We start from the raw sequence: 57671 nt of genomic DNA, 5'->3' as shown, positions 1-57671 counted from the left end.
CCAGTCTCGACGTGGTCCCGGCATCCATCGATCTGAGCGGCGCTGAATTGGAGGTCGCCCAGTTCGAGAACCGCAATAATCTGTTGAACGAGGCCGTGCAGCAATTCCTTCGGGAAAGCAACGAGCATTTCGATTACGTGTTCGTCGACTGCCCGCCAAGCCTGGGTTTGCTGGTGATCAATGCCATGTGCGCAGTGCGCGAGATGCTTATCCCGATTCAGGCCGAATACTATGCGCTTGAGGGACTTGGCCAGCTCATCAACACCATTGGCTTGGTCCAGGAACACTTCAACCCTATTCTTACCGTTTCGACCATGATGGTCACCATGTTCGATAAGCGCACACTGTTGAGCCGTGAAGTGTACAACGAAGTGAAGAGCCATTATCCGTCGATCGTGCTGGATACCACGATCCCCAGGACGGTGAAGATCTCCGAGGCACCGAGCTTCAATAAGAGCGTCATCTCATATGATCCGCGTGGCATGGGTGCCATCGCCTATGGCGAGGCGGCGTTGGAGATCGCACGTCGTTCCCCCGTCGTGCTGGATGCAATCGCGTCACGAATGAAGGAGGCCTGATATGGCATCGAAATCCCGTCTTGGGAAGGGCCTCGGTGCGTTGTTCCCAGCGCTACCTGGCGAAGAACCCCATGAACAACATGTGGTTTCACGTGAAACGTTGCATGACACCACGAAGCAGTCGGTAGTCCTGGAGCAGCGGCAGAAGGCCGGAACCGCCGAATCCCATAATGCGCCCGAGCATGATGCGAAGATCGCGAAGTCGGTGACGGCGGAACAGCCGCAGAAACCGAGCGGCGTCGTGGAAGAGGACGCCCCGGTGCATATCCCGTCCATCAAGCATGCGGTTGCCCCGCACGCCTCGACCTCGAGGGGACGTGCAACCATGCCCGGAATCGAAGACATCGCCCATCCCAGCGATATGTTCTTCGACGACACCGTGTCGCTGCAATCCAAGCGCCAGAGCGCGGACGAGACGAAGAAAGACAAGAAGCAGTCGGACGGCAAGCAGCAGGAACAATCCAACCAGTCCAAGCTCAAGCCCGTCGAAGGCGGCTATCTCGCTGAATTGAACCTTGACGAGATCGGTCCGAACGCACATCAGCCACGTTCCATCTTCGACGAGAACGACTTGAACGAGCTCGCGGCATCCATCAAGGAAGTGGGCATTCTCCAGCCCATCGTGGTGCGCAGGCGTCCAGCCGATCAGATCGCCGCCGCACGCAAGGCACAAGCCGGAACAAAACCCGCAAATCGTTTCGACGGTCGTATGGACAGCCCCTATGAGCTGATTATGGGCGAGCGTCGCTGGCGTGCCTCCCAGCTTGCAGGCTTAACCACCATTCCCGCCATCGTCAAAACCACAGCCGATGACGATATGCTGCGCGACGCCTTGCTGGAGAATCTGCATCGTGTTGCGTTGAACCCTTTGGAAGAGGCTGCGGCATACCAGCAGATGGTCGATGAATTCGGCCTGACCCAGGCTCAGCTGTCCAAATCGGTTTCAAAGTCGCGTCCGCAGATTGCGAATACCCTGCGATTGCTGAATCTGCCGGCAACGGTGCAGAAGAAGGTCGCCGCGGGCATTCTTTCCGCCGGCCACGCGCGTGCACTGCTTGGTCTGGGTGAACCTGAGGAGATGGACAAGCTTGCCAATCGTATTATCGCCGAGGGCCTGTCGGTGCGAAGCACCGAGGAAATCGTGGCGATGGCGAATCTGAACTCCACCAAGCCGAAGAAGCCTCGGGCACGTAGGGGAGACCCGTGGGCTAATTCTCCTATCAAGTCCAACCTTGAGCATCGCTTTGAAACCAAGGTTTCCATCAAGGGAACACCTAAGCATGGGCATATCGAAATTGTGTTTTCCTCACCGGAAGACATGGATCGTATTCTCGACCTGCTTATGCCTGGTCAGAAGAAGGATGATGACGCCGCCAAGGCGTGACTTGTGCATCGAGAGCAATCATCGGCATGGTTCCACCAGTAACAGGGAACCATGCCGATTTTTCTATATGTAGACAGAACAGTAGTGGTTAAACCTATGGCTGTTGCTATAGGTTCGTCGAACCTTCAAGTGAACCTGGAAGAATAATCCCATGATTTCCGTGGGTAAGCTGGCCATCATCCAATAGCATTCGTATGGCGGCGCGAATCCGGGTACCGCTTGTATCCGCCAGCGAACCGTAGCCGTCAATCTGATTCAGGCCACTTCCCATAATCGATACACTCCTCGACCCATGCAATGCATTGACGATTTTGACAGTGCTGTACCCGGTGCCTTGATCACGGTACACGGCTTGGATGAAATGCAGCACGGATTGCATAAGATCGGCGTCGATGGCGTGTTCCTCTTCGGATTGTTCCACGTGAAACGCTGATGTGCGCCCGAACACTGCAGGCGTGCTGTTTCGAGTATGCGCCGCGCCCGCCAGCCTGCTTGATCCTGTACAGAAATCGCAGGATCCGCAACGCCGTTCAGATGGTTCTTCACCAAAATAGCGCAGCATATGCGCCCGTAGGCAACCATGCGTGGTGCAGTAGCGTTCCATGGCTTGGCAACGGTCCAGTGCCGCATCCTTGGCCTGACTGCGTTCCTGCTGATTATCCAGGGCCGAGCCGGCGGATTCCTCGATGCGCTGTCTTTGCCAATCGAATTCGTAAGATCCCCAGATCACATAGCAGCTGGCAGGCTTGCCGTCTCGCCCTGCGCGGCCGGCCTCCTGGTAGTACTCTTCAAGGCTGCTGGGAGCGCCGTCATTGATGACCCATCGCACGTCGGGTTTGTCGACGCCCATGCCGAATGCGGTGGTGGCGACGATGACTTTGAGTCGCCCTTCAAGAAACGCATCCTGAACATATGCCTTGCCTGCCTCATCCATTTTGGCGTGGAAATATTTGGCCTGCACCCCGGCGGTTTTCAACGCTTCCGTCAACTCCTCTGTTCGTGCGCGCGATGTGCAGTAGACTATGCCGCTTTCGCTGCGATGTGTTTTGGCATATTGCGTGATGCATGCGGTGCGATCCTGCTTGGAGTGTGCTTCGTATCGGCCGAAGTATAGGTTTGGGCGGTCAAAGTTGGAAATGACCTGCAGGGGATCCTGTAGATGCAGGTTCTGGATGATGCCTTCACGTACGGTAGGGGTTGCTGTTGCAGTGCATGCGGCTATGACCGGTCGTTCCGGCAATTGTTCGATGAATGCGGCGATGCCGAGATAATCCGGCCGGAAATCCTGGCCCCATTGGAATACGCAGTGGGCCTCGTCAACCGCCACCAAGCGGATTCTGAGGGTCTGTGCGAAGCGAAGGAACTCGGGGGAGACAAGACGTTCCGGAGCGACGTAGAGCAGGCGTATATGCCCCTCTCTGGCCGCCTGATAGGTCATGGCACGCTCGGTACCGGTGGTCTCCGAATCGATGAATGCGGCGGGGATTCCGTGCGTTGAGAGATGTGCTACCTGATCACGCATGAGCGCACGCAGTGGTGTGATGACGAGTACCAGGGCCGGTTTGCCGTTTATGCCCGGTGCACAGGCCGGAATCTGGTAGCAGATTGATTTGCCGGCACCTGTGGGCATGACTGCCAGAACGTCTCGATGCTGCAGAATCGCTGTAATCACGTCCAGCTGCCGGCCACGGAAGGAATCGTATCCGTAGAAATGCTGCAGGGTGCGCAATGCCCATCCGGTGATATCTGCCATAAGCATGTGTCTACCGCAGACGGTGGTCAGTGGCGGAGATGGCGACGAACGACACGCCAACTGAAATGTGGATAACTCAAGTTAAGTTATGCACAATATGCCCAAAATCCGGGGATAAGTTATCCACAAATTGTGGATAACTTAAGAGGCTTCATAATGGCGGTATTGTGGATAACCGCAGTATTTCAAGCGTGTGCTGTGGATAACTTGATTTTTGAACCTCAACTTTTAGGAAACGGTATTTAAAAAGTAGTATGGTGAACCGATATAAAAACGTTGATATTCCAGTTACTTAAGCGATTCAGTACCTATAACTAAAACAGTGCCATACCGGGAAGAAAAGTGTTGATAACTCACTGCCGACAATCCACACTGGCAAGTGCCCCCCTCGACCGCTGCAATCAGTTCCTGACGTCAATGCGGCATTACGGCACTCAAGGAATCAGTACAGGCGACAAGAACATGCGAGATACCAAGGCAGGAACACACCCCTGCAACCGGATTGGTGCCATTCCTGATGCCGTTGACGGTAAAAGCCTGCTCATCGATGCATAAGCCCCGTAGCAGGGGCCATACAAGCAACCTGTGCGCTTGAACCACTCCCATGTGGTGCAAATCAAGCTGCATGCCTGCAGGCTGGCAATGGCTACCGGCAATGTGAGCAGACGAAGACCAAGCCAAAGCCCCATAAGACACAAGCCCGAAGTGCTTATCGGTGCTCTAAGCGCCTTCTGCAGCCCATCCATATGCCTGCCATCTGCTGGCGCACTGTCTCCAGGCCCTTATGCCACCGCTGAGAGGGCATGAGAAACCTGCTTCCGACAGCGAGGCAAGACCGTTGCTGGCATATACGGCCGCCGTTTGCACGAAGCAGGCCATAGTATTCCAGAACCGCCGGTAATACGACGAGAGGGGCTGGGAACATTGCGGTTCCCAGCCCCTCTCAACTGCTATAGGTGCAGACCGAACCTACTTGGTGAACAGATCGGTGACGTCGATATAGTCGTATCCGGCAGCGCCTTCGGCGCTATTCGACGAATCGTTCTTGCCGCTATCGTCGCCATCCTCATTGCCGAACGGCACATTATCGATGTTGCTGTCGGACCAATCGTTCTGCTTGGAATCAGGATTATTCGGATTGTTGCCGAAATGCATGCAGGCCAGCGCTATGCCGAGCGCCAGCAGCACCACTACAGCCGCTGCTGCCACCACCACCGTGGCCGTGGTGTATTTGCCGAAAAGCCTGGTGTCCGCAAGATCGTCGCCTTCATCATCCGCAGTGGGCTTGGACCGCGGTGCAAAGCTCGGCGGTTGCTGCATGGCAATGCCTGCGTCCTGCTGTGCAGCGGAGGTGGAAGCAGGGGAGAAAGATGCGGGAGGCAAGGCTGCCGCATCCTGTGCCGCCGGCGTATCATTGCTGGCCTGTATTTCGCTGACCTGAATCGCCTGTGTCGGGTAATTGGTGTCATCCACCACAGGGATCTGGGTTGTCATATCGAATTTATTGGCATCCGTACCGATTTCGGAATCAGCTTGGAACGCGAAATCCTCGAAGAGGTCCGTGTTGCTGAATTCCTTGGAATTCGTATGCTTGGACGGGCGGTTCAGCCGGTTTTTCAGCGCTTCCTCGCCTTCCTGCCCCTTACGCCACACCGCGGAAATCGTCTTTTCGGTGGACGTGGCGAGCTTGGACAGATCCGCTTCGCCCTTACGCAGCAGCTCCCGGTCGTTCGGCGTGGAGCTGGCGGTACGGGGCTTTGGGGAATGCTCGATGGTAAGCTCGCGCAGCTTTTCCGTAGTGATGATGGAGTGGGGAAGCTCCGCCAATTGATCCTCGTCGATGCTGATGACCTCGGCGGTGGCAATGGAACCTTCGCCGGCCGTGCTCGGCAACGCGATATCTTGCGTGGACAGCTTGTCCAGAGGAGTCCAGTCTCCCAGCAGCGCGGTCAATTCGCTGAGCGAAACCATCGGAATCGTATGATTCGTGCCGTCGTCCATCGTAAGACCGCGCATGATGATCATGCGGAATTCGCTGGGAACGGTATCGTCAAGCCTGCGAAGATCGAAGGTCATGTTCTTCGACGACGGGGTGCGGGTCAGCAACGCATACAGAAGGGCCGCCAATTGGCGGATGACAAGCTGATCGCCCTGCATATGGCCTGCGGCCTGCGTGGGCTCCTCCAGCATGGACGCGATGGCCGTTCCGGCTATTTCCAGACCATTGGTGGAGATACGCAGCGTGGCGGTGGATAGGCGCGGGGTCCTCAGATCATCGGCCAAGGCCGCAGCGCTTCCGATGATGGAACGGATCGCCTCGTTGCTCAGAATAGTGCCGGACTGCCCCTGAAGATAATCGGTGAGGGAAAGACCGGATTCGATGTTGGTGACAAGCACAGCGGCATTACCCGCCTTGCGGAACTGCACAACGTGCGTGAAGCCCTTGGCACGGCCCAGGGTGGAAGCCGATGCCGCAACGCTTTCCAAATACTGCGGAGCGGTGAGAATGAACACCTGACAGTCGCGCGCCATGACGCGATCGTTGGCCTTCCACGCCTGGATGCCAGGTTCATCGCGCAATAGTGCAATCAGTGTATAGCGATTGAACAGGGTGTCTCCCAGCTGAGGCTTGGTCATGTTCTCGACTCCGATTTGCGCAGATGATTGCAACGCCGAATGCGTTGACGCTGGTGTTATTGTAACCGCGGGACTGGTCGAAATCACGGCTGCGTCAACAGTTGTTTGTGATGTTTTGGTGGGGGATATGGTGGCGGGCTGCTCATTGCCTGCGGATGCGGGCCGGGAACCGGATTCCGGCGGTTGCGGCGGCAAGCCGTTCGCCTTCTCGGCTGATTCCCCGGCCATTTCGTCGGCGGGTGCATTATCGGCATTATCAGCCGTGTCGTCGTCATGCGTGTCTGCACTGCCGTCACCTGCATCATCTGCATCAGCAGGCGGGTTCGCAGCGATCGAAGCGGCATCGGAACCCGCCTCGGCAACCACGGGCGTGCGCCGGAATCGTCTGACCACATTCCTGACCATGGCGATGAACTCCTGGCATCGCAGCACGATCAGCATGCCGGCATACACCACAGCCATCAGCACCGCCATAACCGCACAGAACATGACGGCACGGAACCAAGGCAGACCTATCCGGTAATTGCTGAGATTCACCTGCAGCAGATTGCATAGCGGGGCGATGAACAAGCCCCCGACCACAAGCGTCACCACTGCGGCAAGGAACGTCTTGATATAGGTCACGGCTATACGACGGCCGTCAAGATGGCCGGCAAGCCTGCGGCGCAGCATGATCACCAGCAATGGGAAGCTGAGCGCATAGCCTACGGTCATGGACAGGCCCACGCATAAGGTCCAATCCTTTGGATCGAGGATGCGCATGCAGGTGAGGGAGAAGACGATCTGGATCACGTTCATGACAAGCTGGAACAGGAATGGGTGCATGCCGTCCTCGAACGCGAAGAACGTGCGTTGGATCAGTAGATAGGCGCTGGTCAGCGGAAGCCCCAACGCAAGCATCATCATCGGTCCCGCGATCAGCCAAGCCTCATGCAGATTCACACTCGGCAGCAGGGCGATGATGATCTGCACCGGCATGACCAGGTACGCTGCGGTGAAGAACATCATCAGAATACCGACATTGCGCAAGGCCACGCTCAAATCCATGCGCGCCTCATCAAGGTTATTATCGGCGACCGCGCGCGAGATCTTCGGGAAGATCGCGGTGCCGATGGAAACCGCGATCAGCGAATACGGGAGGATATACAGTGTGAAGGCGTTCTGATACGAGCCGTTGCCCGCAATGCCGTACATGTCGTGGCCTGCGAACGGGGCGCCGTTGGTGATGCGGGCGTTGACGATATTGGCCACTTCCTGTACGCCCATGACGCCAAGACTCCATGCGGCCACCGGGCCCATGGAACGCAGGCCGATGCCTCGGATACCCCATTGCGGCTTGTACTTGAACCCCAGTTTGATCAGCGGAATAAACAGCACCAACGCCTGGAAGGCCACGCCCAAAGTCCACGTGCCGGCGGAAAGCATGACCTTTTCCGTGGTCCAGAACGTCATAGGCTTATGATTCGCACGGCCAAACAGACATAGGAACGCGATGAAACCGCCGCAGCTGATGATATTGGCTCCGACGGAACTCCACGCGTACGCGGCGAAATCGTCTTTTGCCGCAAGCAGCTGGCCAAGAATGGTGTAAAGACCGTAGAAGAAGATCTGCGGCATGCACCATAGCGTAAACGAATTCACCAATGCGCGCTGTGCCGGGCCCCAGTTGGAATTCAGGTACAGCATGGTGAGCAGCGGTGTGGATGCCATCATCAGCAGGGTCATGGCCAGCAGCAACGTGATGGATACCGTGATGAGCTTGTTGAGCCGTTCCTGCGCGTCGGCCAACTTCAACGTGCGTACGATCTGCGGTACCAGCACCGCGTTGAAGATGCCGCCGGAGATAACGGTGAACAGCACCTGCGGGATCATGGCACCGGTCTGATACGCGTTCGCCGCGACGCCGGTGGTACCCAGACAGGCGGCGAGCAGAATGGTGCGGAATTGGCCGGTAACACGTGAAGCCAGTGTTCCCGACGCCATGATCAGGGAATTACGGCCGACACTAGAACTCATTCGTCAGGATCCTTTTTCCGATGGAACTGGCGCCAGAGTCCAAGCAACCCAAGGACCACTGCCGCGGCGATAATAATAAACCCGGTCATATCGCTGATCTTCAATATGCAGGAGATCGACGTCTGCTGCATCTGGCCGAACCGCACTCCCACACGATCCTCCAAAGCGATGGAGGCGATCGCTGACCCCGATGTCGCGGCGCGCAGACGGAACGTCGTCTGCGTTTCGGCATGCGCCGGCACGGTGATGGTCGTGCGTCGTGACGTTGCGATTTCCGACGAATCGGTAATCGAAGAGACCGTTACCTGTGCCGGGAAGGGCGTGCTGTTGCGTACCGTCACCGGCATGGTGGCCGTTTCCGAGACCATGGTGACGGCTTCGGATGGGGTGAGCGCGATGCTGTTCATCACGATGCCCGAAAGCTGCTGCGCGCCGGAAACCATGGCGTTAGGCAATGCCGCATCGGAGTCGTCGGCGGTGAAAGCCCGCAGCGCCATAGTGCTTTGCGCATTGAGAATGCGGTTGATCCACGTTCCCCGGTCATCGCTTGTGCTGGCATTGTCACGATCATGCGTGGCGGTGGTGTCGGGCTTCATGATGTTGTCTCTGAAACGGATGATGTCGCTTCGGCTTGCCGACAGCGCTGCAATGGCGGAATCGATGAATGCGGCGTCATCCTTGCCGATATCGCTTTCACGTGGAACGTTGGCCTGCGCGTCATCGCCGGAAGCAAGGGGAGTGGCCGCGCATAACGTCTGCAGATCGGTGGCCTGCAGCCACGGGGACGATTCGACCGCGCTCATAAAGGAATTCAACGTCGCAGCGTCGGCGTTGAACCCGAAATTGACCAGAAGATTGCGTTGCGTATACGGCTGTTCCATCTGGTAGAACGCGCTTTGCGCAACGAATCGCGCCAGACGGCCCGCCTCGCTGGATTCCGCGCGCGCCTTGCGGCTGGTGGCGCTGCCCTGTGCCAGATTGCTCAGCTCGCGTTGTTCGACCAGTACCGTGATATCCCCGGCATCCGTGGTGACCACGTTGGTGCCGGTACGAACCGTGTCGCTGGCGGACGGTTCAAAATCGGCGGTAGAGATCACCGCGCTATATCCGTGGCGCCGTGCCTCGGTCAGCGCATCCATGGTCCAATGACCCTTGCCTTGCCATGCCACGGTGCCGATGGTGGCGTTATTGTCGCCGATGGCGTTCCTGTATTGCGTCAGGGAAGCCTTGGCGTTCCACATGCTGTTCTGCACTCCGGCGTTGGCATAGCGCTGCGTACTGCCATCCGCCGCGTATGCTGTGATGTCGAAGGCTGCGGGCTGCATCAGTGCCGAAACCTTCGGCGGCATGTTCAACGCGTTGAGATACGTGGGGTCGGCTATGACCTGCAATGCGGAATGCCTGGACAGCACGTCGCTGAGCGACCTGTCGAAACGGGTGTGGTTGCTATTGAGTGTGACGGCGGCATTGTCGTTCTTGCCGTACTCTCCCGAGGACGCGGCATCGGCCGTGGTCTGGCCGTTTCCGGAATTCGAGACGACGGGATTATTCACCATTGCCGTCAGCGCTTCATTCGACACCTGCCAATGGCTGCTCGACAGTGGAGCCACCATGGTGATCTGCATGGCCGGCGTCTGAGCGGCAGCCAGCCCCGCCGAGGATCGCGTCAGAAAGCTGCGCAGTTCCACGTTCTCATCGTCATGCGCATAGACCGCCAGCAATGGTTTGGGACCCCATGTCATGATGCTGGTCAACGCCGCATTGTCCGCCTTGGCATTGATGGCCACCGTGGTGCTCTGACCGGGGGCAAGGGCCGGCACCGCAACGGAGCCAAGCTCATTCGGCGCGGGGATCATATTCTGCGACTGCGCCCACTCCTGCATATCGGTGCGGGACGTAAACGTGTAATCGGAATTGATGTTCAACGACAACCGGCCGGCCTGCCACTGCTGGCTGTCGGTATTGGTGATCGTGACCTTGAGATGGTAGCCGGACGTATCCGTGACGACGGCCGTCGCCTCGGATAGGGACAGCACCTGCCGATGCTGCGTGCCGGTCGATGCCGCGGTCTGCGATTGCGCTGCGAACGCCTGCGATGGCATGCAGACCAGTCCGCAGGCGATGAACAACACCGCACTGAGTATACCGATGATGCTGCGGCGCAGCATATGGGGGGCGTTTTGGCTCACGCTTCCGCCTGCCTATTCATTTTTTTGGCATAAAGCCATACGATTTTACGTTCATTAGGATAACTGAGCACATCGTCCAGATCCTTGAAATCCACCCAGATGGCGTCCTCCGCCTCATGATCGGGATCACCGTCCACCGTCAGGCTGCCGCCGATCTGACGCAAAGCGAAATGATGCACCAGCTTGTGCACGCGCTGCGAAGTGCCGGTGAACCAATAGTCGATGGTCGCGATGGAATCGATGACCTCGCCCAGAATGCCGGTCTCCTCATGCACTTCACGTACGGCAGTCTGCTGGGGGGTCTCGCCTTTTTCGATATGTCCCTTCGGCAGGCACCATTCCAGATGGCCGCTACGCGAATGACGCGCGATAATCGCTACACGCCCCTTGGCGTCGAACACCAGGCCGCCCGCCGAATATTCACGAACGACCGGCAGTTCCTGCGCATCCAGCGAGGCAAAGGTCGTAGGCCCGTCCGTTGTGCGTTTCTGCGGCATCATGGCCGGAGTCGGGCCGCTGCTCGCATGCGTCGCCGCCACAGCGGCAATGGCCGTGAAAGCGAAATCGGCGGTGTGGCCGGAGGATGGAGCGGACTGCGAAGTCCACAGCGGGCGCTCCTCGCCAGGGTGGTTTTGGGCATGGTTAACCGCGGCATCGTCGGCATGCTGAAGCATGCGCGCCAGGTCCGCGGGAGTAATCATGCTTCCTACCTTACTCAAACCCGTGTGGATATAGGGTAACGGTTATGCTTGTTGGCAGTAAAACGACATGATGGAAAGGCCCCACGTGAATTTCGAAGTATGGCCAGAGGCCATGGAACTGGGAGAAATGTTCGCCGCCGAAGGCTTTGAGCTGGCCCTGGTAGGCGGCCCGGTACGTGATCTGCTGCTGCACCGCCGCAGCCACGACCTTGATTTCTGCACATCGGCGCGCCCCGAACAGTTCGAGCCGATCCTGCGTAAATTCGGGCGTGACGGATTCTGGGATATGGGGCGTAAATTCGGTACGCTCGGTGCCATGCGTCGTCGTGCGGACGGCACCGAAGTGCAGGTCGAGGTCACCACATACCGCACCGACGCATACAATCCCGATTCACGCAAGCCCGAAGTGGCATACGGCGACACGCTTGAAGGCGATCTGTCACGCCGAGACTTCACCGTGAACGCCATGGCATTGCGCGTGCCGGAACTGGAATTCGTCGACCCCTTCGGCGGCGCCAACGATTTGGCCAAAGGCGTATTGCGCACGCCGGTCGACCCGCGCCAGTCGTTTGATGACGATCCGCTGCGCATGATGCGTGCGGTGCGATTCGTGGCGCAGCTCGGATTCAGCATCGAACCGGAAACTGCCGAGGCGATGTACGACATGACCGATCGTATCCGCATCGTCTCCGCGGAGCGCGTGCGCGACGAACTGGTCAAGACACTGCTGTCCGACCGTCCGCGAGCAGGCATCGAAGCCCTGGTGGAATCCGGGCTGGCAGACATCGTGTTCCCGGAAATCCCCGCGCTCGAATTGCAGATCGACGAACACCATCGCCACAAGGATGTATTCGAACACACCATGATCGTGCTCGATCGTGCAGTGGCACTGGAAACCGACGATGACGGCCCGGTGCCGCGCCCCGACCTGACATTGCGTCTGGCCGCGCTCATGCACGACATCGGCAAACCCAAGACCCGCCGCTTCGAAGCAGGTGGCAAGGTGAGCTTCCATCATCATGACGTGGTGGGCGCGAAACTGACCCGCAAGCGTCTACGCGCACTGCACTTCGACCACCATCTGGTCGAAGACGTCAGTGAACTGGTCAATCTGCATCTACGGTTCCACGGCTATGTGGATGAGCCGTGGACGGATTCCGCGGTCCGCCGCTATGTGAAAGACGCTGGCCATCTGTACGAGCGTCTGAACCGCCTTACACGCGCCGACGCCACCACGCAGAACCGCCGCAAGGCGATGGTGTTCGCCAGCGCCATGGACGAGATGGAAGATCGCGTGCGCGAGCTGAAGAAGAAAGAGGACTTCGACGCGATCCGTCCCGACATCAACGGCAACGAGATCATGGATCTGCTCGGGCTCGAACCCGGCCCGATGATCGGCAAAGCCTACAGGCACATGCTCGACTACCGTCTCGATAACGGACCAGTGGACCATGACGTTGCAGTGGCCGAACTGAAACGCTGGTATAGCGAACAGGACCAGTAACGGCGTGCAAGACGCTCGCAGACCAGCGCCATCCATATATGCAAAAACTGCAGTGGCCGCTCCCGAAACGGGGAGCGGCCACTGCAGTTTTCGCTTTGGAATGCGGTTTTCGGTTTTCCGGCAACCGATGCCGTCAGTTGACGGCGGTATGCTCGGATGCCTTCGGCAGTCCGGCCTTCTGCAATTCGTCAACCGTCTTGCAGCCCTTGAAATCCTTGATGGTATCGCCCTGCTTCTTGACTTCCTTCTCCTTGTTCAGATCGTTGAACGTGGCGCCGAGCACCACATCGACCAGACGATCCTGACGGTTATCCATCACCATGACGGCATCCTTGAAATACGCGTTCAATGTATAGGCCGGATTGATGGCGTTCACGCCAAAGTAGATCGTGGTTCGAGTGACCTTGGAACTGGGGTAGTTGTCGATGGTCACCACATTGAACTGGCGATCCTGCAGCGCCTCGCCCACGGCCTTGGCCAGGCCCGCGAATTCGGTGCCATTGCGCACACGCACGGGCACGGTGTTGTTATCCGCCCACTTCATGGCGGTGCCGTCCTGATTCTTTGCCGCACAAGGGACCGCTTGGCCATAATTCGGCTGGACAACGCTTTTGGCCTGGGGCTCCACGTCGATCACCTTGAAGGAGATCAGGCAGGATACGACCAATGCAATCGTAAGAATCACTGCTATAACGGTGAACACCGTCTTCTGACGGCGACGAATATACGCTTTGCGGGCTGCACGTTCGTCATACGGCTCAGTCATTGCGTTTTCCCTTCGCTTTGGAACTGTTTCACTGTATCGCGTTACCGTGACGCGATACGGACGGCACTGCCGGTGCGCTTGCCGCGATAATGCGGTCGACACAGGCGCTTCGTTTCCATGCTTCGATGACGGCGCGCCTGATGGCGGCGGTCGGCGTGAATGCGACGACGGACGGACCGGAACCGGAAACGAACGCATGCGTGGCACCGGCCTTCACCGCGGATTCGATGGCCTGGCCGCTGCGTGGATGCAAGCTGATGGATGCCTTCTGCAAGTGGTTGGCATCCCCGTCTCCCGCGCCGATCTGATCGAACGCAGCGTAGACCTCCGGGGTGCTGAGCTGGGATTGATATGCGCCCACCACCAGCGGGCCGGCAAAACCCTGGGAGCGAAGACTCTGAGCCTCGGGGGATTGTGAAGCGAACGTTTCGATGCGCTCGCCGTAGCCGGTTCCCCGCGCATAGCCGCCGGCTACGCAGAACGGCATGTCTGCGCCCAGAGTCGCGGCAACCTGCTGCAGTCGCTCCACAGGCCAATGCAGATCCCATAATTCGTTCAATCCGAGGATCGTGGCGGCGGCATCGGCTGAACCGCCTGCAAGACCGCCGCCCACCGGAATGCGTTTGGTAATGGACAAGGCGACATTCGGCTCGCGGCCTGCGGCTTCGGCCATGGCGAACAGGGCGAGCACGGCATGATTGCGGCGCATGTCCGCCTGCGAGGAGGCGAGATCGCCCAGATGCGTGCCGTCGAGTTCCAGCGAGAACCCGGTATCGGTCGGCTTTTCCGTAACCTTGACGGTATCCGTCAGGCTGATGGCACAGTAGATGGTGTCAAGTTCGTGGCGGCCCGACCATTCCTGGTGCGGTTTGCCTACGGCAAGGGTGAGATTCGTTTTCGCCGGGCACTCGACGACGATGCTGCGAGTGGGCTCGTTCATGAACGCTTCCCCTCGTTTCCCTCCATGGCCGTGGCAAGCGCCACGAACTCGTCGATGGTGAGTGTCTCCCCTCGGCGGGTCGGATCGATGCCGGCCGCTTCGAATGCCTCCGCGGGGACGATTTTCTTCAAAGCCGCATGCAATGTTTTACGGCGCTGCCCAAAGGCCGCGTCGATGAGCGAGAAGGTGCGTTCGCGCAGCTCTTGCGGGCGTGGCGTGCCGAAACGCTGGAAATGCACGAGTGCCGAATCGACGTTCGGCGCCGGCCAGAACACGTTACGGCCGATCGTACCTACGCGTTTCGCTTCGCCATACCAGGCGAGCTTCACGCTGGGCGTGCCGTAGATCTTATTGCCGGGGGTGGCGGCCAGACGGTCGGCGACCTCCTTTTGCACCATGACCAGGAAAGAATCGAGATTGTCGAATCGTTCCAGCAGGGTGAGCAGGATCGGCGTGGCCACGTTATATGGCAGGTTCGCCACGAGGGTAAACGGCTTGCCGTCCGCGAACTCCGGCAGTGTGGCGGGGTCGACGGTGAGCGCGTCGCGGTTGACGATGCTCAGGCGCTTGGAGGCATCGGGCATGAATTCCGCCACGGTGTTCGGCAGACGCTCGGCCAGCGGCGGGTCGATCTCCACGGCGGTCATGGTGGCGCCGGTTTCCAGAATCGCCAGCGTCAGCGAGCCAAGACCGGGGCCTACTTCGAGCACGTGCGTATCGGCTTCAACGTGGGCTTCGCGTACGATACGGCGCACGGTGCCCGGGTCGATAACGAAGTTCTGCCCGAATTTTTTGGTTGGGCTTACGCCGGCCTCATCGGCGATGCGGCGGATGTCTGCTGCACCGAGCAGGTGCGCGGTAGGTGCGGTATCGGAAATGTCGGTCATCGTAAAGCCTTCGAATTAGTACCAGTTATGCTGCAGCCACCATTGTTTGGCTTGGCTTGGGCTGCCGTAGCGTCCAGCAATATAGGTCAAGCCCCAGTCAATTTGGACGGCGGCGTCGTCCCTGTATCCGGCGCCCATCTTATCCGGTGGCAATGCCTGAGGAATGCCGTATGCGCCGGAGGATGGATTCTCGGCGTTCCACAGCCAGCTTGACTCATGGTTCCAGATCCAGACCAATGCGTCCCAATCCGCGCCGGTCCAGCCGCGCTGGGCCGCTGCCGCGGCGGCATAGGCCTGCGCCTGGGACACGCTGGGGTGCCAGAGCCGGCCGCTGGTGGAGGTGTTGCTTTGATTCTGGCTATTTTGGCTCTGATTGTTCTGGTTGTTTTGGTTTTGGTTTGATTGGCTGCTGTTCTGCTGGCTCTGGTTCTGTTGGTTCTGGTTCTGGTTCTGGTTCTGGTTCTGATTCTGCGACTGGTTGTTCTGCTGTTCCTGTTGCTTGGCGTCGTCGCTTTTCGTGCTGTTATCGGATTTGCTGGAATCCGATGTATCGGTTTTGGCGTTCGACTTGGAATCCGAAGCGTCGCTCTTGCTGTCGGACTTGCCGTTCTTCGACGTGCTGTGATCGTCGTCGGACGCGTCGTTTGATTTGGCGTCGGTCTTGGTATCCGATTCGGCGTCGTCATCGGTTGTCGCGGGCTTGGCCGGACCGACCGCCACGATTTGATTCACCGATGCCTTGGTGGTGGTTTCGCTGTCGAGCGTTTCGCTCTGGGCCACGCCGTCGACGTATGTCACGTTGTATACCTGCTGGATCTCACCGTTTTCGCCCTGCTGGCGAATCACCGTTTCGCCGGGCTGCAACGAGGAATCCACGATGGTCTGCGTATCGAACGGCACGACTTTGGTTCGCGTCTCCTGCCCATGCGTCACACGCTGTACGCGCAGTATGGTCTCCGAACCCTGCTCGCTGACGCTTACCTTGTCTTCCTTGCCTACGGTAATGCCTTTGGAATCAAGAATCGATGCCGCCGGCAGCTTGCCGTCGGGGGCCTGGGAGCTTTTGCCGTCGGCTATTACCGTGACCGGCCCTTTCTTGTTGATCACCATGCCGCCGGTGAGCTGCTGGTACACGTTGTCGATATTGATGGTGATGGCGGAGGCCTTGCTTTCGTTCGCCTTGAAGAAGCCGATCAGCTGGTCGGCGCTGTCCGCAACCGTCCAGAAGGGAATGTCCTCGCCGTCGACGGTCACAGTGGTCTGATAGGCGTTGCGCACGGTGACGACCGCATGATCGGTCAGCGTGCCGCCCGACGTGGACTGTACGATATCGTGCGATCTGACGGCGATATGCTGTTCCTCCAGCAGTCGCTTGACGCTCATGGCATATGTGGTCACGGTTGTGGTCTTGCCATTGACGTTCAACGCCACGGCCTTGCGTGTGCTCAATCCGAACGTCGCCACAGCCATCGCGCTCACCGCGATCACGCAGACGGCAACGCGGACGCGACGCAGCATCATAAAACGTTGCGGTGTCCATCTCCGTGCCATACCAACCTCTTTCCTGACTCGCCGCCAGTGGCGTATCGGGCATACTAGCGCCTAATCCTAATGGTTGCGGTTGAAGTCGCTGACGGCATGGACCAAGTGTCGGCCATTTCCCCACATACGCTTTCCTCGCGGAAACTCGCGGGACAAGCATGGAAGAAGTAGAAAGAGGGGGCGGGAGAGAAGGGGAATGTTCCCGCCCCCTCTAGGGGCAGAGCAATTTAGGGGGACGCTCCTGCCCCATTAATGGAAGGGCCGAATTAGGGGGTGAGGCCCTTCACTCTTACTCGCGCGACGTGTTGTTACAACCCCAATCGTACGCTCCCCATTCAAGGGGAGAGAGCCTCTTGTCGGGATCGAACCGACGACCTGCCGCTTACAAGGCGGCCGCTCTGGCCATCTGAGCTAAAGAGGCGCGTGCGCATTACCGCACACGAATATACAGAAGCATATCAGTTCTGCCGGGACGAAACGCTTACTTATTGGCTGAAACTGCGATTGGTTTGCCGTTTTCGCCAATGGACGGCATCGTGCCCGCAACGCCTACCTTGCTTTCGTCAATGCCCAGCGCGGCAAGCAGACCGGACTTCGTGTCGGAATACACCGACTGGGACTGGTTCATATCCCAGAACTTTCCGTTGATCGTGATGGTCGGCGTGGTCATCTGGCCCTTAAGGTCGCCGGACGTGTTCCACAAATCGCTGCGCTTGGGGGTGTAGGTGTCGATGGCATCCAGCCAGGCGGTGTACTTGTCGGTGACTGCGGCATCGGCCACCTTCTGCGACACGCCAGCTTTGGTCGCCTGCTTCTTCATCTGGGCGTCGGATGTGTCGACGCCGGAGTTCTCGGCCGGCTGGAAGTCGTCGGCATACATGTTCGAGATGAAGCCGAGAATATGAGCCGGGTCATCATCATGCTCGGTGATGTACAGCAGCATGTTCGCAGCTCGAGTGGAATAGTTGTCGCTGCTCCAACGGTCGCCGAACGACATGGGGTGCAGTTCGATGTTCAACTGGCCGGCGTCGAGCATCTTCTCCAGTGTGGGGTCGACCAGACGGTTGAAACTGCCGCAGCCGGAGCACATGAAGTCCATGTAGATGGCCACGGTGGGTGCGCCGTTGGCCTTCTTGCCCACGCCGTTCTTCGACAGCAGAATACCGCCCTTGGCGTCTGCGGTGGTGGGCTTGTTCTTGACCTTCTGCAGCTGGTCGTATGCTTGCTGGACGGTCAGATTGCTGGCGTTGCTGCTTTCCGAAGACTTGCTGTTCTTCCAAGGCTGCCAGATGGACAGGGCGATCACCGCGATAAGAACCACGATGACGGCCAGTACGCATGCGCCGATGATGGTCTGCTGACGGCGTTCCTTGGCCGCACGTTCTGCGGCTGCCTTTGCCGCTGCCTCGTTGGCGGCGCGGCGTTCGGCACGGGATTGACGGTGATTGTCCTTATTGGACATGCGTGCTCCTTTGTCTTAGATTCGCTCCGTGCTCAGTGTAGCCCACAGAACTATGAAAACGATGCCGAGAGATCGGAACGAAATTTCAGGTCGATTGTATTGCGGATGAGGGGACATTGCGGCCTGCAGGCCCGCCTGCCAGAACCCCGGCGCCAAGGCGCAGTATGGGTGCTTTGGGAAGGAACGCGGTCAATACCCATGTGGCCGCAGCCGAGCACGACATAGCCAGCCCGGTGAGCGACAAGGGGCCGTCGGTCAGATAGGGGATCTGATGAGGCCATACGTCGCCGATGAACAGCATCTGCCAAGGCAGTTGCAACGCCACTGTGGCGATAACGACAACGATGACATCGATCAGCGCAAACCAAACGGTACGAAGCAGGGCGTGTGCCGCCGCGCGCACCGCATGCCACGGCAGCGACAGTATGCGCATCGCGGTATCGGAGCCCTTGCGTGTGCCGCCGCGTTTGCCTTCCCGTTCCAGCTGTGCTTCGGTGCTGAACCCTATCGTCAGCAATACCCAGAACAGCAGCAGTGCGGCCGCAATGCCGGCAGGCGGCATGAACAATGCAGCGACCGCCGGAACGATGGCTGCGAATATCAGCGGTGCAACACTATGGGCAAGGTAGCGGCCGCGCTTGATGTCAGCCGGATTGGCCTGGTATTGCTGCGGTTGCTGTGGCTGTGGCTGCGGCCACGATTGCCGTGCCTGCGGTGATGCAGGAAGACGCGGCATTTGCACTGGACGTTGCGGCATCTGCTGTGGCATCCGTTGCGTCGCCTGACGTGCCATACCGGGCATGACCGTGGTGTGCGCGATCGAAGGCGACGGTGCCGCCGCGGGCATTACGCGTGTGGCGGCACCCGCAACAGCGGCGGTGTCGGCAGCGGCAATCGGCCGGGTCGCCTGCTCAGGGCCCAAATAGTCACTGGGAAGCGCCACCGTACACTGCTCGGGCGAAAGCGCCATAGTGGCGGCAACGAATCCGGAATCCCCGCCATCATCCGTGGTCGCATCCCAATCCGCACGCAGATTACCAGGCTGATTGCGCTGAGCCAAACGGTTCAACGCGGCGGAACGAGCAGGCGCAGTCTGCCTCATAGACGATGACGAAGGTGTCTGCATGCCTTCGGGAAGCGGTACGTCAAAAGGGTGCACCACCTCCGAAGCGTCTGCGCCAGTGGTGGAACCGAACAGGTCGGTAGAGTCCGATGTCTGCCAGGCGAACGGATTCAACGCATCCAACGCAATGGCATGCAGCAGCTGGTCGGATGTGCAACGCTTGCGGGGATCCGGGTTCAAAGCGCTACGGAACGCGGCCAGCGTATTGGGCGGCAAGCCGGCAAGATTCGCATTGCCCGAAGCGGCACGTTCCAACACTGCCATCATCGGCTTCGTGCCGAACACCGGTGAACCTGTGGCGGCAAACGCCAGCACCGACGCCGTGGACCACCAGTCGGTAGCCTCATTGGAATCCGCGCCATCGATAATCTCCGGCGCGATGAAGCCAGGCGTGCCCATAACCAGGCCGGTACGGGTCACATGGCTCTCGTTCTCGCCCATGGCGATGCCGAAATCGACCAGCACCGGCCCCGTGGCCGAAATCATCACATTGGTCGGTTTGATATCGCGGTGGATAATGCCAGCCGCATGCACCGCGCCAACCGCTTCGATAAGCTTGCGCGCGAGACGCTCCAGATCATTGCCCACATACGGGCCGTTCGCAGCGACATCCTCCTTAAGATTCTTGCCCTCGATCAGCTCGGTGACAATGAACGCCACCGCATCATCCAGCTCCATGTCGACAATGCCGCACACACCCGGATTATGGATCTTCTGCAAGGCCAAGGCCTCGCGACGCAAGCGCTCGCGTGCGGGAACATTCTCCTTGAGATTCGGATCGCGCGGATCGCGCGGATCGCGCACACCGCCGTCGTCGGACAGGGAATCGCGCAGAATCTTCATCGCATAGACATGGCCGCCATCATCATGCACCCGCCATACCGAGCCCATGGCACCCGCTCCAAGGCGGGACACCAACGTGTAGCCACCCACCGCATCGCCGGGTTCAAGATTCAACGCGTTTATTTCGCTCATGGCCTCCAGTCTATGCGGTGGGCGGTCCTGGCGGGAATGTCTGCTTTCTAAGCCCAAGCTCGTGCCTGCGCTTGTACGCTACTCGTCGTAGCTGTTGCGGCCATACCGCTCATTGACGTCGAGAAAACGCACGCGGCCGGCATATTTGCTTCGGGTGGCCTGTGAGATGGGACGCTTGCTGAAGAACATGAAATAAGTAGTCGTATATCCCTGAATCAGGCCTTCCCTTTCCAGCAGAGACTCTACCGCTTCGGTCTCGTCGAAATTGCTGCGCCATGCGCATTCGCCGAGCAGCACGGTTGTGTTGCTGGATCGCCGGCCACAACATCAATATCGGTCTGCTTTTTTGGCGTGGGCTAGTGCCCCACCATTTGCCGAATGGTGGGATAGCAAAAAGCCGGTTTGCGCTGATCTGAGTACTCGATACTCAAATCAGCGCAAACCGGCTCGGTAAGCCGAATCGGAATTCAGCGGATCACAGCACGCCCTGGGCGACCATGGCGTTGGCGACCTTGACGAAGCCGGCGGCGTTGGCGCCGAGCATCAGATCGCCCTCATGGCCGTATTCCTTGGCGGCGGCCAAGGAGTTGGCGACGATGTTCTCCATGATGGACTTGAGCTTGTTGTCCACCTCTTCGAAGGTCCAGCTTAGGCGGTAGCTGTTCTGGCTCATCTCCAGGCCGGACACGGCCACGCCACCTGCGTTGGCGGCCTTTGCCGGGCCGTACAGCAGGCCGTTCTCCTGGTAGACGGTGATGGCTTCCGGAGTGGACGGCATGTTCGCGCCTTCGCACACGACCTTGCAGCCGTTGGCCACCAGGGCCTTGGCGGATTCGCCGTCGATTTCGTTCTGCGTGGCGCACGGCAGCGCGATGTCGCACGGCACGGTCCACACGCCCTTGCAGCCCTCGTGGTATTCGGCGCCCGGAACGCGCTCGGCGTATTCCTTGATGCGGCCGCGATGGCCCAGCTTGATGTCCTTGACGATGTCGAGCTTGATGCCGTCCGGATCGTATACGTAGCCGTTGGAATCGGATGCGGTGACGACCTTCGCGCCCAGGGCCTGGGCCTTTTCGGTGGCGAAGATGGCCACGTTGCCGGAACCGGAGATGACCACGGTCTTGCCTTCGAAGGAATCGTTCTTCAGAACGCGCAGCGCCTCCTGCGTGTAGTAGCACAGGCCGTAACCGGTGGCCTCGGTGCGGGCCAAGGAGCCGCCGAACTCAAGACCTTTGCCGGTGAGCACGCCGGAGTATTCGTCGCGGATGCGCTTGTACTGGCCGAACAGGTAGCCGATCTCACGGGCGCCGACGTTGATGTCGCCGGCGGGAACGTCGGTGAACTGGCCGATGTGACGGCACAGTTCGGTCATGAAGGCCTGGCAGAAACGCATGACCTCGGCGTCGGACTTACCCTTCGGGTCGAAGTCGGAGCCGCCCTTGCCGCCGCCCATCGGCAGCGTGGTCAGGGAGTTCTTGAGGATCTGCTCGAAGCCGAGGAACTTGATGACGCCCTCGTTCACGGTCGGATGGAAGCGCAGGCCGCCCTTGTACGGTCCGATGGCGGAGTTGAACTGGATGCGGTAGCCGCGGTTCACCTGGACCTTGCCCTCGTCGTCGGTCCATGCGACGCGGAACTTCACTACGCGTTCCGGCTCGACGATACGTTCCAGCACGCCTGCCTTCTCGTATTCCGGGTGCTTCTCAACCACGGGCTGGAGGCTTTCGAAGACTTCGGAGACGGCCTGCAGAAACTCGGGCTGGTCGCCATCACGCTTCTCCACCTGGGCATACACGCGCTTGACGTATTCGTTGGTGAGCATAATTAGAACTCCTCTTTGGGTCGGTCTTAATAGACGATTTTGATTGTAAGCGTGGGGGATATGCGCCCACAAGACCCTGACCAAATGCTGGCGATGGGGTACTCCGGAGGTGTTTGCGCGGGTGCGATGACGCTGGGTGGCGCAAAATGATGCGGGAATCTGCGCGAATCCGTGGGAGTGGCGGAAAGAGTGGCAGAAAAAAGAGAACCCGGCGGGGGAGCCGCCGGGCAAGAGAGAAGAGAGAGAAGAAAGGATTCAGTTATGGGGCTCGGGAGGAACCTCGTCTGCGTTGTGTTTGTTCCGCTGACGTTTTCTATATAACTGCTCATTTCTTGGGGGAATGATATGTGTTCCTGTCAATTCCCTGAAAGAAATGTAATGGGGGTGTGAGCAGTGGGGTGAACAACGGTGGTTTGCGTGTATTGCCGTGCGCATCGGGGATGTCGTGGCGAATGAATGCGGGGTTTGTGACAATTCGCGTGAACGTAGTGACAAGATATGTCACTTTCGTCGCGGAAATTGTCACAAACGCCACAGAAGTTGTCGCAAACCCCGCGGTAACCGCCATGGTGCGACAGGCTGCGTGGAGCAGTCATTCGAACGGCTCTTCCACCTTCAGCGTGCCGACCGCGTAAAGCGTTCGAAGCTGAGCGCCGTTTTATGCCTGCGCCGCTGGCTGATGGGGATCCGCACGCCGTCGCACATCACGAAATCCGTTCCTGCGAATGCCGCCACGGCATACAGGTTCACCATGTAGCTGGCGTGGCATCTGATGAGATAGTTGGGCATCATCGGTTCAAGCGAACGCAGCTTCAGGTAGGAACGCAACACCCTGCCGTCGTCGTAATGGATAAGCAGCGTGCGGGCTGTGCGCTCCATATATTGGATATGCTGTGGCCAGACCACGTACTCCATTTTCCCCATGTGGACCCGGATCGGATTGGAACGGTATGCTTCGCAGCGGTCTATCGCCTTCTTCAGGGCGCCGCGCAGTTCGGTTCTTCCCACTGGCTTGAGCAGGAAGGATACATGATCGGTGTCGTAGACCTTGGTGCAGTATTCGGCATGGCCGGTCACATAGACCACCTGCGTGGGCAGTTCGAGAGCGTCTTGATCGTCTTGATTGTCCTGATCGTTCTGTTCGTCCTGCGGTCGAGTGCCGAAGAGCCGTGCCACCGCTTCGATGCCGTTCTCATGGTGTGCGGTGTTGCCGGTTTCGCTGTTACCGGTTTCGTCGGCATCGGCTTCGTTGTGGTCGGCTATGCTGGCGCTGCTGGTATCGGAGTCGACTGTGGAATCACCGAATACGATGTCCATGAACACGATATCGAAGGTGTCGTCCTGTTCCCTCAACGAGAGAAGCGCCTGCTCGAAATCGGCAATGGTGTTGAACCGGCTGATCTCGACATCGTAGCCGTCGTTTCTGGCCGCACAGATGCTATCAATGGCGTTCGCCAGCGCGTCGCATTGCGTTGGCACGTCGTCAACTACAGCAATGCGATACATGCGATCCCCCTATGTCGTACCATCGTAGGCCTATGGCCTGTGTCTGTTCTCGGCAACCAGAACCACCCCTAACTCTGCGGGAGGCATTGCCCCTTCTAGCAATGTTCCGCGGAAAGGGTACTTGGTCTACATGGATGACACGCAGTCTGTGACAAAAATGCAGGTTTTCTTGTCGTTTTCGATGAACAAATGTGAAGAATGTTTGGCAGTAATGGCGTGGAAGTCACTGCCGATAGCGCCGCGAGGGGCATGGGAAGATCGCAGCGCGGAACGGCTGCAGTCAATCACAAAGGACCCGGTCCGCTGACGGTTGTCAACAGATCGGGTCCTTTGGTCGCAACGGGTTAACGCATGACTTGCGCTCAGTCGGCGAGCTTCGCCTTCTCGGCGGCAAGACGCTGCGCCTCGGCTTCCTTGCGGGCCTTCAGCTCGGCATCGAAGCGGTCAAGCTCCTCCTGCACAGCCTCGACCGGGATCTTCGCAAAGATTGGCGTCGGCTTGGCCACGGGGGCGCCGACCTCGATCGGTTCGCTCTTCCACGGGTGCACGTTCACGCCCAGCTTGTAGTCGCCGGTGATGATCGGGTACATGAAGCCTGGCTTGTCAAGATCCTCGACCTCTTCGATGTGCGGCAGCGGCGAGAACGTGCCCTTGCCGCCCAGAGCCTCCCACACCTTCTGCGAGGCATGAGGCAGGAACGGCGCAAGCAGATGGTTCGCATCGGACACGGCCTGTGCGGCAACGTGCAGCACGGTGCCGAGGCGAGCCGGATTGTCCTTGATCTTCCACGGTTCGGTGGCGGAGATGTACTTGTTGATATTGCCCACGATGCGCATGGCTTCCAGCAGTGCGGCCTTTTGGCGGTGGTTCTCGATGAAGTTGCCGGCGGTGGCGAAGGCCTCGTTGGTCTCGGCCAGCAGCGCGCGGTCCTCATCGGTCATCTCGTTCTCGTCGGCAGCCGGGATCTCACCGAAGTTCTTGGCAATCAGGTTGGCGACGCGGTTGACCAGGTTGCCCCAGGAGGAGGCAAGCTCCTCGTTGTTGTGACGGACGAACTCGGCCCAGGTGAAGTCGGAGTCGGAGCTTTCCGGACCGGCGATGGAGATGTAGTAGCGCACGGCATCCACCGGGTAGCGCGACAGAATATCCTTCACATAGATGACGATGCCGCGGGAGGACGAGAACTTCTTGCCTTCCATGGTCATGAACTCGCTGGCCACGACCTGTTCCGGCATGTTCAGCGGACCGAGCTTGCCGGTCTCGCCGCCCTTGGAACCCTGGCCGTTGTAGGCCAGCATTTCGGAAGGCCAGATTTGGGAATGGAACGTGATGTTGTCCTTGCCCATGAAGTAGTAGCCCGGGGTGGACGGGTCATTCCACCAGGCGCGCCACGCCTCCGAATCGCCCTTGCGACGTGCCCATTCGATGGAAGCGGACAAGTAGCCGATCACGGCGTCGAACCACACGTACAGCTTCTTGTTCGGGTTGTCGATCCAGTCCTTCACCGGCACCGGAATACCCCAGTCGATGTCGCGCGTGATGGCGCGCGGCTTGACCTCTTTGAACAGGCCGATGGAGAAGTTGATGACATTGGTGCGCCAACCTTCGCGGGTCTTCAGCCACGCGAGATTGGCTTCGGCCAGTGCCGGCAGGTCGAGGAAGAAATGTTCGGTCTCTTCGAAGCGCGGGGTTTCGCCGTTGATCTTGGACACCGGGTTGATCAGCTCGTCCGGGTCCAGCTCGTTGCCGCAGGCATCGCACTGGTCGCCACGGGCGCCGTCCGCACCGCAGATCGGGCAGGTGCCCTCAATATAACGGTCCGGCAGGGTGCGGCCAGTGGAGGGGGAGATGGCAACCTTCTGAGTGCCCTTGTAGATGTAGCCGTTTTCCAGGCACTGCTTGAACAGCTCCTGCACAACCTTCTCATGGTTGCCGGTGGTGGTGCGCGTGAACAGGTCGTAGCTCAGACCCAGATCGCACAGATCCTTGGCGATCACGCGGTTGTACCGGTTGGCGAGCTCCTGAGCGCTCACGCCTTCCTTATCGGCCTCCACCAGAATCGGGGTGCCGTGCTCATCGGTACCTGAGACCATTAGCACGTCATTGCCCTTCATGCGTTCGTATCGTGCGTACACGTCGGACGGAACGCCGAATCCGGCGACGTGACCGATGTGACGCGGGCCGTTCGCGTACGGCCATGCAACATTCACCAAAATATGACTCATAACGCCCGATTATCCGGCGCGGCGGGGACACCGGAACGCGAATGTGGACAACGGAAAAATATCCACATGCATACGCACATTCCAGCCGTCTGGCGGCAAAGGAATATCCACATATCCACAGATTTCCGCAGGCCGTTGTGCCGGGTGGGCAATTCGTTCTACGGTCTGCCCATGAACAGTTCCACAGCGCTTCAGCGCAGACACAGATCACGGGCGAGACCCATCGTCCCGCCATTGCTGCATTCGCACGAACTTCCCGGCCCTATGAGCCTGAACAGGCTGTCGCGGGGCGGCACGGTATGCTCCCTGGACGGGCATAGTGGGTATTGGTCCGAACACGGCGACACCTTATATGGCAGGGCCCTTATCGTCCATAACATCATCCCCTCCGCCACCGTGGCATGCATGCGCACCGCATTGTGGGTATGGATGGGCGGATTGTTCCCCGAAACCGTGGACGTGCTGTCCGGATCGCATTACCGGACCATGCGGCACGGTAGACCCATACGCGTATTCGCCAGAAGAGTCGACCACGACCATGTACAGACCCTCGGCGATCTCAACATCACCAGCCCGCCCCGGACCGCCTGCGATATCGCGACAATGGCCAACAGAAGCCCAGGCGCCGCAGTGTTCGCCGATCGGGTGGCCGACCTCATGCACACATACCGGTTCACGCCGGACGACTGCGCCGCCATTCTTGGAGCGAATCCATGCGCCACGACGGTGCCGCACGCCAAAGCCTTTTTGAACACCGTCCGCATGTATTACGAGGAACGTCACCATGCCAGAGTGCGGGAAAGACAGGCAATGATGCCGTTGCGAAAACATTACGTAAGCCGCGATGAGCGCAGCGAAGCGAAGCAGAAAACACGAGGGGACAATTGGCCGGAAGGGGAGCGCGGGAAAGGGGAGCGCGAACAATGCCAATATTTACAAGGGTGACGATTGCAAAAAAGGGGAGTCAGACGGCAAAGAAGCAGCGCCTTCGCTTACTGCGCCAAGCGAACCGGCTGAAACAATTAGGCGCGTACGATTCCAAACACTCCACACAGGTAGGCAAACCGACCGGCGAATTGGAACCGCCGGCACCGCCGTTGGCATTGACGCCGGCGCTCGCGGCCGATCCGGAAACGGCGATCGAAGTGTTGTGGCGTATTGCGCGTGACGAACCGGAATTGCGCCGGTGGCTGGTCATCAACCCCAAAGCGGACGCAAGCTTGCTGGAATACGTGTCTCAGGCCGGCGGCCCCGGTGTGAAACAGGCGCTGAACGTGTTGTTCGACTCCCTGGACGCGTTGGAATCGGAACGCGCTGGGCCTGCTGCTGGTTCCGCCTCCGGGCCTACCGTTTCCGGGGCCGCCGCCTGACCGCTTCCCTCTATGGGTTCAGCCTTACTTGTCTTTGATCGCCAATACGGCTGCATACACCTGCTTGCGGTTCGGCAGGGAGCCGTCCGGCAGCGGGTGCTCGGCAACCACCTGGGTGATGGCCTCCTTGATGCGCAGGCCTTCGTGCTGCGCCTTGTCGATGGCCAGCCGGGCCAGATCCTCGGTGCTGAGCACGCTGGGTGCGTTCGCGTTGATTTCCTCGTCGGAGGCGCCTTCGATCACCAGCACCATTTCGCCGCGCGGTGGATCGTTCACTACGCTGTCGTGGATTTCGGCGATGGTGCCGCGGCGGATCTGCTCGTAATTCTTGGTGAGTTCGCGGCACAACGCCATGCGGCGGTTCGGGCCGAAGGATTCCAGCAGGTCGTCCATGGAGTCGGCGATGCGGTGCAGCGTCTCATAGAACACGATGGTGCGCGGTTCCGACTTGAGCATGCGCAGATGCTGCATGCGCTCGGCGTGCTTGCGTGGCAGGAATCCTTCGTAGCAGAAGCGGTCGGTGGGCAGGCCGGACAGGCACAATGCGTCGAGTACGGCGCTGGGGCCGGGGGCGCAGGTGACGGGCAGGTTGCGTTCGATGGCGCGGCGCACGATGGCCAGACCGGGATCGTTGATGGTGGGCATGCCGGCGTCGGAAACCACCAGCACGGTCGCACCGGTTTCTACGTTGTCGAGCAGGCCGTCGGCCTTATCGCGTTCGTTGTGGTCGTGGTAGGCGACCACGCGGCCGTTCACGTGCACGCCGAGACGGTTCGCCAGGTCGTACAGGCGGCGGGTGTCCTCGGCGGCGACGATGTCGGCGTGCTCCATGAGCGCGATCAGCCTGGCGGAAGCGTCGGCGGTGTTGCCGATCGGCGTCGCGGCCAGCACCACCGTGCCCTGCGGGATATCCGCACCCGCCACCAGTCCGCCGAATCCGGCGGAACCGTCATCATTCCGACCATCGTTCCGACCGTCGAATCCGTTCGTTTCCACGTCGTGTTCCATGCCTTCGTTCTCGCCGTTCCCCGGCAGTGCGCTCATGCTCTCCATACCGCCCAGTATTCCCCACTGTGTGCCCAACGAGTACCCAACATATGCCCAACGAGACGATTCCCGGCAATCCTCCGCGCCCCCAAACAAAGGAAGGCCCGGCCGGAACGTTCCCATGGACGAACATTCCAGCCGGGCCTGCCGGACTACTTGAGGAAGCTACCAATCACATCGGGTCACAGCACCACCTTGCCTTCCGGGGCGGCGACGGTTTCACCGAAGCCCAGACGCGCGGTGAACGTGCGACCATCCGAACTGGACACCTCCACGCCATCGGCGGTGCGACGAGCCGAGAACGTCACCGACGAGCCGTCCGTCTCCGTGACCACCGCTTCGGCGGCATAGACGCCGTCGAGGAACACGGACACCAGCGCATCCTTGCCGTAGTCGTACTCCGGGGTTTCGGCACCCGGCTTGGTGACCAGCACGCTGCCGTCACGCACCCACAGCGGGATGGTGTCGAAGCCGTGACGCTCGTTGCGCCACACGCCATGCTCGGAAACCACCTTCTCGCCGGTGAACCAGTTCGTCCACACGCCGGCCGGCAGGTAGTACTCCACGTCGCCCGAATAGGTGAACACCGGGGCCACCAGCAGATCCGGACCGAACATGTACTGACGGTCGAGCGTACGGCAGGTCGGATCGTCCGGGAATTCCACGAACATCGAACGCATGACCGGAGTGCCGTGCAGATGCGGCTGCAGGCCCGTCTGATACACGTACGGCATCAGGGACAGCTTGAGCTTGGTGAAGGTGCGGGCCACATCCACGGCGGTCTGGCCGGGCGCGTTGACCACGCCGTTCTTCTCATCCTCCTCATCGAACAGCCACGGCACACGGTACACGGTGGAACCGTGCATACGGGAGTGGGAGCCGAGCAGACCGAACGCGACCCAACGCTTGTACACCGCCGGATCCGGGCGAGCGCCTTCGAAGCCGCCGATATCATGGCTCCAGAACCCGAAGCCGGAGCTCGTGAGCGACAGACCCGCACGCAGCGTCTGCGCCATGCCGTTGAACGTCGACTCGCAGTCGCCGCCCCAATGCACCGGCTGCTGCTGGCCGCCCACGGTCGCGGAACGTGCGAACAGGCACGCCTTGCCCTTGCCGTACGTCTCCTCGATGGCCTCGAACACCGTCTGGTTGTACAGCTGCGTGTACCAGTTGTGCATCGACAGCTTCGGGGAACCGTCATACCAGACCACGTCACGCGGAATACGCTCGCCGAAATCGGTCTTGATGGCATCCACGCCCTGATTCAGCAGCTTCTTGACCTTGCCCTTGAACCATTCGCGCGCATCCGGATTGGTGAAGTCCACCAAACCCATGCCCGCCTGCCAGAAGTCGGTCTGCCAGATCTCGCCATTCGGCTTCCTGACCAGGTAACCCTTCTCCTTGCCTTCCTTGAACATGGAGCCGCGCTGGCCGATATACGGGTTGATCCACGCGCAGATATGCAGGCCCTTGTCCTCGTGCAGACGCTTGAGGGTCGTTTCGATATCGCCGAAGAACCGCTTATCCCATTCGAAATCGGTCCAATGAAACTCGCGCATCCAATAGCAGTCGTAGTGGAAAGCGCTCAGCGGGATGTCGCGTTCGGCCATGCCGTCGATGAAGGAGTTGATGGTCTTCTCGTCGTACTTGGTGGTGAACGAGGTGGTCAGCCACAGGCCGTAGCTCCAGGCCGGCACGTTGGCGGGGCGGCCCACCAACGCGGTGTAACGGTCGAGGATCTGCTTGGGGGTCGGGCCATAGATCACGCAGAAGTCGATGGTTTCGCCGGGAACGGAGAACTGCACGGCCTCCGTGTTCTCGGAACCGACCTCGAACGAGACGTGGCCGCGGTTGTTCACCAGCACGCCATAGCCGTTAGAGGTCATGTAGAACGGAATATCCTTATACCCCTGCTCGGAGGCGGTGCCGCCATCCTCGTTCCAAATGTCGACGGTCTGGCCGTTCTTCACATACGCGCCGAAGCGCTCGCCGAAACCGTAAACGTTCTCGCCGACGCCGAGATGCAGCTGGATGCCGGTGAACACGTCGGATTCGTCGTATGCGGAGCCATCCATAGTCACACCGAACTCGCCGACCGGCTGCGCGGTGACGTTGGACAGCTTGTTCAACGCGAATCTGCCGAGCGACTTGCCGGAGGATTCGGTGAGCACCTTGCCGTGCTCGTCGAGGAGGGTCAGGTTCCACGGCGAGCCCTTGACCACCTTGGCGGTCAGGCCGCCGGAGGTCAGCGAGACGCTCGCACCGTTCTGGCCCACTTCGCCATCGCCGTTGCCGTCCGCGTCGGCGTGGACGTAAGCGCGGTCGCCCGGCTGATCGGCGTGCAGCGGGAATCCGGGCTGGTCGGTCGCGCCCTGCCAATGGCCGGCGGTCACGCGGATCACGCCTTCGGCGGGCGAGGTCACGTCGATGTTGAAAGTGGGCAGGTTGAGGGTGTCGTAACGGCCGCGGACCACAGAGGTCGGGGCGAGGATGTTCAGGCTTTCCTTGTCCTCGCCGATGCCGAGCTCGTAGGCTTCGCGTGCGTACAGGGCGTCGACGCCGTCGCGGGTCAGCCAGTAACCATTGGTGAACTTCATTGTTGTTGCTCCTGGTGATGTGTGATGGGGTGTGTGATGGTGTAATCCCGGCTCCGGACAGGAAGAGAGAAAAGGACTTCCGGAGCCGGGAATGAATGGTGGTTGGTTTGTTGGTGCTACTTGACCGCGCCGGCGGTGATGCCGCGGGACAGCGTGCGCTGGAAGATCAAGTAGAAGATGAGGGTCGGCACGATGCTGATCAGCGATGCGGCGGCGGTCGTCGTCACATCCATCAGACGGTCACCGGTCAGCGAGCTGACCGCGATCGGGATGGTCTGCGTCGAATTGTCGATGAGGAAGGCCATCGGGATCATGTACTCGTTCCACGTCCAGATGAAGAAGAAGACGAGCATGACGCTCAGCGTCGGCTTGGAGATCGGGAACACGATCTTGCGGAAGATGGTCCAGCGGCTTGCGCCGTCAATCGACGCCGCTTCAAGGATGGACTTGGGGAACGTGCCGTACACCGACGAAAGCAGGTAGGTGCCGAAGGCGCTTTGGATGACCGTGAAGATGATCACGATTGCCCATGGCGAGTTGTACAGGCCGATCTTCTTGAACATGATGTACAGCGGGTACAGCATGGCTTCCTGCGGCAGCATGTTGGCGAGCATGATGAGCAGCACGATCCAACGGCGGCCCTTGACCCGGCCGATGCCCAGCGCGAAGGCGTTGAGCATGGAGAGGATCACGGCGAGCACCGCCACGAGGCCGGAGGTCCAGATGCTGTTCCACAGCTTTTCGGGGTAGTTGACGCGGTTCCAGAATTTCATCAGACCGTCGGTGCTGAATTCATGCGGCCAGGACAGCGGGCCGGACGAATTGTAGTCGGCGGTCGTCTTGAACGCGTTGAGCAGCAGCACGATAAACGGGAACAGCATGACCAGGCCGCCCACGATGAGCAGGATGAGGATCACCCAGTCGCCTGCGGTGCGGTTTTTCTTGATATGCACGGGGATATTGGTTGCGGAAGTCATGATCCTTACTCCTCATCTTCCTTCGCGACCTTCTCCTGAAGGTTCGTGAAGATAATGGCGACGACGATGATGACGACGGTCAGCGCGGTTGCGATCGCGGCGCCGTAGCCGACCTGCTGGGACTGGAAGAACTGCACGTAGGAGTAGTACGACGGCACGATGGTGCTGGTGCCGGGGCCGCCCTTGGTCAGCATGTAGACCGGGCCGAACACCTTGAGTGCGGCGATGGTGCAGGTCAGTGCGACCACGAAGATCTCCGGCTTGATGGACGGCAGAGTGATGGCGAGGAAGCGCTGCCACCAGTTGGCGCCGTCGAGGCTGGCGGCCTCGTACAGTTCCGGATCGACGCGCTGCAGGCCGGACATGAAGATGACCAGCGGGTAGCCGACCTGGATCCAGATCATGATGAGCATCAGGAAGATCAGCGAGGTGTCGGGTTTGCCGAGCCAATCATGTTGCAATCCGCCGAGGCCTATCGCCTTGAGCAACGCGTTCAACGCGCCGTTTTCCGGGCGGAAGATCCAGCCCATGACCAGGGAGGCGACCGCAATCGGCAGCAGCTGCGGGAAGTAGTAGATGGCGCGCATGGTGGAGGCGGCCTTCGTGCCGAACTTCTTCTGCACCACGTCGAATACCAGCGAGGAGAGGATCAAGCCGAGCAGGATCGGTACGACCACCATGGCGATGATCATCCAGATCGAGTTGCGGAACGACACCCAGAACGTGGTGTCCTTCATCAGTCGTGCCCAGTTGTCGAGGCCGATGAACTTGGGCGGTTTGATGCCGCGGTAGTTGGTGAAGCTGAGGTAGATGTTCCAGACCGCCGGAATGATGATGATCCACAGCAGCATGAGCAGGCCGGGGAGCATGTACAGCCAGAAACGGTTGGAGGGGCTGCCGGGGATCCTCGACATTCCCTTCTCCCTGACGGTCGGCTGCTGGCCGCGCGGGCGGGTTTTCTTGGTGTGAGCGTTCATGTGCGTCAGTCGCTTTCATGATTCGCACCGGTGCCATCGGGGCTTCGATGCTCCTTGACGGGTGCGGTTGGGTTGAACAGCGTGGGGTCCGTCGCGGGCTTCATTGCCTGTCGGACGGTTGTTGAGAGTATGGGGTGCCTGGTGCGCCGCCGCGATGGTGGGCGGCGCACTGGCGATGGATTCAGTTATGTGTGCGCTATGCGCTTGTGCTTGTGGTTCAGGACTTGACGCCGGCGGCTTCAACGCCCTTGTCGTAGTTGTCCTTCATCTGGTTGAGCACGCCCTTCACGTCCGTGGTGCCGTTGACCAGTTCCTGCAGCGAGGAGTTGAGCTCGTCGTAGAAGGTGGAGGTTGGCCAATCCGGGTAGAAGCCGAGGGCGTTCTTCTCAAGCACGCCGTTGAAGGAGGTGATGAGTTCCTTGGTCTTCTCGTCGGTGATCTTGTCCGGATCGGCGGCGATCGGCAGGCCGCCGGAGTTGCCCATGAGGTTCTGGACTTCGTCGCTCAGGGTGATGTCGATGAACTGCGCGGCGAGATCCTTCTTCTTGGAGTTCTCGGGGATGACCCAGATGTTGCCGGAGGAGCCTACGACCTTGTCGGTGTCGGGGAAGGTGGCGAAGGTCCAGTTGGCGTTCTTCATGTCGCTCTGGAAGCGGCCGAACCACCAGGTGCCGGAGAAGAACATCGGGTAGGTGCCGTTCATGAAGGCCTGGCCTGCGTCCTCGGCCTTGGTGCCGGTGCAGTCCTTGGAGATGTAGCCCTTGTTGACCCAATCCTTGATGGTCTTGGTGGCGTAGGTGGTCGCCTCGCCCTGCCAGTCAACGTCACCGTCGTACATTTCGTAGGCCTTGATGAACTTGTCGTTCGCCTTGGAGAGGACCAGCTGCCACCACAGGTGCTGCAGCGGGTATTCGGCGACGCCTTCGGAGAGCGGGGTGACGCCGTTGTCGACGAACTTCTGCATCGCGGCCTCAAGATCGTCGAGGGTCTTCGGGATTTCGATGCCGTACTTGTCGAACATGTCCTTGTTGTAGTACATCACGATGTCTTCGCCGTAGTTCGTGATGCCGTACCAGTCGCCGGAACCCATGACGCCCTTGTCGTCGTACTTGCCGGTGTCGGCGAGCGTGCCGCTGACCTTCTTGTCCCAGTTGTACTTGCTGACGTAGTCGTTCAGGTTGGTGAGCAGGCCCTGGCTGGCCAGCAGGCCGGCGGTGGCGTTGCCCTTGTTGTATTCCATGACGTCGGGGGCTTCGTCGGAGTTGAGGATCTGGGCTGCGTTCTGGCGGATCTGTTCGAAGGACTTCTTCTCGAATTCGACCTTGACGCCGGTCTTCTTCTCGAAGATTTCCATGGCCTTCGCCCAGGCCTTGCCCTGTGCGCCGTTGTCCTCTTCGTAGTGCCAGATCTTGATGGACTTCGGGTTCTCCTCCTGGGCGGTGTCGCTGCTGCTGCCGCAGCCTGCCAGGCCGAGCGTGCCGAGCATGGTCGCCGCCGCCAGTCCGGCTGCGACGATTTTACGGGTGAACTTCATCGTGTGCTCCTTCTTTCAGCGCCTTTACTGAAATGAGACTCTGGGATTTCTCGGGAACCTCATTGCCTGTTACGCTACGGGTTTTCGATGAAGCGTTCAACTTATTTCGATTGATTTCGATTAATTAGTTTAATGATTTACCTTGCAAACGTTGTCGTGCGTATCCGCTGATTTCAAAGGGTTTCCCTTTGTTTACACCATGTCAGGAAAAAGCAATCGTTTACATGGCTATCGAAATGTGTGAAATCTGTCATCCGGCACGCCGCGGCCCCATCGTGCCTCGCGCGATGTACTTGCCCGGCAACAGTTCGACGGCCCCCACATCATGCCGCTTGCCATCCAGAACCTCCATCATGATGTCGATCGCGCGGACGCACGAGGCGTGCGGATCCATGGGCATCTCGTCGACGCCCTGCGACAACTGATGCACCCCCTGCGTGCACGCGGCCATCAGCGAAATATCCTGCGGTACGCGCAAACCCCGCTCCTGCAATGCGATCAGCGTATTGTTCACATGCGTGGGATTGGTCTGGCAGATGATCGCGGTGATATCGGCGTCACTTGCGAACGCCGAATCGAGCAACAGGCGCACGTCGGCCATGCCGTAACCGGTCGACGCCATGAACATGACCTTGACGCCTAAATCCGAACCATGTTTGATGGCGGCGTCGCGGAAACGAATGAGATAGTTCGAGCCGTCCTCGTAAGCGAATTCGTTGGTGCCGATGATCAGCACGTGCGTATGGCCGAGCGTGGCTGCCTTCTCTACCGCCTCGCGACCCATCCATTCGAAATCCAAGTCGACGGAATACACCGATTCCGAATTCGACGGGTACCCCACGGACACCACCGGAACGTCGAGCAGGGAAGCCACTTCGGCGCGGGAATCATGCATCAGCACATCCAACAGCAGAATGCCGTCGACCATGCCGTTGCGTGTGACGCGGACGAGTTCCTGATCGCCATACTCATGCATGAGCAGCAGGATGTCGTAGCCGTAGCGCCGGGCGCGGGCGGCGAGCGCGAAGAAGAACGTCGCATAGTTCGAATAATCCGTGTACCCGTGCACGGGGGAGCTGAGCGCCAAAACCTTGGTGCGGGCGCGCGTGCCGGATGCGGGGGACTGGCCGCCTTGGCCGGTGTGCTCCGTGTACGGCTGGCCGGTGAGGAACGCCATGACGTCCGGTGTGGCCTTGCGCGGACGGTAGCCGAGTTCCTTGGCCGCGTCCAGTACGGCATGCTTGGTGTCGTCGCCGATGGAACGTTTGCCGCTCATTACGTACGAGACCGTGCTGATGGACACGTGGGCCTTCGCTGCGACGTCTTTGATGCCGGTCATGTGACACCTCCTGTTGAACGCTCTCATCCGAATACGCTCAAGTCTAGCCGTAGCGTGGCCGGGTCCTGTGCCCGTTTACGTGAGCTGCGTCTGGGCGGGAGCGGCGGCATCAGTGCGGATGCGCCGTCATCGTCATTCCCGGTAATCTGATGCGGATGTGGCGGTACGGAGACGAAAGCGTGGATAGAATGGGTGATGGCCGACGATGGGATTGGCCAATAGGTAGGCAATCGATGGGGTGCCTTATGAGCGAGAACAAACCGTTTATTCGAAGGCCAGAGGATTGGCCTTTCCCGATACCGGAAATCACGGCCGAGACCATCAACGATCTGGTGGACGCAATCGAGCGCGGCGACCGTTACATCGGATCGCTCTATGGCGAACTTGACGGAAGCACACGTGAGATGGAGCATCTCGACGAGGAAACCCTTGTTCGCAACTATTACCTTCTCGAAGAATGGAATCGTGACGACGAGTAGTTTGCGCGATGTGTGAGTTCACGCTGCGCATGATAGGGAACCGGAAAAGAAAAAAGCCTTCCGGAGGTGGAATTCCGAAAGGCTTTCGTGGAGCTGATGGTAGTCGAAACCACGACCTCTTCGATGCGAACGAAGCGCTCTACCAACTGAGCTACAGCCCCTTGGGTGTTGTACTGCTCCGCAGAACAACTCAATTCACTGTAGTACGACCCCCGCCTAAATGCAAAACGGCATCGCAGTGCACGTGTGTTGAACGTGTGTTGAGTGTGTGTCGGATGGTGAATATCAGCGGCGTTCGATAGGGGCATGTGTCAGCAAGTGCATTCCGCCGCCGCACTCCCACTACCGCAACACCATATGTTGGTTGAGCTCGCGGCGCAGCTGCCGCCAATCCGGCAGATATGCGCTCATGCGGCGCTGAAAACCGGCACCGTGGCCGTGCTCCCATAGATGCGTCATCTCATGCACCAGCACGTATTCCAGGAATCTCCGATCCATCAGCCCCAGTTGCAGATTCAAGCGGATACGCCCCGTCTTCGGCGTGCATGACCCCCAGCGCGAGGTCATGGTACGTAGGGTGATGTGGGTAGGGGATCTGCCGATAATCGGCTCCCAGCGTGCAAGCAGGGCGGGAAGGGCCTTGTTGATCGATGCCGCAGCCGCGCGGCGAAGATCGTCGTTCCATTCCACGGCACCCGTCGTCGCTGCCTGCTGCGCTTGCCGCCGTATAGCGTTCCGATTGGCGTCGATCCACGAGCGGCGGCTGCGCACAAACGAGACGATAGCGGCATCCGCCATGCGCACGGGCGCGGATATCTCCACTCGTCCTTCAGGCGGTTTAATGCGCAGATACATGTTCCTGATGGGTTTGCGCACCACATGCACGTCAAGGCCGTCAATCATCACAGCAAACCATTGTGAGGCTTGCCGCGAACATTCGCGGCTCCCAGCGGGTTCGCCTGCCATTCGCCGCCCGGCTGCCTCATGCACGTCTTGACAAGCCGAAAAGATAGACTGGCCGCATGTCACTTGGTTTGAACATCCTGCTGATCTTCATCTTCCTGCTGCTCGGATCGGTATTCGCCGGCACCGAACTTGCGCTGGTGAGTCTGCGCGGCTCGCAGATCGACCAGATGGAATTGCAGGACGCCCGCGGTGCACGCGTCGCCAAAATCGCCCGCGACCCCAACACCTTCCTGTCCAGCGTGCAGATCGGCGTCACGCTCTCGGGCTTCCTCTCCGCCTCGTTCGGCGAATCCTCCATCGCACCATTCGTAGTGCCCGTCGTGGAAGGCTGGGGTGTGCCGCACCATATCGCCGCGCCGCTGACCACCATCGGCCTGACGCTCATCATCTCCTACTGCTCGATCGTGATCTCCGAGCTGGTGCCCAAGCGTATCGCCATGCAGCGCAACGAGGCCATCGCCCGCGCGGTCGTGCCGGCCATCGACGTCTTCTCCAAGGTGTGCCGTCCGCTCATCTGGCTGATTGGCAAGAACACCAACGGTTTGGTGCGTCTGCTCGGCTTCGACCCGAACGAAACGGAAACCGAGGTATCCGACGATGAGCTGCGCGTGCTCGTCAACTCCAACACCAACCTGAGCAAGGACGAGCGTACGATCCTTGACGACGTGTTCGACGCTTCCGAAACGATTGTGGCCGAAGTGATGCGCCCGCGTGCCGACGTCGTGTTCATCGACGGGGCGATGAGCCTGGACGAGGCCGCCGCTTTCGTGCGCGACCAACCGTATTCGCGCTATCCGGTCACCGGCAAGGACTTCGACGACGTGATCGGCTTCGTACACGTGCGTGATCTGCTCGACGTGCGCGATCCGAATGCGAAAACCGTTTCCGACGTAACGCGTGAGGGCATCTCGTTGCCGGGCACCTCCAAACTGCTGCCCAGCCTTGAACTGCTGCGCAAACGCGGCATCCACCTGGCAGTGGTGATCGACGAATACGGCGGCACCGACGGCATCGTCACCTTGGAAGACATGACCGAGGAACTGGTTGGCGATATCCGCGACGAATACGATCTGCCCACCGAAAAAGGCGGCGAACGAACCAGGCACAGCGCGTTCGTGAACGGTGTTGCTGCCATTGAAGGCGGCACCACATTGGAAGACTTCGAAGACCTGACCGGCATTGAGCTGGAGGATGGGCCGTATGAGACGGTGGCCGGCTACTTCCTTGCGCATACCGGCAAAATGGGCGCTGTGAGCGACGTACTGCACTCCGACGAAGGCTACGATATGACCGTCACGCAGGTCGACGGGCGGCGTATTGCCATGATCGAGGTGCGTAAGGCCGAAGAGACGGACGAAGGCGCAGTCGCACATTCGTGAACATCGCCGGCAGACGGCGTAGAAATTGAAAAACCCTCGAAACCATGCGGTTTCGAGGGTTGTATTGTGGAGCATGCCGGGTTCGAACCGGCGACCCTCTGCTTGCAAAGCAGATGCGCTACCAGCTGCGCCAATGCCCCAGTGAAAAAAATAGCGACCTGAAGTCGCCGTTTTTTCGTGGGCCCGGAAGGACTTGAACCTTCGACCTCATCCTTATCAGGGATGCGCTCTAACCACCTGAGCTACGGGCCCGAACCATGCACTTCAAAAGCGCACAAGCAGTTAAGATACCAGAGGTGTACACGTAAAGCAAAACTTCGGCGTGTCGTTTTCTGTGTAGCGTGCGGTCGTCAGTCTTACGGCCGGGTAAAACCCCAGTAAAACCAAGCTTGGAGTGGTGGTAAATAGGTAGTGTGGAACGTGTCAACGGCGAACGAAAGGCGAGACATGGATGCCTCACAGATTCCGCAGGACATTCTTGATGTGATGCACAATCCGGGCGTGTACTACTGCGATATGCCAGGCATGGGCGAGGCGCAGACCGCGCAACTGGAGATACTGTACGATTTCAACGCCACCAGGCCGCGCGAGGTCTCACGCAGGCGCGAACTGCTGGAGCGGTTCTTCGCCGAAGTGGGGGAGGGACTGTACATCGAGCCGCCGCTGCACGCCAACTGGGGGTGCAGCACCCATTGGGGCGCGCACTGCTATGCGAATTTCAACCTCACCTTGGTGGATGACGGCGAGATCTTCATCGGCGAGCACACCATGATCGGCCCGAACGTGACACTCACCACCACCGGTCATCCGATTCGCCCGGATCTGCGCGAACGGATCGCCCAATATTCCGAACCCATCCATATCGGCCGCAACGTGTGGATCGGTGCCGGCGTGGTTGTGCTGCCGGGCGTGAGCATCGGCGACAATTCGGTGATCGGCGCGAACAGCCTGGTCACCAAGGACATCCCGGCGAATAGTGTCGCGTATGGCAGCCCATGCAAGGTGGTGCGGCCGATCGGGCAGCATGATTACGAGTATTACTGGCGCGATCGCCGGTATGACGATGCTGCTGCTGGCGGCGATGCTGCTGGAGCAGCGGGGACCGCCGAAAAGGGCGATACGACTGCCGAAAAGGCGGCATGACTCGCAAATGAATCGGCATTGACAGCACTTATCGCATTCCGTAGGGGGTTTCGGGCTTCCGTAGGTGGTTGTTCGCAGTACTGCGGTTGAACAAAGGCTTATTTTCAGCGGTTTTATACCGGGGTGTAGAAGCGCAACCCCCTACGGAACGGCAAAACCACCTACGGAACCGAGTGCAGACATGAAAAACGCCACCTCTGGGCAAAATATATGCCCGAGATGGCGCAGAATCCAGAATGGTACAGCTTCAGGGGCTAGAAGCTCAGAACCTCGACCTTGCCGGAATCCAACTGATAGCGTGCGCCGACCAGCATGAGTCGGTCCTCGGCCAAAGCCTGGCGAATCACGTCGGAACGGTCGACCAGTTCCTCGATGGTGCGCGCGATGTGTACGCGTTCGAAATCCTCATTCGATTCGAGTTCGGATTCGTGCGCCTGCCAGATGGAGAAACCGACGGTGCGCAGCATAATGGATTCCGCTTCGACGATGCGCTCGTCAAGATCGGTGATGCTGTCGGCGGCCATGAGCGAATCCTCGGCGTCGGCGGTCATCTCATGCAACAGATTCTCATACTCCTTGACGCCCTGCTTGATGGCCCCACAGTTCTGATGGCCCAGAACCACCAGCAGGCGCACGCCCAGCGAGGAGACGGCGTATTCCAGTGAAGCGAGCACGGCATCGTCAACAATGTGCCCGGCTGTGCGCACGGTGAACAGGTCGCCTATTCCCGCGTCGAAAATGATGTCAGGGCTGACGCGCGCATCAGAGCAGCTCAATATCGCCGCATCCGGCTCATGCGCGTCGATAACCGCCTCGCGCGCTTCCGCACTGCGGTTCGGGTGCACCGGCTTGCCCTCCGCGAATCTACGATTCCCCGCCAGTAGGCGGTTCCAAACGCCGCTCGCCGTGCCCTCGACCTCGTTCTGGTCTACAAACATCTCATCTGCCATTGATTCCGTCCCTCCATTGCTCAGGCTACGGATATCTTACGGTCAGGGCTGTCCGGGATGCGTTCTGAAGCTGCGGGCGGAGAGAGTACCGGCAGGATGGCCGTTACCGGTAGGTGTCGCGAAGCTGCAGGATGTGTTGTTCGATTTGGTGGATCACCGCGATGAACGTGGCGTCGTCGCAGCCTGTGGGATCGGGCAACCCCCAATCGGCGTCGAACGGTCTGCCTATGTACGGGCAGCCCACGTCGCAGCCCATCGATATGGCGATGTCCGGGGCGGGGATCGCATCGATCGTCTTGCTGTACTGCGTGCGTTCCATGTCGATGCCGTACAGTTCCTTCATCAGTCGGACGGCGTCCTGATTGATGTGCGGCTTCGTTTCGGTTCCCGCCGAATAGCAGTCGAGCGCATCGCCCGCAAGCAGTTTCCCGAGCGCTTCGGCAATCTGGCTGCGGCAGGAATTATGCACGCAGATGAACGCAACCTTCGCCTTACCCATGATTTGCCTCCGGTCCCTGACTGCTTTCTGGACTTCCGATGCCTACCTTAACGGGAACCGATACCAGACGACGCCGGCTCCGGAATCGCCCGATTCCAACCCTCTGCTGAAATGGACTGTCACTACGGAAAATGCTTGTGTCAAGACGCTCTCTGATTTGGGGACGCAAGCCTCGGCATATACAAGCCTTACTGGAACATTCATCCTGGAATGGCTCCGCAAACCTGAGTACTGGTCGGAAGGTGGTTCCGGCACACAGGCACTATGGCATGCGTACACCCCGGAGCCGGTTACTCCCAGCGAATTGGCCTTGTCGCGTCAGGCATGCGGTGTCGCATGTGATGCACAACCTGTCGTCAAAGGCACGCTGTCCAATCGGGACATCGCCCATATGGCCGCCACATCCTTGGGATACCTGACATGGGGCGTTACGAACGATCCAATGGACTATGGTCTCGGTGATCTAGGTGGATGGGCCCTGGATTTGTTGCAGATCTGGGGAAGCTACCTGGCGAATGCCCCGAAAGGGGACCGGGCATCATGGCTGCACACTCATCTCGGCGAGCAAGATGCCCGTATGGGATTCAGTTACAGCGATGTTCTCGCGTACTGCGATGCATGGTTGCTGGCGCGGTCCATGCAGAGCAATTCTTCCGAAAGGTCATTGTCCGCCGCTATGCGGGACACGTTCGTGCAAAGCGAAACGAATCGAATTAAACGGTTCTATCAGTCCCGGTTCAAGGGAAGCGCGGACAACCTGGTCATCGCATTTCGAAAGCTCGTTGATGGAATCGATGTAGGTAAGTTCGAAAATATTGCTGCGTCTTTCACCCAGTGGCTATTGACTCAAGTGGCACATGCCAGCCGTCTTCCGAATCAAATGGAAACTGATACCCTTGCACTGATCTATGCGGCATTCCTTGAAAACATGGGACGCTAACCTGAACAACTCACAGGCCTGCTCGACCTATTTCACCCCAAGATTTGAGCAGGCCTGTTCGTTTATATATGCATTGTAATTATGCCCAAAAAAGAAGAGGCAAAGATACGCAGAGCATGAAAAATGACACAATTCCGATTACAACATGTGAAGCCATCGGCGTATCTAAGTCGGACACATTGGGATATAAGCTTCGAATGACGGATTTCACGCAAGAAACAACCGGCATCATCACCCAACAGAGAGAACCTAAGCCCAGCGCTGCTGTAAGTCTGGAGCCATACGTATTCAAATCACTGCAGGGTGGGGGAGAAAGTGTCAACACGCTGCAAACGAGGCTGTAATTATCGCGTTCAGCCCATGTCATTACTGCTGGTGAAAGCAACAGTAATCCCAGCCACCATAGCGCACGTCTGGCCTTGCCCAAAGCCACATAGCATCTACTTGCCTTAAGGAATTTGGCATCTATTTTCGGCGCCAAAGCAAATTTCTCGTCGGAAAAATTTTCTGGTATATCTTTCATGCCGTGGCGGGCGCGGGCTCGATGACAAGTCGGCCTCCAAGTGCATCGACGACCTTGACGATGGTGCGGAAACTTGGGTTGCCTTCTTTGTTGAGGCTTTTGTAGAGGCTTTCGCGGCCGACTCCGGCTTCCTTGGCGATTTGGCCCATGCCACGTGCCTTGGCTATGTCGCCGATGGCGGCCTGCAGAAGCGCCGGGTCGCCGGTTTCCGCGGCGGCGTTGAGGTATGCGATGGCGTCTTCTTCGTTTTCGATGTATTCGCTGGCGTCAAAACTGCTGATGTTTACCATTGTCCCTCCTTGATAAGTGATTCGAGCATTTCCTGGGCCTCTTTTATGGCCTTATCCTGTCCGGTTTTGTCCCCGCCGGCGAGCAGCAACATGATTTGATTGCCTTTCTGGGCGAAGTAGACGCGGTAGCCTGGGCCGAAGAAAAAACGCAATTCGTTCACGCCTTTACCGACCGGGTGCATATCGCCGACCGGTTGTCCCGCCAGTCCGCACTGTCTGATCCGGGTAGTGATCCGCGCTTTGGCGGCATGGTCGCGCAGTCTGTGCAACCACTTGCGGAACTGATCGGTTTGTTGGATTTCCATATGCATTATTGTATCCTACGGGATACAATAATGCAAGTGTGGCGGTCTTCGAACCATTTATTGTCATATCGGAATCCAGTGTTCCTGCGCTCGTCCGCTGGCTTATCCATGTCCCCTCCGATTATCCGAGGCCCGTTCCACGTGCGTCGTCGCCGACCAATCTAGGGCCGGGCAATGCGAGCGGGGAGGCCCGCGCCATTTATCGGTACGGAACCTCCCCGCTCGCGTCATCTAGGCGGCCAGCCGAAGATCAGCCCGTGTTCTGCAGGCCTGCTGCGACACCCGGCGCCTGATTTGGGCGTTGCCATATGGATTCAGCGATGATCATTGCACTTCATGTAATTGCAATATTTGCTGTTATTCATTGAAATTCTTGATACAACGATGCTTTATTGGTATGAAAAAATGCTTTGAAAGTTGCGGCGAAAGAAACGGGACCTCCTTTGACAACCGCATGAAAAGTTCCTTTGCTAAGAACATTCAGATTTCCTTCAAACCAGGAATAATTTGGAGACCATTGGAAAACACAGACCCCGGTCTGGTATGAGCTTCCAAGCAAGGATTTTGAGGTAACTTTGTAATTCGTTACTGTAGCTCGAAAATCTTGCTTTACCCAACAAGCTCCTCCTGCTGGGACTCCAGAAAAGACGCTTGAGGTATATGTTGCCGTACCGCGTGTGCTTGCGTTTTTGGTTTCTCTGGTATTAGAAGCTGTATCTTCTTCGTATGCTTTCGCAATAGATTCAGCGTATAGATTGGCATCACCGTGGTATTCATCAATCGTACTTTGAGGAGCATCGATTTTAAATTCGCCGAATTCGACGTCTAAGTTATTCGTGGAAGCAATGTTAGAGAGTTTTTCTTACAGAGCGACTTCTGCGGAAGAATTGAAGGTACTTCGGTCATGTCCAGAAGTGCTAGCCATTGCTGATGGGGCACCAGAGAACGCCAGTATTGCCACCAGTACTGCGGTGAACGTGATTTTTTTTATGAAGGTTCATTCGTAGTCTCCTTTGGCTTCGAAAGTATTTTTTATCCAGTGATGCGTCTTTGCGTCACTTTAATTATATCTATTCTATACTGATTATCGTTGTTCTCATAATTTTGTCGGCGAAGGTTTGTCCTTTGGTGTCCCATAAAGGCCAAAGAAACCCAATGAAACATGGCACGAAATCAACGCAGTGAGCTATCTCGCGTAAACCCATCCTTACTCCCGATATGGGCAGGTTGGAATATTGATCGACTACCTGCAGTCCTAGAAAATGATGCGACCAAGCTTGTCCGTTGCGCGTAGAACAGGCAGAAATCACGCAAACTATGATTATGGAGACGCAGTTAATCCAGATTCCCGTGGTTCCATCTATGGAAGATCTCCCATATAAAACGCTGTTTATTAATTGTGATAGCAATGAAGTTGGCAGTATTATGCGAAGAATATATGCCGCTGCTCTGCGACACCATATTTTCCCCATTGACGTCCTCCTTGACGAACCCGACCAGATTGGAAAACGTATAAGAAAAGGTTCAGTGTAATGCTGTAGTTCCTCTTCTAAGCTATTTCAATCTTATGTTTGATTCCATAAGAATAGGACAAAACGCCGGATAACGCGAGCGGGGAGGCCCGCGCCATTTATCGGTACGGAACCTCCCCGCTCGCGTCATCTAGGCGGTCGGACAGCCGCGGATCAGCCCGTGTTCTGCAGGCCTGCGGCGACACCCGAAACGGTGCACAGGATGAGGTACGTGTACCCCTCCCTCTTGCCGTGGCTGAGCTCTTCCTTGTCCACCTTCTTGCGCAGCGACTTGAGCGCCAGCACCTGGGTGAGCGAGAGCACGTCCACGTACGGGGAACGGATGCGCACGGCGCGGCCAAGCACGTGACGGTGCTGCAGCGGCCACTTGTCGCCGACGATGGCGAGCACCCACTTGCGGGTCAGCTTCATCTCGGTGAGCACCTTTTCCGGCAGATCCTCGCGGTCGTCGAGGGCGAGGTACATGCGGGCGATACGCTCATCGGTCTTGGCAATCGACATTTCGATGTTGTCGATGAACGTCGAGAACAGCGGCCACTCCTCGTACGCCTTGCGCAGCGTGTCCAGATCACCGAACTTCTCGCAGGCGGTGCCCAGGCCGTACCATGCGGCCAGGTTGATGCGGGCCTGGGCCCAGGAGAAGATCCACGGGATGGTACGCAGATCGTCGAGGGACTTGGCGCCGAGGCCACGCTTCGCCGGGCGGGAGCCGATCGGCAGCAAGCCGATCTCGGTCAGCGGCGTCACGGTGGAGAACCACGGGGCGAAACCGTCGGTGTTCAGCAGGTCGAGGAAGCGCTCATGGGCGGCTTCGTCGAGCTTGCTGGCCATGTCGGCGTACTTCTCGGTCATATCCGTGTTGCGTTTCTCCACGCTCGGAGCGGACTGCAGCAGCGTCGCGGCCGCAACGGACTCGACGTGGCGGATGGCCAGGGTCGGGTTGCCGTAGCGGGCGAAAATGACCTCGCCCTGCTCGGTGAGCTTGAAACGGCATTTCACGGAACCGACCGGCTGAGCGAGCACCGCGCGGTTGGCGGGGCCGCCGCCACGACCTACGGCACCGCCGCGGCCATGGAACAGGGTCAGGTCAATGTCGTGTGATTCCGCCCACTTGGCAATGCGCTCCTGCGCGGAGTGCAGGGCCAGCGTGGCGGAGGTCGGGCCGGCGTCCTTCGAGGAATCGGAGTAGCCGAGCATGACTTCCAGCTTGCCGCCGGTCGCCTTCAGACGAGCCTGCACTTCAGGAATCTTGATCATTTCCTCAAGCACGTTCACCGAGTTCTGCAGATCCTCCAGCTGTTCGAACAGCGGGATCACGTCGATGGTCGGCACGTCCTCCGGGTGGGCGAACGCCAGACGGTTCAGCTCGTACACGTCCTTGATGTTCTGGGCGCTCTTGGTGAAGGAGATGATGTAACGGCGGGCGGCCTTCATGCCGTTGCGCTTCTGGATGGAGCCGAGTGCGCGGAAGGTGTCGAGCACCTCGTGGGTCATCGGCTGCAGTTCGCCGCGTTCGCCATGCAGACCATGCTCGCGGATATCCTCCAGCGCGCGGGAATGCACCACGGAGTGCTGACGGAACTCCATCTCGACCATGTGGAAGCCGAAGGTTTCGGCCTGCCAGATCAGGTCCTGCAGCGGGCCATAGGCGGAACGCTTGGCGCCTGCCGCGGCGAGGGAACGCTGCACGGTCTTCAGATCGGCGATGAAATCCTCGCAGGAGTGGTACATCAGATCGGCGTCGCGCACGACCGTGTAATGCAGGCGGTCGGCCATGACCAGCATGACCGCGCGGTGCAGTTCCTTGCTGGAGATCAGGGCGGCCTTTTCGGTCAGGCGTTCGCTCATTTCCTTCTGATGGTTCCACAGGTCCTTGAGCTCGGTGCTGGCCGGCGTGGTGCCGGCTTCCATCGTCAGGTTCCTGCCCACGGTGCGGGTCGCCTCTTCAAGGGCGGAGACCACATGATCGCTGAACTTGCGAGCCACCTGACGGCTCACCTTGGCGGTGACGTTCGGGTTGCCGTCGCGGTCGGAGCCGATCCAGCTTCCCGGGTGGAAGAATGCCGGGCACACTGGCGGTTCCAGGCCGGCCTTGTCGCCCAGCAGCCAGTCGTCGAAACGGCGGTACACCTGCGGGATGGTGTGGAACAGCGTGGAATCGAAAATGTCAAGAATGGTGTCGGCTTCCTCGACGGGGGTCGGCTTCTTCAGCGCGATCGGGGAGGTGCGGAACAGCGCGTCGATCTCGTTGTACAGGCGACGGCTGTTCTCCTTCTTGTCGGAGCCGCCAAGCTTGTTGTGCTGTTCGAGCAGTTCGGAGATCCTGCGGATCTTGCCTTCCACGGCCTTGCGGCGTGCCTCGGTCGGGTGCGCGGTGAACACCGGGTGGAACTCCAGGCGGTCCAGCAGCTCCTTGGCCTTGGCCGGGCCCATCTCGTTGATGAGCTTATGGTAGGCGACGGTGAGCTCGTTGACCGGATCCACGGCGTTGATGTCGTCCACTTCGGACTCGCGTTCACGCAGCACGGAAACGCGGTAGTTCTCCTCGGAAAGATTGGCGAGGTGGAAGTGGGTGGCGAATGCGCGGGCAAGCAGCTGGGCATCGTGCAGATTCATCTCGTCGATGATCTTCACGGCCTCGGCCAGACCGTCCTCGTCCGTGTTTGTGTTGCCGCCGAAATGCTCGTCGCTTGCTTCGACCGCATATTTGCGCACGGTGTCGAAAGTGGTGAGCAGCTTGGGATCGTACTCATTGAGCACATCACGAAGGATCTTCAGACACAGATCCATATCGTATTTCAGATTCTCAGGAAGATCGTGCTCTTCCGGAGCCTTGCGGCCGGTGCCGGTTTCCACGATGGAAGCGTCGGCAGGCACGATTTGCTGTTCATCTTTTGCCAAAATAAACCTCCTTAGTCGAACGACGGGTTGCTCGGTCTATTTGGTCGCCCGTGGCTCCTCCACGGTTGTTGAGGCCAAATCGTTGCGAGCCCACAGCCCTTGGTTCAACGTGGTTATTGCGATTGCATAGTCTACTGCGCGCACAACAACTTCTGTGTTACGGCGTTCATTTTTGGTCACTATGTGACCGCCGTCTGTGAACATGCGCGTGGGTTGACGATCGCCGGCGGCAGGGGCGATCGCGGTTCGGTGCAGGGAGTAGAAAAGGAACTGTGAGCGAACAGAACGAAGAAGAAGCAGAACACGGCGCACAGCTCCAAGGAGCCTCCGCCGTCAGCAAATTCCACACCCACTCCATCCCCCTGGATATGGAGGACATCGAACGCGACTGGGATAAGCCGGTTACCGAAGCCGGCATCGCAGCGAAAACCAGTGTGATCGTGCGCGTCGGCATGCTCGATCTCGCAGCCGGAACCGGAAGCTTCCGCGTCCGTGAGATGATGCATCGCATCGCCTACCCGCTGGGCGTGCATGTCCGTGCCGACGTGAACCTGACCGATATCGAGGCATCCTGCACCGACGGCAAGGACCGTATCACCGAAGTCGTCGACCTGCCCACCACCGGCGTGAACACGGAACGTATCTGGCTGCTGGAACATTTCGCCGACTGGTTCAACGTGAATCTCGGCACCGGTTCGATGTACCACCGTCAGGCCGACGTGTCCGAAGGGCTCATGGAACACCTCGATCAAAAAGACGCCTCGCAGGTCTCCGCCGACCTGTCCAAACAGCTGCGAGCGCAGAAGAAGTCCAAACAGCGAGCCCAGCAGGATGATCCTGTACTCGATGTGCTTGAGGAGGTCAGTGCCCAAACCGAGGAAAGCGAACCGGTGGCCAGGCCGTTGCATCTGCATGATATCGAAGAGGCGCAGTATCGCGCCGATTATGCGGCTGCTGTCTCCGTTGCCTCTGCAACCGGCGCTTCTGCAGCCGACCGGGAATCGCAGGGCGCATCGCCGGCCAGCACCGTTCGCAAACGGCGTGAGGAGGCTCGTAATCGTATCAAAGAACGTGCGCACAAGCCGCCGAAGGAGTATGCGGAGCATTTCGCGGACCCCGGCAGGGACGCAGGCAATCAGTCCGGCATCACCGTGCGTCAGGCTCATGAACGACTCGACATGATCGAACGCCGTAAGCCGTTGTATTCCCCGCTGTTTGCCGGACTCGCCTCGGCCTGTGCCTGCGCCTCCTTCGTGTTCCTGCTCGGTGGCGGTCCCTTCGACATGATCGGCGCGTTCGTCGGTGCAGGGCTTGGTCACTGGTTGCGTCGCAAACTGTTCGCGCACCATCTCAACCAGTTCTTCGTCACCTTTATATGCGTTGCCGTCGCGGCCTTGGCCTGCACCGGCACCCTGCGACTCATCGGCTTGTACAATCCCGTCGCCTTGCAGCATGACACTGCGTACATCGGTGCCATGCTGTTCGTGATCCCCGGCTTCCCGCTTATTACGGGCGGCTTGGATATGGCGAAGATCGACTTCCCCTCGGGCGTGCAACGCATCACCTACGTGCTGTGCATCATCCTCATGGCCACACTCGCCGGCTGGATGGTCGCCTCCATTGTGCATCTGAACCCCGAAGGCTTCGAACCGCTTGGGCTGAACCCCGTCGTCAACTGCCTGCTGCGCATGGTGTTCGCGTTCATTGGGGTCTGGGGCTTCTCCGTCATGTTCAATTCGCCTCAGCGCATGTGCCTGGTGGCCGCGACCATCGGCCTGATCACCGATACTTTGCGTCTGGAAATCGTTGATGCGGGCGTTCCCGCCGAAGCCGGCGCCTTCATCGGCGCGCTGCTCGCGGGTCTGCTCGCTTCCGCCTGGCGTTCCGCCGTCCGCCGAGGCTGGCTCGCCCCGCACCTCGGCTATCCGCGCATCTGCCTGACCGTGCCGTCCATCGTCATCATGGTTCCCGGCCTGTATATGTACCAGGCCATGTTCCATCTCGGTCAGTTCGATACCCTGAACGCGCTGGACTGGGCGTTCCGTGCGTTCATGGTGATCATCTGCCTGCCGATCGGCCTGGCGATGGCGCGTGTGATCACCGACAAATCCTGGCGCTATGACATCTGAAGATCCATCTGAAGGCTCGGCGGCGTCCGGTAGCGGGCAATGGTCCATGTCTCGGATCTTAGCGTGAGACGTTCGGGATTGATACGATGCCGAATGATTACATTGAGTCGAATCGTTGTTTTTGAAGAGAGGAAGAGGACGTGGTTTCCAAAGACATCTGGGTGCTGGTGGCCATGGTCATTTACTTTGCGGCCATGCTGACCATTGGATTCGTCTACTCCAAACGGTCGAATTCGTCCACCAGACAGTATTTCGCAGGTGGCAGAGGCGTCGGCCCGTGGCTGACCGCGCTGAGCGCCGAAGCGTCCGATATGAGCGGCTGGCTGCTTATGGGCCTGCCCGGTGTCGCCTATTTCACCGGTGCCGCCGACCCGATGTGGACCGCCATCGGCCTTGCCCTCGGCACCTACCTCAATTGGAAGCTCGTGGCCCGTCGACTGCGCCGCTACTCCGTGGTCGCCGGCGACGCCATCACCATCCCCGACTTCTTCTCCAGGCGCTTCCACGACAAGAAGAACATCGTTTCCACCATCGCCGCGCTGATCATCCTCGCGTTCTTCTGCGTGTACGTCGGCAGCTGCTTCGTGACGGTCGGCAAGCTGTTCTCCACCCTGTTCGGCTGGGACTACCATCTGACCATGGTGATCGGCGCTGCCATCGTGTTCGCCTACACCATCATCGGCGGCTACCTGTCGGTGGTTGTGACCGACTTCATTCAAGGGCTGCTCATGTTCTTCGCCCTTGCCGTGGTGTTCATCGGCTCCATCGCCTCCGCCGGTGGCATCGACAACACCGTGGCGTTCCTCCAGGGCATCCCCGGCTTCCTTGACGGCACCCACGTGGCCACGCCGGTGCTCAACGACGCCGGTGAGCAGATCGTCAAGGCCGGGCAGGCCATGTTCGGCGCGCCCGCCGATTACGGCATCATCACCATCATCTCCATGCTTGCGTGGGGACTGGGGTATTTCGGCATGCCGCAGGTGCTGGTACGTTTCCTGTCCATTCGCAGTTCCGAGGAGATCAAGAAGTCCCGCATCATCGCCACCACCTGGTGCGTGGTCTCGCTGGCGTGCGGCGTGTGCATCGGTCTGGTCGGTCGTGCCATGATGCCCACCCAGTTCGCCACCCAGTCGGCCGCCGAGAACATCTTCATCGTGGTCTCGCAGGCGTTGCTGCCGAGCTTTATGTGCGGCATTGTGGTATCCGGCATCTTCGCCGCGTCCATGAGCTCATCCTCGTCATATATGATCATCGGCGCTTCGGCCGTGGCGGAGAACATCTTCCACGGGTTGCTGCATCGTAAGGCCACGGACCGGCAGGTGATGATGGTGGCGCGAATCACGCTGCTGGTCATGTTCATCTTCGGTATCGTGGTCGCCTTCGACCAGAACTCCTCCATCTTCCAGGTGGTGTCGTATGCGTGGGCGGGGCTCGGCGCTTCCTTCGGGCCGCTGATGCTTACCTCGCTGTATTGGCGGCGCACCAACAAGTATGGTGCTATCGCCGGCATGCTTTCCGGCACTGCGACCGTGCTTATCTGGCACAATCTCATCAAGCCGTTGGGCGGTGTGTTCGCCATCTACGAGCTGTTGCCGGCGTTCATTGTCTCGCTGCTGTTCATCGTGGTGGTTTCGCTGCTCACTCCGGCACCAAGCGCCGAAGTGCTGCATGAGTTCGACCATTATCTTGACGACCCGAACGACAAGCAGGTTGACGACGATCTGGTCGCCGCCGAAATCGCCGCGGGGGAGAAGCGCGCGCAGATCTGAGGCGACCCCTGGCGGGTGTTCCGCCTTCTGGCGACACCAGAAGGCGGCTGTCCTGGTGCTCTATCGTCTGCTTGTGGCGGATTCCAGCATTTGGGAAACACTAGGTGGCTTATTGGTGGCGCCTAATTCACGAAGCCCTGTGTATGTTCGTTGGAATTCCAACGAACATACACAGGGCTTCCCCATTGGCATGCCACAAATAAGCTAGATAAGTGAGTTGGCTGTGTTTTGGGGCTTTGCATAAGCCCCAAAACACAGCCAACTCACTTCAGATCGTCAGAATGTTGCCGCATGCTCAGTAGCACATGCCCATGGCGTCGCGCACCTGCTCCAGTGTTTCGTTGGCGATGGCGTTGGCCTTTCTGTTGCCTTCGGCCAGCACGTCGCGCACATAATCCATATCCTGAGCCAGCTCGGCGCGGCGCTCGCGCATCGGGGCCAGGAAGTTGTTCACGGATTCCACCACGTACATTTTCAGCGCGCCGGCGCCGGAATCGCCGATCTCCTCGGCGATCTCTTCGGGCTTGCGGCCGGTGGTCAACGCCGCGGTGGTCAGCAGGGCGGAGACTTCCGGGCGGTTGATCGGGTCGAAAGTGATGCGGCGTTCGGAATCGGTGCGGCTCTTCTTGATGAGCTTGGCGGTTTCCTGGGCGGTGGCGCTCAGCATGATGGAGTTGCCACGGGATTTGCTCATCTTCTGGCCGTCAAGACCCGGGATCTCCGGTGCGTCGGACAGAATGGCGTCCGGCTCCGGGAACACGGGGTTCTTCTTGGCGTAGCGTTCGTTGAAACGGCGTGCGATGGTGCGGGTCAGTTCGATATGCGGCAGCTGATCCTTGCCCACCGGCACGATGTTGCCCTTGCAGAACAGAATGTCGCATGCCTGGTGCACCGGGTAGGTGAGCAGCAGGCCGGTCAGCGCGTGGCCGGAGGCTTCCATCTCGGCCTTGACGGTCGGATTGCGGTGCAGCTCCGATTCGGTGACCAGCGACAGGAACGGCAGCATGAGCTGGTTTTCGGCCGGTACGGAGGAATGCGTGTAGATCATGGTCTTTTCCGGGTCGATGCCGGCGGCCATGTAGTCGAGAATCAGGTTGAGCACGTTGTCTTGGATGTGCTCGGTGGTGTCGCGGTCGGTGATCACCTGGTAGTCGGCGATAATGATATTGGTGTGCACGCCCTTGTTCTGCATCTCCACGCGGCTGCGAAGCGTGCCGAAGTAATGGCCCATGTGCAGGCGGCCTGTCGGTCGGTCGCCGGTCAGCATAGTGAACTTGCCCGGATTCTTCTCGATCTCGGCCAGTGTCGCATCCGAGCGCTTCTTTGCCGCCAGGAAGCTGGCGCTCATTTCGTTGCCGACAGCCGTGATCTGGTTGTTGTGAGCTTCATCCGTCATGCGTGTGCCCCTTTATAAATAAGGAAAATGGCCTTGTAAAATATTGCTTTTATCGTAAAAGTGCGAGAAGACAAGCCATAAGGCGTAAACAAGTGGTACTCTTCTATGTGATGAATTGATAGCAAGCAACAGTATCAGGGGGTCAGATGGGCCGCGGACGTCAGAAAGCAAAACAACAGAAAATTGCTCGTAAGCTGAAGTACCTGACCACCGACACCGATTACGATGAGCTTGCCAAGGAGCTCGGTGCACAGGAGCCCGGTTCGGGTTCTTTCGACCCATTCGCCGATATCGAGGCCAAGTATTCTCACGATGTGGACAGTGAAGATGAGACTGCCGGTGACGTGCAGTCGTCTTCCACTGCCGAGGATGACCTCGATGAGTATGCGAAGTGGGCCGCAGAAGCCGCGGCAAAGGCCACCAGCGGCGAAATGCCGGTGACCAAGGCCGCTCCGAAGCCCCACAAGCCCATTCCGATGCCGGTGCCTAGTGCACTGAAGCCGAAGAAGCAGGACTGACTGCATATAACCTGTATCGAAGAGCCGTTTGCATGGTGCAAAGCCATTGCGGACGGCTCTTTTGCATATGCTCCGTTTCGCCTCCCTCAAACTACCGACGCTGAGACACCTCTGAGCGTCAACGGTTTGGGGATTCCTCAATTTACCGACGGTGAGGGGATGCTAGGCGTCGGTGGTTTGGGGAAATGATGGGTCAGTAGAGGGGCAGCAGGTCGCTCAGATCGTCGCGTTCGCCGACTGCGGTGATATGCCCGGCGTCTTTTTCGTCCGCCCATGTGGTGATGCCGGTGGCGAGGCGCAGCCATACCTCGGGGTCGAGCTCGATCACGTCGGGGGGTGTGAGGTTGTGCGGGTCCGAGGCCGGTCCGTCGAGAATCTTGACGGCGCCCCATGGCGCCACGCGCACTTCGACGCCAGGGCCGGGGGCCTTCTGCTCCAGCAGGTGAAGCGAAAAACGGACGGCCATGGCCTTGACTTGCCGGGGCAGGCGCGGATTGGCGGTATGGCCGTCGGGTTCTTGGCGTGCGGCTTGCTTCCACTGTTCGAACGCCGCTCGGCCTTGTGCCAGGTCTTTTTCCAAAATTACGGGCATGGCTCCATTGTGCCACTTGCCCACCTGATCGCGGCGATTTGCCTAGTTATGTGCCCACGTTGTCATATTGTTTACTATTCGAGTGGAGTTGTGCATGGGTGTGTGGTATGGTGTCTATGACAACGTATGCATGACGTTGGAGGACGACGACTGTCCCTGCGGACAACGAATGTCCAAGCGAATCAAGAACTTGGTTCACGTTACGCCATGCACATATGATTGTTCCGTACAACCTATTGATAGAGAAAGTCAGAGCAAATGGCCGAGATCACTGCACCGCAATCTCCCGTTACGGCTGAACAGTTCGCTGATGAGATTCGCGAGCAACTGAAGTACACCCAAGGCGTCACTGTAGAGCAGGCTAAGCCAGCGGACGTGTATGTCGCCACCGCCACCGCCGTGCGTCGCCATCTCATGGATTCCTGGATGAAGACCCAGACCGATATGGTCAACGGCAACACCAAGGCCGTCGGTTACCTGTCCGCCGAGTTCCTGATGGGCAAGCAGCTGGAGAACGCACTGCTCAACGCCGGTCTCACCGACCAGTTCGATAAGGCCGTGAAGGCTCTGGGCTTCGACGCGCAGGAAGTCATCGACGCCGAATACGAACCGGGCCTCGGCAACGGCGGTCTGGGTCGTCTGGCCGCCTGCTTCATCGACTCCCTCGCTTCCCTGGGCGTGCCGGCATTCGGCTACGGCATCCAGTACAAGTACGGCATCTTCAAGCAGGAGTTCGACGAGAACGGCAAGCAGGTCGAAACCCCGGATTACTGGCTGGCCAACGAGGAACCTTGGGGCCACATCGATTACAACCGCGACCAGAAGGTCTCCTTCGGCGGCGAAGTCGTCGAGGAGAACGGCAAGAAGGTCTGGAAGCCGGCTTGGTCCGTGCGCGCCGTCCCGGTCGACTACATGGTTCCGGGCTACGCCTCCGGCCGTGTGAACACTCTGCGCCTGTGGACCGCCAAGAGCTACGACGAGTTCGACCTGCTCACCTTCAACAAGTCCGAATACCTCGACGCCGTCAAGCCTCAGGTCGAAGCCGAGAACATCTCCAAGATCCTGTATCCGGAAGACTCCACCCCGCAGGGCAAGGCACTGCGCCTCGAGCAGCAGTACTTCTTCGTGTCCGCCTCCATCCACGACGCCATCCGCGTCTTCTACCCGGGCCAGGACAAGCCGGATCTGACCACCTTCCCGAACAAGATCAACTTCCAGCTCAACGACACCCACCCGGTCATCGGCATTCCGGAACTCATGCGCGTCCTCATGGACGAATACGACTACGACTGGGATACCGCTTGGGACATCACCCGTCACACCTTCAACTACACCTGCCACACCCTGCTTCCGGAAGCCCTGGAAGTCTGGCCGTCCAAGCTCATCGGCGAACTGCTGCCGCGTCACCTCGAGATCATCGAGAAGATCCAGGACCAGTTCGCGGCCGAGCTCAAGGCCAAGGGCATCGCCGACGGCACCGCCAAGGACATGGCCATCTACACCGGTGACGCCGTGCGCATGGCCTACCTGGCCACCTACGGCGGCTCCCATGTCAACGGCGTGGCCGAACTGCACTCCCAGCTGCTCAAGGACGTCACCCTGAAGAACTTCTCCGACGCCTACCCGGACAAGTTCACCAACGTGACCAACGGCGTGACCCCGCGTCGCTTCATCAAGCTCGCCAACCCGCGCCTGTCCGACCTCATCACCGAAGGCCTGGGCACCGACAAGTGGCTGTCCGACCTCGAGCTGCTCAAGGGCCTCATCCCGCTGGCCGATGACGACGAGTTCGTCAAGAAGTTCGCCGCCGTCAAGCAGGCCAACAAGGTCGACTTCTCCAACTTCGCCAAGCGCAAGTACGGCTTCGACATCGACCCGAACACCATGATCAACACCATGGTCAAGCGCCTGCACGAGTACAAGCGCCAGGCTCTGAAGATCCTGTCCGTCATCGCCGACTACGCCGACATCAAGTCCGGCAAGGTCTCCGCCGACGACGTCATGCCGCGCACCATCGTGTTCGGCGCCAAGGCCGCCCCGGGCTACTACCTGGCCAAGCAGACCATCCAGCTGATCAACAACGTCGCCCGCGTCGTCAACAACGACCCGGACGTCAAGGGCAAGCTGAACGTCTACTTCCCGTGGAACTACAACATCGAACTGGCCCAGAACCTCATCCCGGCCACCGACCTCGACGAGCAGATCTCCCAGGCCGGCAAGGAAGCCTCCGGTACCGGCAACATGAAGTTCGCCCTCAACGGCGCTCTGACCGTCGGCACCCTCGACGGCGCCAACGTCGAGATCCGTGAGCGCGTAGGCGCCGAGAACTTCTTCCTCTTCGGCATGACCGAGCCGGAAGTCTCCGCCCTGTACGCCAAGGGCTACGACACCAAGGGCCTGTCCCGCGAATACTACGAGAAGGACCCGCAGCTCAAGGCCGCCATCGACATGGTTGCCGACGGCACCTTCTCCGACGGCGACAAGGACACCTACAAGGACCTCGTCAACGACTGGCTGACCAAGGACTACTTCATGACGCTCGCCGACTTCCGCGCGTACATGGACATCCAGGCCCAGATCGAGGAGACCTACCGCGATCCGATGAAGTGGAGCCGCATGGCCGTGCTCAACGTGGCCAACTCCGGCTACTTCAGCTCCGACCGTTCCATCGAGGATTATCTGGAGCGCATCTGGCACACCGGCCCGCTCGCCTGACGGCGTGCGCAGAAAATCAAAAAATGTGCTCACAACGACAGGGGAACAGCCTTCGGGTTGTTCCCCTGTCGCTATATACGCCCGCAAAACGGCTTACAATTCGCCATACTGTGCAATGCTTGGGGGGTTACGGGTGCGAAGCGGAACGCCTTGGCAAGCCCGTAGACAGGGCGTATGCGGGTGACCTATGAGAATTGCGCAGACAATGATAATGCGTAGGCAACAATAAAGCCGCACACCGAAGAAGTGGGTGTGCGGCCGGTACGGGTAATGTTTGCGGACTCGCGAATCAGGCGGCTTCCGCAGCGGTTTCAGCCTCGGCGGTGCCGGTTTCGACAGGTGCCTCCTCGGCCTTGTCCAAGCCGAGATCCACCGGGGAAGAGCTGTTCTCCCACGGTTCCTCCCACGGGTCGTAATCAGGATTCTGCTGCTTGTACACATACAGACCCACGACGCCGGCGAGCAGTGCGCCGAACAGAATCGCAAAGAACTTCCAACCGTTCGAAGAATTCTTCTCCATGACGGCTCCTTTCCGAGGTGTCTTGTTGGCATGCCCATTCAAACCAACTCTGCTCACTATGATAAAACGAATTTTGTAACGATTGGGTGGAGTGTGCCGCGGCTTCGCCGAATACGGTCGGTTATTGGGCAACGCGCCCGATACCATAAATGCCATGAATTTCAAGATTCCCAGCAAAAAGGAGATCAGGTACGCTTGGGCCGCCGGTGAGCCGGTCGTCACCACGGCGATTATCGTGGCGTGCGTGGCCGTGTGGCTGGTGGAGATCATCGCC

The 57671-nt window shown here is 59.1% G+C and carries 45 protein-coding genes and 4 tRNA genes (2 of these 49 only partly in view); 14 read left to right on the top strand and 35 right to left on the bottom strand.

What is annotated here, in order from left to right:
- Both BBAG_RS08040 and BBAG_RS08035 read left to right on the top strand, forming a co-directional pair.
- Positions 1-578, top strand: the 3' portion of a protein-coding gene (locus BBAG_RS08040) for a ParA family protein (protein ID WP_003825285.1). The gene continues 388 nt to the left of window position 1, outside the view; 578 of the gene's 966 nt are visible here — the last part of the coding sequence; the start codon falls outside the window, past its left edge; it ends in the stop codon at positions 576-578.
- 1 nt (position 579) lies between these two features.
- Positions 580-1962: a ParB/RepB/Spo0J family partition protein gene (locus BBAG_RS08035; protein ID WP_003825283.1), complete on the top strand. Its 1383-nt coding sequence runs from the start codon at positions 580-582 to the stop codon at positions 1960-1962.
- A gap of 106 nt (positions 1963-2068) precedes the next feature.
- Here BBAG_RS08035 and BBAG_RS08030 read toward each other — a convergent pair whose 3' ends face one another.
- The 4 genes from BBAG_RS08030 to BBAG_RS08015 all read right to left on the bottom strand — a co-directional run bounded on the left by BBAG_RS08030 (position 2069) and on the right by BBAG_RS08015 (position 11258).
- A complete protein-coding gene (locus BBAG_RS08030) occupies positions 2069-3715 on the bottom strand; it encodes a RecQ family ATP-dependent DNA helicase (protein WP_033508744.1) in 1647 nt (548 codons plus the stop codon).
- Between the two features lie 969 nt (positions 3716-4684).
- Complete coding sequence (locus tag BBAG_RS08025) at positions 4685-8368, bottom strand: murein biosynthesis integral membrane protein MurJ (RefSeq protein WP_003825278.1); 3684 nt, start codon at positions 8366-8368, stop codon at positions 4685-4687.
- On the bottom strand, positions 8365-10557 hold the full coding sequence (locus BBAG_RS08020; RefSeq protein ID WP_033508742.1) for a DUF6049 family protein: 2193 nt from the start codon (positions 10555-10557) through the stop codon (positions 8365-8367). The genes BBAG_RS08025 and BBAG_RS08020 overlap by 4 nt, the downstream gene beginning before the upstream one ends.
- A complete protein-coding gene (locus BBAG_RS08015; protein ID WP_003825274.1) occupies positions 10554-11258 on the bottom strand; it encodes an NUDIX hydrolase in 705 nt (234 codons plus the stop codon). Before BBAG_RS08015 ends, BBAG_RS08020 begins: the two co-directional genes overlap by 4 nt.
- 85 nt (positions 11259-11343) lie before the next feature.
- On the opposite strand from BBAG_RS08015, the gene BBAG_RS08010 reads away from it, so the two are divergent.
- Complete coding sequence (locus BBAG_RS08010) at positions 11344-12762, top strand: CCA tRNA nucleotidyltransferase (RefSeq protein WP_033508740.1); 1419 nt, start codon at positions 11344-11346, stop codon at positions 12760-12762.
- A gap of 133 nt (positions 12763-12895) precedes the next feature.
- Here BBAG_RS08010 and BBAG_RS08005 read toward each other — a convergent pair whose 3' ends face one another.
- The 11 genes from BBAG_RS08005 to metG form a co-directional block, all read right to left on the bottom strand.
- On the bottom strand, positions 12896-13528 hold the full coding sequence (locus BBAG_RS08005; RefSeq protein ID WP_003825270.1) for a LytR C-terminal domain-containing protein: 633 nt from the start codon (positions 13526-13528) through the stop codon (positions 12896-12898).
- A gap of 28 nt (positions 13529-13556) precedes the next feature.
- Positions 13557-14468 (bottom strand): 4-(cytidine 5'-diphospho)-2-C-methyl-D-erythritol kinase, encoded by a 912-nt coding sequence (locus BBAG_RS08000; RefSeq protein WP_003825269.1) that lies wholly within the window; start codon positions 14466-14468, stop codon positions 13557-13559.
- Positions 14465-15346 (bottom strand): 16S rRNA (adenine(1518)-N(6)/adenine(1519)-N(6))-dimethyltransferase RsmA, encoded by an 882-nt coding sequence (gene rsmA, locus BBAG_RS07995; protein WP_145885851.1) that lies wholly within the window; start codon positions 15344-15346, stop codon positions 14465-14467. Before rsmA ends, BBAG_RS08000 begins: the two co-directional genes overlap by 4 nt.
- A 24-nt stretch (positions 15347-15370) precedes the next feature.
- Complete coding sequence (locus tag BBAG_RS07990; RefSeq protein WP_033508738.1) at positions 15371-16906, bottom strand: aggregation-promoting factor C-terminal-like domain-containing protein; 1536 nt, start codon at positions 16904-16906, stop codon at positions 15371-15373.
- A 338-nt stretch (positions 16907-17244) separates the two neighbouring features.
- Positions 17245-17318: transfer RNA gene (locus BBAG_RS07985), tRNA-Thr, on the bottom strand.
- Between the two features lie 60 nt (positions 17319-17378).
- Complete coding sequence (locus BBAG_RS07980; protein WP_003825263.1) at positions 17379-18359, bottom strand: DsbA family protein; 981 nt, start codon at positions 18357-18359, stop codon at positions 17379-17381.
- Between the two features lie 85 nt (positions 18360-18444).
- Entirely contained in the window at positions 18445-20466 is a 2022-nt protein-coding gene (locus BBAG_RS07975) for a serine/threonine-protein kinase (protein WP_047750333.1), read from the bottom strand.
- A 69-nt stretch (positions 20467-20535) separates the two neighbouring features.
- Complete coding sequence (locus BBAG_RS07970) at positions 20536-20754, bottom strand: hypothetical protein (RefSeq protein ID WP_003825257.1); 219 nt, start codon at positions 20752-20754, stop codon at positions 20536-20538.
- Positions 20755-20932: 178 nt separating this feature from the next.
- Entirely contained in the window at positions 20933-22279 is a 1347-nt protein-coding gene (gene gdhA, locus BBAG_RS07965) for an NADP-specific glutamate dehydrogenase (RefSeq protein WP_003825256.1), read from the bottom strand.
- 615 nt (positions 22280-22894) lie between these two features.
- Positions 22895-23785 carry a LytR/AlgR family response regulator transcription factor gene (locus tag BBAG_RS07960; protein ID WP_003825254.1) on the bottom strand — a complete coding sequence of 297 codons (891 nt, stop codon included), beginning with the start codon at positions 23783-23785 and terminating at the stop codon, positions 22895-22897.
- Positions 23786-24147: 362 nt separating this feature from the next.
- On the bottom strand, positions 24148-26010 hold the full coding sequence (metG, locus tag BBAG_RS07955; RefSeq protein ID WP_003825251.1) for a methionine--tRNA ligase: 1863 nt from the start codon (positions 26008-26010) through the stop codon (positions 24148-24150).
- 264 nt (positions 26011-26274) lie between these two features.
- Here metG and BBAG_RS08185 point away from each other — a divergent pair, with 264 nt between their 5' ends.
- Both BBAG_RS08185 and BBAG_RS07945 read left to right on the top strand, forming a co-directional pair.
- A complete protein-coding gene (locus tag BBAG_RS08185) occupies positions 26275-26955 on the top strand; it encodes a hypothetical protein (RefSeq protein ID WP_003825249.1) in 681 nt (226 codons plus the stop codon).
- Positions 26952-27380, top strand: a complete 429-nt coding sequence (locus BBAG_RS07945) for a variant leucine-rich repeat-containing protein (protein WP_003825245.1) — start codon at positions 26952-26954, stop codon at positions 27378-27380. Before BBAG_RS08185 ends, BBAG_RS07945 begins: the two co-directional genes overlap by 4 nt.
- Positions 27381-27404: 24 nt before the next feature.
- Here BBAG_RS07945 and rsmI read toward each other — a convergent pair whose 3' ends face one another.
- From rsmI to BBAG_RS07915, 6 genes are all read right to left on the bottom strand, one after another.
- Positions 27405-28433: a 16S rRNA (cytidine(1402)-2'-O)-methyltransferase gene (gene rsmI / locus BBAG_RS07940; RefSeq protein ID WP_003825243.1), complete on the bottom strand. Its 1029-nt coding sequence runs from the start codon at positions 28431-28433 to the stop codon at positions 27405-27407.
- Positions 28434-28609: 176 nt separating this feature from the next.
- Positions 28610-31024: an alpha-xylosidase gene (gene yicI, locus BBAG_RS07935; RefSeq protein WP_003825241.1), complete on the bottom strand. Its 2415-nt coding sequence runs from the start codon at positions 31022-31024 to the stop codon at positions 28610-28612.
- A gap of 116 nt (positions 31025-31140) precedes the next feature.
- A complete protein-coding gene (locus BBAG_RS07930) occupies positions 31141-32001 on the bottom strand; it encodes a carbohydrate ABC transporter permease (protein ID WP_003825240.1) in 861 nt (286 codons plus the stop codon).
- A 5-nt stretch (positions 32002-32006) separates the two neighbouring features.
- Positions 32007-32978: a carbohydrate ABC transporter permease gene (locus tag BBAG_RS07925; RefSeq protein ID WP_003825238.1), complete on the bottom strand. Its 972-nt coding sequence runs from the start codon at positions 32976-32978 to the stop codon at positions 32007-32009.
- 217 nt (positions 32979-33195) lie between these two features.
- A complete protein-coding gene (locus BBAG_RS07920; RefSeq protein ID WP_003825236.1) occupies positions 33196-34512 on the bottom strand; it encodes an ABC transporter substrate-binding protein in 1317 nt (438 codons plus the stop codon).
- A gap of 250 nt (positions 34513-34762) precedes the next feature.
- Entirely contained in the window at positions 34763-35851 is a 1089-nt protein-coding gene (locus BBAG_RS07915; RefSeq protein ID WP_003825234.1) for a LacI family DNA-binding transcriptional regulator, read from the bottom strand.
- Between the two features lie 245 nt (positions 35852-36096).
- Between BBAG_RS07915 and BBAG_RS07910 the strand changes: the two genes are divergently transcribed.
- Positions 36097-36330 (top strand): hypothetical protein, encoded by a 234-nt coding sequence (locus BBAG_RS07910; RefSeq protein WP_152595330.1) that lies wholly within the window; start codon positions 36097-36099, stop codon positions 36328-36330.
- 88 nt (positions 36331-36418) lie between these two features.
- Here BBAG_RS07910 and BBAG_RS07905 read toward each other — a convergent pair.
- Positions 36419-36491 (bottom strand) — tRNA-Ala (locus tag BBAG_RS07905).
- 181 nt (positions 36492-36672) lie between these two features.
- Positions 36673-37296, bottom strand: a complete 624-nt coding sequence (locus BBAG_RS07900; RefSeq protein WP_161786196.1) for a M48 family metallopeptidase — start codon at positions 37294-37296, stop codon at positions 36673-36675.
- A 56-nt stretch (positions 37297-37352) separates the two neighbouring features.
- Here BBAG_RS07900 and BBAG_RS07895 point away from each other — a divergent pair, with 56 nt between their 5' ends.
- Positions 37353-38675, top strand: a complete 1323-nt coding sequence (locus tag BBAG_RS07895) for a hemolysin family protein (RefSeq protein ID WP_003825229.1) — start codon at positions 37353-37355, stop codon at positions 38673-38675.
- Positions 38676-38742: 67 nt separating this feature from the next.
- Here the strand turns inward: BBAG_RS07895 and BBAG_RS07890 are convergent.
- Together BBAG_RS07890 and BBAG_RS07885 are read right to left on the bottom strand one after the other, a co-directional pair.
- Positions 38743-38815 (bottom strand) — tRNA-Ala (locus BBAG_RS07890).
- Between the two features lie 38 nt (positions 38816-38853).
- Positions 38854-38927, bottom strand: a tRNA-Ile gene (locus tag BBAG_RS07885).
- A gap of 234 nt (positions 38928-39161) precedes the next feature.
- Between BBAG_RS07885 and BBAG_RS07880 the strand changes: the two genes are divergently transcribed.
- Positions 39162-39818, top strand: coding sequence for a sugar O-acetyltransferase (locus tag BBAG_RS07880; RefSeq protein WP_231855921.1), 657 nt, complete (start codon positions 39162-39164; stop codon positions 39816-39818).
- Positions 39819-40072: 254 nt separating this feature from the next.
- On the opposite strand, the gene BBAG_RS07875 is transcribed toward BBAG_RS07880, so the two are convergent.
- Positions 40073-40768 carry a carbonic anhydrase gene (locus BBAG_RS07875; RefSeq protein WP_003825226.1) on the bottom strand — a complete coding sequence of 232 codons (696 nt, stop codon included), beginning with the start codon at positions 40766-40768 and terminating at the stop codon, positions 40073-40075.
- 103 nt (positions 40769-40871) lie between these two features.
- On the bottom strand, positions 40872-41267 hold the full coding sequence (locus BBAG_RS07870; protein ID WP_003825224.1) for an arsenate reductase ArsC: 396 nt from the start codon (positions 41265-41267) through the stop codon (positions 40872-40874).
- Here BBAG_RS07870 and BBAG_RS07865 point away from each other — a divergent pair.
- The gene (locus BBAG_RS07865; RefSeq protein WP_231855868.1) at positions 41242-42207 is read left to right on the top strand and encodes a hypothetical protein; all 966 of its coding nucleotides are present in this window, start codon (positions 41242-41244) and stop codon (positions 42205-42207) included. The two genes, BBAG_RS07870 and BBAG_RS07865, sit on opposite strands and share 26 nt — an antisense overlap.
- Before the next feature lie 79 nt (positions 42208-42286).
- Here the strand turns inward: BBAG_RS07865 and BBAG_RS08605 are convergent, their stop codons facing one another.
- The 5 genes from BBAG_RS08605 to BBAG_RS07840 all read right to left on the bottom strand — a co-directional run bounded on the left by BBAG_RS08605 (position 42287) and on the right by BBAG_RS07840 (position 47758).
- Positions 42287-42730 (bottom strand): hypothetical protein, encoded by a 444-nt coding sequence (locus tag BBAG_RS08605; RefSeq protein ID WP_197540491.1) that lies wholly within the window; start codon positions 42728-42730, stop codon positions 42287-42289.
- A complete protein-coding gene (locus tag BBAG_RS07855; RefSeq protein WP_003825221.1) occupies positions 42727-43020 on the bottom strand; it encodes an addiction module antidote protein in 294 nt (97 codons plus the stop codon). The genes BBAG_RS08605 and BBAG_RS07855 overlap by 4 nt, the downstream gene beginning before the upstream one ends.
- Complete coding sequence (locus BBAG_RS07850) at positions 43014-43325, bottom strand: type II toxin-antitoxin system RelE/ParE family toxin (protein WP_033508774.1); 312 nt, start codon at positions 43323-43325, stop codon at positions 43014-43016. The genes BBAG_RS07855 and BBAG_RS07850 overlap by 7 nt, the downstream gene beginning before the upstream one ends.
- A gap of 1070 nt (positions 43326-44395) precedes the next feature.
- On the bottom strand, positions 44396-44797 hold the full coding sequence (locus BBAG_RS08405) for an RDD family protein (protein ID WP_003825217.1): 402 nt from the start codon (positions 44795-44797) through the stop codon (positions 44396-44398).
- Between the two features lie 213 nt (positions 44798-45010).
- The gene (locus BBAG_RS07840; protein WP_003825215.1) at positions 45011-47758 is read right to left on the bottom strand and encodes a phosphoenolpyruvate carboxylase; all 2748 of its coding nucleotides are present in this window, start codon (positions 47756-47758) and stop codon (positions 45011-45013) included.
- 272 nt (positions 47759-48030) lie between these two features.
- Here BBAG_RS07840 and BBAG_RS07835 point away from each other — a divergent pair, with 272 nt between their 5' ends.
- Positions 48031-49887 carry a threonine/serine exporter family protein gene (locus BBAG_RS07835; protein WP_003825213.1) on the top strand — a complete coding sequence of 619 codons (1857 nt, stop codon included), beginning with the start codon at positions 48031-48033 and terminating at the stop codon, positions 49885-49887.
- 173 nt (positions 49888-50060) lie between these two features.
- Positions 50061-51656 carry a sodium/proline symporter gene (locus BBAG_RS07830; RefSeq protein WP_193352306.1) on the top strand — a complete coding sequence of 532 codons (1596 nt, stop codon included), beginning with the start codon at positions 50061-50063 and terminating at the stop codon, positions 51654-51656.
- A gap of 295 nt (positions 51657-51951) precedes the next feature.
- Here the strand turns inward: BBAG_RS07830 and trpS are convergent, their stop codons facing one another.
- Positions 51952-53052 (bottom strand): tryptophan--tRNA ligase, encoded by a 1101-nt coding sequence (trpS, locus tag BBAG_RS07825; RefSeq protein ID WP_003825209.1) that lies wholly within the window; start codon positions 53050-53052, stop codon positions 51952-51954.
- A gap of 146 nt (positions 53053-53198) precedes the next feature.
- On the opposite strand from trpS, the gene BBAG_RS07820 reads away from it, so the two are divergent.
- A complete protein-coding gene (locus tag BBAG_RS07820; RefSeq protein WP_003825207.1) occupies positions 53199-53570 on the top strand; it encodes a DUF3073 domain-containing protein in 372 nt (123 codons plus the stop codon).
- A gap of 193 nt (positions 53571-53763) precedes the next feature.
- Here the strand turns inward: BBAG_RS07820 and BBAG_RS07815 are convergent, their stop codons facing one another.
- Entirely contained in the window at positions 53764-54162 is a 399-nt protein-coding gene (locus BBAG_RS07815) for a sterol carrier family protein (RefSeq protein WP_003825205.1), read from the bottom strand.
- A 258-nt stretch (positions 54163-54420) separates the two neighbouring features.
- Here BBAG_RS07815 and BBAG_RS07810 point away from each other — a divergent pair, with 258 nt between their 5' ends.
- A complete protein-coding gene (locus tag BBAG_RS07810; protein ID WP_003825204.1) occupies positions 54421-56877 on the top strand; it encodes a glycogen/starch/alpha-glucan phosphorylase in 2457 nt (818 codons plus the stop codon).
- Positions 56878-57166: 289 nt separating this feature from the next.
- Here the strand turns inward: BBAG_RS07810 and BBAG_RS07805 are convergent, their stop codons facing one another.
- Positions 57167-57397, bottom strand: a complete 231-nt coding sequence (locus BBAG_RS07805) for a hypothetical protein (RefSeq protein WP_003825202.1) — start codon at positions 57395-57397, stop codon at positions 57167-57169.
- Positions 57398-57551: 154 nt separating this feature from the next.
- Between BBAG_RS07805 and BBAG_RS07800 the strand changes: the two genes are divergently transcribed.
- Positions 57552-57671 carry the start of a rhomboid family intramembrane serine protease gene (locus tag BBAG_RS07800; protein WP_003825199.1) on the top strand. Its footprint extends 600 nt past the window's final position, so the window shows 120 of its 720 coding nt (coding positions 1-120); its start codon is at positions 57552-57554; the stop codon falls past the right edge of the window.

The sequence above is a fragment of the Bifidobacterium angulatum DSM 20098 = JCM 7096 genome, from assembly GCF_001025155.1.
Classification (GTDB): domain Bacteria; phylum Actinomycetota; class Actinomycetes; order Actinomycetales; family Bifidobacteriaceae; genus Bifidobacterium; species Bifidobacterium angulatum.
Note: the sequence above shows the minus strand (reverse complement) of the source record. Positions and strands in the feature narration are given on the sequence as shown.

Bases quoted from the DNA above. Each gene is read 5' to 3' on its own strand.
- BBAG_RS07850 (WP_033508774.1), bottom strand. From the start codon at position 43,325: ATGGAAATCCAACAAACCGATCAGTTCCGCAAGTGGTTGCACAGACTG.
- BBAG_RS07855 (WP_003825221.1), bottom strand. From the start codon at position 43,020: ATGGTAAACATCAGCAGTTTTGACGCCAGCGAATACATCGAAAACGAA.
- BBAG_RS07895 (WP_003825229.1), top strand. From the start codon at position 37,353: ATGTCACTTGGTTTGAACATCCTGCTGATCTTCATCTTCCTGCTGCTC.
- BBAG_RS07960 (WP_003825254.1), bottom strand. From the start codon at position 23,785: ATGTATCGCATTGCTGTAGTTGACGACGTGCCAACGCAATGCGACGCG.
- BBAG_RS07870 (WP_003825224.1), bottom strand. From the start codon at position 41,267: ATGGGTAAGGCGAAGGTTGCGTTCATCTGCGTGCATAATTCCTGCCGC.
- BBAG_RS07900 (WP_161786196.1), bottom strand. From the start codon at position 37,296: ATGGCAGGCGAACCCGCTGGGAGCCGCGAATGTTCGCGGCAAGCCTCA.
- BBAG_RS07930 (WP_003825240.1), bottom strand. From the start codon at position 32,001: ATGACTTCCGCAACCAATATCCCCGTGCATATCAAGAAAAACCGCACC.
- BBAG_RS08405 (WP_003825217.1), bottom strand. From the start codon at position 44,797: ATGGGGAAAATATGGTGTCGCAGAGCAGCGGCATATATTCTTCGCATA.
- BBAG_RS07810 (WP_003825204.1), top strand. From the start codon at position 54,421: ATGGCCGAGATCACTGCACCGCAATCTCCCGTTACGGCTGAACAGTTC.
- BBAG_RS08015 (WP_003825274.1), bottom strand. From the start codon at position 11,258: ATGATTACTCCCGCGGACCTGGCGCGCATGCTTCAGCATGCCGACGAT.
- BBAG_RS07820 (WP_003825207.1), top strand. From the start codon at position 53,199: ATGGGCCGCGGACGTCAGAAAGCAAAACAACAGAAAATTGCTCGTAAG.
- BBAG_RS07910 (WP_152595330.1), top strand. From the start codon at position 36,097: ATGAGCGAGAACAAACCGTTTATTCGAAGGCCAGAGGATTGGCCTTTC.
- BBAG_RS08025 (WP_003825278.1), bottom strand. From the start codon at position 8,368: ATGAGTTCTAGTGTCGGCCGTAATTCCCTGATCATGGCGTCGGGAACA.
- BBAG_RS07920 (WP_003825236.1), bottom strand. From the start codon at position 34,512: ATGAAGTTCACCCGTAAAATCGTCGCAGCCGGACTGGCGGCGGCGACC.
- BBAG_RS07990 (WP_033508738.1), bottom strand. From the start codon at position 16,906: ATGGCACGGAGATGGACACCGCAACGTTTTATGATGCTGCGTCGCGTC.
- BBAG_RS08605 (WP_197540491.1), bottom strand. From the start codon at position 42,730: ATGAAAGATATACCAGAAAATTTTTCCGACGAGAAATTTGCTTTGGCG.
- BBAG_RS07925 (WP_003825238.1), bottom strand. From the start codon at position 32,978: ATGAACGCTCACACCAAGAAAACCCGCCCGCGCGGCCAGCAGCCGACC.
- BBAG_RS07805 (WP_003825202.1), bottom strand. From the start codon at position 57,397: ATGGAGAAGAATTCTTCGAACGGTTGGAAGTTCTTTGCGATTCTGTTC.
- yicI (WP_003825241.1), bottom strand. From the start codon at position 31,024: ATGAAGTTCACCAATGGTTACTGGCTGACCCGCGACGGCGTCGACGCC.
- rsmI (WP_003825243.1), bottom strand. From the start codon at position 28,433: ATGGAGAGCATGAGCGCACTGCCGGGGAACGGCGAGAACGAAGGCATG.
- BBAG_RS07815 (WP_003825205.1), bottom strand. From the start codon at position 54,162: ATGCCCGTAATTTTGGAAAAAGACCTGGCACAAGGCCGAGCGGCGTTC.
- metG (WP_003825251.1), bottom strand. From the start codon at position 26,010: ATGAGTCATATTTTGGTGAATGTTGCATGGCCGTACGCGAACGGCCCG.
- BBAG_RS07915 (WP_003825234.1), bottom strand. From the start codon at position 35,851: ATGACCGGCATCAAAGACGTCGCAGCGAAGGCCCACGTGTCCATCAGC.
- BBAG_RS07830 (WP_193352306.1), top strand. From the start codon at position 50,061: ATGGTCATTTACTTTGCGGCCATGCTGACCATTGGATTCGTCTACTCC.
- BBAG_RS08035 (WP_003825283.1), top strand. From the start codon at position 580: ATGGCATCGAAATCCCGTCTTGGGAAGGGCCTCGGTGCGTTGTTCCCA.
- BBAG_RS08030 (WP_033508744.1), bottom strand. From the start codon at position 3,715: ATGGCAGATATCACCGGATGGGCATTGCGCACCCTGCAGCATTTCTAC.
- gdhA (WP_003825256.1), bottom strand. From the start codon at position 22,279: ATGCTCACCAACGAATACGTCAAGCGCGTGTATGCCCAGGTGGAGAAG.
- trpS (WP_003825209.1), bottom strand. From the start codon at position 53,052: ATGACGGATGAAGCTCACAACAACCAGATCACGGCTGTCGGCAACGAA.
- BBAG_RS07880 (WP_231855921.1), top strand. From the start codon at position 39,162: ATGCACAATCCGGGCGTGTACTACTGCGATATGCCAGGCATGGGCGAG.
- BBAG_RS08005 (WP_003825270.1), bottom strand. From the start codon at position 13,528: ATGACTGAGCCGTATGACGAACGTGCAGCCCGCAAAGCGTATATTCGT.
- BBAG_RS07980 (WP_003825263.1), bottom strand. From the start codon at position 18,359: ATGTCCAATAAGGACAATCACCGTCAATCCCGTGCCGAACGCCGCGCC.
- BBAG_RS07865 (WP_231855868.1), top strand. From the start codon at position 41,242: ATGAACGCAACCTTCGCCTTACCCATGATTTGCCTCCGGTCCCTGACT.
- BBAG_RS08185 (WP_003825249.1), top strand. From the start codon at position 26,275: ATGAGCCTGAACAGGCTGTCGCGGGGCGGCACGGTATGCTCCCTGGAC.
- BBAG_RS08000 (WP_003825269.1), bottom strand. From the start codon at position 14,468: ATGAACGAGCCCACTCGCAGCATCGTCGTCGAGTGCCCGGCGAAAACG.
- BBAG_RS07875 (WP_003825226.1), bottom strand. From the start codon at position 40,768: ATGGCAGATGAGATGTTTGTAGACCAGAACGAGGTCGAGGGCACGGCG.